58 protein-coding genes and 2 pseudogenes (1 of these 60 running past the window's edge) are annotated in these 56,899 nt (G+C 51.3%); 11 read left to right on the forward strand and 49 right to left on the reverse strand.

The window, feature by feature from the left end:
• The 4 genes from EC843_RS06915 to yfbV form a co-directional block, all read right to left on the reverse strand.
• A protein-coding gene (locus EC843_RS06915; protein ID WP_133521960.1) for an SLC13 family permease crosses the window boundary here: on the reverse strand, positions 1–423 show its 5' portion. 1,410 nt of this gene lie to the left of the window's left edge; only the first 423 of its 1,833 coding nucleotides appear in the window; its start codon is at positions 421–423; the stop codon falls past the left edge of the window.
• 81 nt (positions 424–504) lie between these two features.
• Entirely contained in the window at positions 505–1,185 is a 681-nt protein-coding gene (locus tag EC843_RS06920; RefSeq protein WP_133521961.1) for a sugar phosphatase, read from the reverse strand.
• Positions 1,178–1,672, reverse strand: coding sequence for a YfbU family protein (locus EC843_RS06925; RefSeq protein ID WP_064544804.1), 495 nt, complete (start codon positions 1,670–1,672; stop codon positions 1,178–1,180). The genes EC843_RS06920 and EC843_RS06925 overlap by 8 nt, the downstream gene beginning before the upstream one ends.
• Before the next feature lie 72 nt (positions 1,673–1,744).
• Positions 1,745–2,200 carry a terminus macrodomain insulation protein YfbV gene (gene yfbV, locus EC843_RS06930; RefSeq protein ID WP_064544802.1) on the reverse strand — a complete coding sequence of 152 codons (456 nt, stop codon included), beginning with the start codon at positions 2,198–2,200 and terminating at the stop codon, positions 1,745–1,747.
• Between the two features lie 337 nt (positions 2,201–2,537).
• Here yfbV and ackA point away from each other — a divergent pair, with 337 nt between their 5' ends.
• Complete coding sequence (ackA, locus tag EC843_RS06935; protein ID WP_064544800.1) at positions 2,538–3,740, forward strand: acetate kinase; 1,203 nt, start codon at positions 2,538–2,540, stop codon at positions 3,738–3,740.
• Positions 3,741–3,874: 134 nt separating this feature from the next.
• Positions 3,875–6,016, forward strand: a complete 2,142-nt coding sequence (gene pta, locus EC843_RS06940; protein ID WP_064544798.1) for a phosphate acetyltransferase — start codon at positions 3,875–3,877, stop codon at positions 6,014–6,016.
• Positions 6,017–6,094: 78 nt separating this feature from the next.
• Here the strand turns inward: pta and yfcD are convergent, their stop codons facing one another.
• From yfcD to yfcF, 3 genes are all read right to left on the reverse strand, one after another.
• Entirely contained in the window at positions 6,095–6,640 is a 546-nt protein-coding gene (yfcD, locus tag EC843_RS06945) for an NUDIX hydrolase YfcD (RefSeq protein WP_064544792.1), read from the reverse strand.
• A gap of 117 nt (positions 6,641–6,757) precedes the next feature.
• Positions 6,758–7,309 carry a phosphodiesterase gene (gene yfcE, locus EC843_RS06950; protein ID WP_064544790.1) on the reverse strand — a complete coding sequence of 184 codons (552 nt, stop codon included), beginning with the start codon at positions 7,307–7,309 and terminating at the stop codon, positions 6,758–6,760.
• Between the two features lie 56 nt (positions 7,310–7,365).
• Complete coding sequence (yfcF, locus tag EC843_RS06955) at positions 7,366–8,010, reverse strand: glutathione transferase (RefSeq protein WP_064544787.1); 645 nt, start codon at positions 8,008–8,010, stop codon at positions 7,366–7,368.
• Between the two features lie 150 nt (positions 8,011–8,160).
• Between yfcF and yfcG the strand changes: the two genes are divergently transcribed.
• From yfcG to EC843_RS06970, 3 genes are all read left to right on the forward strand, one after another.
• Positions 8,161–8,790, forward strand: coding sequence for a GSH-dependent disulfide bond oxidoreductase (yfcG, locus tag EC843_RS06960; RefSeq protein WP_133521962.1), 630 nt, complete (start codon positions 8,161–8,163; stop codon positions 8,788–8,790).
• Between the two features lie 91 nt (positions 8,791–8,881).
• A complete protein-coding gene (gene folX / locus EC843_RS06965; protein WP_064544783.1) occupies positions 8,882–9,256 on the forward strand; it encodes a dihydroneopterin triphosphate 2'-epimerase in 375 nt (124 codons plus the stop codon).
• Between the two features lie 16 nt (positions 9,257–9,272).
• Positions 9,273–10,166 (forward strand): TIGR01777 family oxidoreductase, encoded by an 894-nt coding sequence (locus EC843_RS06970; RefSeq protein WP_133521963.1) that lies wholly within the window; start codon positions 9,273–9,275, stop codon positions 10,164–10,166.
• Positions 10,167–10,245: 79 nt separating this feature from the next.
• On the opposite strand, the gene hisP is transcribed toward EC843_RS06970, so the two are convergent.
• From hisP to pdxB, 15 genes are all read right to left on the reverse strand, one after another.
• The gene (gene hisP / locus EC843_RS06975) at positions 10,246–11,019 is read right to left on the reverse strand and encodes a histidine ABC transporter ATP-binding protein HisP (RefSeq protein WP_034497324.1); all 774 of its coding nucleotides are present in this window, start codon (positions 11,017–11,019) and stop codon (positions 10,246–10,248) included.
• A 10-nt stretch (positions 11,020–11,029) separates the two neighbouring features.
• The gene (locus EC843_RS06980; protein ID WP_064544779.1) at positions 11,030–11,746 is read right to left on the reverse strand and encodes an ABC transporter permease; all 717 of its coding nucleotides are present in this window, start codon (positions 11,744–11,746) and stop codon (positions 11,030–11,032) included.
• Positions 11,743–12,429, reverse strand: coding sequence for a histidine ABC transporter permease HisQ (locus EC843_RS06985; RefSeq protein WP_064544777.1), 687 nt, complete (start codon positions 12,427–12,429; stop codon positions 11,743–11,745). Before EC843_RS06985 ends, EC843_RS06980 begins: the two co-directional genes overlap by 4 nt.
• Positions 12,430–12,503: 74 nt before the next feature.
• Positions 12,504–13,286: a histidine ABC transporter substrate-binding protein HisJ gene (gene hisJ / locus EC843_RS06990; protein WP_133521964.1), complete on the reverse strand. Its 783-nt coding sequence runs from the start codon at positions 13,284–13,286 to the stop codon at positions 12,504–12,506.
• A 327-nt stretch (positions 13,287–13,613) separates the two neighbouring features.
• Entirely contained in the window at positions 13,614–14,396 is a 783-nt protein-coding gene (gene argT, locus EC843_RS06995) for a lysine/arginine/ornithine ABC transporter substrate-binding protein ArgT (protein ID WP_064544773.1), read from the reverse strand.
• Between the two features lie 295 nt (positions 14,397–14,691).
• Complete coding sequence (locus tag EC843_RS07000; protein ID WP_064544771.1) at positions 14,692–15,261, reverse strand: UbiX family flavin prenyltransferase; 570 nt, start codon at positions 15,259–15,261, stop codon at positions 14,692–14,694.
• Between the two features lie 157 nt (positions 15,262–15,418).
• On the reverse strand, positions 15,419–16,936 hold the full coding sequence (gene purF / locus EC843_RS07005) for an amidophosphoribosyltransferase (RefSeq protein ID WP_064544769.1): 1,518 nt from the start codon (positions 16,934–16,936) through the stop codon (positions 15,419–15,421).
• A gap of 39 nt (positions 16,937–16,975) precedes the next feature.
• On the reverse strand, positions 16,976–17,461 hold the full coding sequence (gene cvpA, locus EC843_RS07010; RefSeq protein WP_064544767.1) for a colicin V production protein: 486 nt from the start codon (positions 17,459–17,461) through the stop codon (positions 16,976–16,978).
• Positions 17,462–17,729: 268 nt separating this feature from the next.
• Positions 17,730–18,458, reverse strand: coding sequence for a cell division protein DedD (gene dedD, locus EC843_RS07015; RefSeq protein ID WP_133521965.1), 729 nt, complete (start codon positions 18,456–18,458; stop codon positions 17,730–17,732).
• Entirely contained in the window at positions 18,448–19,716 is a 1,269-nt protein-coding gene (folC, locus tag EC843_RS07020) for a bifunctional tetrahydrofolate synthase/dihydrofolate synthase (RefSeq protein WP_133521966.1), read from the reverse strand. Before folC ends, dedD begins: the two co-directional genes overlap by 11 nt.
• A 66-nt stretch (positions 19,717–19,782) precedes the next feature.
• On the reverse strand, positions 19,783–20,703 hold the full coding sequence (gene accD / locus EC843_RS07025) for an acetyl-CoA carboxylase, carboxyltransferase subunit beta (protein WP_064544761.1): 921 nt from the start codon (positions 20,701–20,703) through the stop codon (positions 19,783–19,785).
• A 138-nt stretch (positions 20,704–20,841) separates the two neighbouring features.
• Positions 20,842–21,501: a DedA family protein gene (locus EC843_RS07030; RefSeq protein WP_064544758.1), complete on the reverse strand. Its 660-nt coding sequence runs from the start codon at positions 21,499–21,501 to the stop codon at positions 20,842–20,844.
• A 24-nt stretch (positions 21,502–21,525) separates the two neighbouring features.
• Positions 21,526–22,341, reverse strand: coding sequence for a tRNA pseudouridine(38-40) synthase TruA (truA, locus tag EC843_RS07035; RefSeq protein WP_064544755.1), 816 nt, complete (start codon positions 22,339–22,341; stop codon positions 21,526–21,528).
• Positions 22,341–23,354: an aspartate-semialdehyde dehydrogenase gene (locus tag EC843_RS07040; protein ID WP_133521967.1), complete on the reverse strand. Its 1,014-nt coding sequence runs from the start codon at positions 23,352–23,354 to the stop codon at positions 22,341–22,343. The genes truA and EC843_RS07040 overlap by 1 nt, the downstream gene beginning before the upstream one ends.
• 69 nt (positions 23,355–23,423) lie before the next feature.
• Positions 23,424–24,554 (reverse strand): 4-phosphoerythronate dehydrogenase PdxB, encoded by a 1,131-nt coding sequence (gene pdxB, locus EC843_RS07045; RefSeq protein ID WP_133521968.1) that lies wholly within the window; start codon positions 24,552–24,554, stop codon positions 23,424–23,426.
• Between the two features lie 104 nt (positions 24,555–24,658).
• Here pdxB and flk point away from each other — a divergent pair, with 104 nt between their 5' ends.
• The gene (gene flk / locus EC843_RS07050) at positions 24,659–25,663 is read left to right on the forward strand and encodes a flagella biosynthesis regulator Flk (protein ID WP_064544748.1); all 1,005 of its coding nucleotides are present in this window, start codon (positions 24,659–24,661) and stop codon (positions 25,661–25,663) included.
• Positions 25,648–25,866 carry a hypothetical protein gene (locus tag EC843_RS24645; protein WP_208111311.1) on the forward strand — a complete coding sequence of 73 codons (219 nt, stop codon included), beginning with the start codon at positions 25,648–25,650 and terminating at the stop codon, positions 25,864–25,866. Before flk ends, EC843_RS24645 begins: the two co-directional genes overlap by 16 nt.
• 155 nt (positions 25,867–26,021) lie before the next feature.
• On the opposite strand, the gene EC843_RS24800 is transcribed toward EC843_RS24645, so the two are convergent.
• The 8 genes and pseudogenes from EC843_RS24800 to fabB form a co-directional block, all read right to left on the reverse strand.
• Positions 26,022–26,192: a hypothetical protein gene (locus EC843_RS24800; protein ID WP_243739130.1), complete on the reverse strand. Its 171-nt coding sequence runs from the start codon at positions 26,190–26,192 to the stop codon at positions 26,022–26,024.
• 111 nt (positions 26,193–26,303) lie between these two features.
• Positions 26,304–27,118: pseudogene (locus tag EC843_RS07065) on the reverse strand (RHS repeat-associated core domain-containing protein); the annotation flags it as partial.
• Positions 27,119–27,148: 30 nt separating this feature from the next.
• Positions 27,149–27,583: a hypothetical protein gene (locus tag EC843_RS07070; RefSeq protein WP_064544743.1), complete on the reverse strand. Its 435-nt coding sequence runs from the start codon at positions 27,581–27,583 to the stop codon at positions 27,149–27,151.
• A gap of 1 nt (position 27,584) precedes the next feature.
• Positions 27,585–28,382 (reverse strand): annotated as a pseudogene (locus EC843_RS07075) (RHS repeat-associated core domain-containing protein); the annotation flags it as partial.
• Positions 28,383–28,412: 30 nt separating this feature from the next.
• Positions 28,413–28,865: a sugar tyrosine-protein kinase gene (locus EC843_RS07080; RefSeq protein WP_133521969.1), complete on the reverse strand. Its 453-nt coding sequence runs from the start codon at positions 28,863–28,865 to the stop codon at positions 28,413–28,415.
• A gap of 173 nt (positions 28,866–29,038) precedes the next feature.
• Entirely contained in the window at positions 29,039–31,147 is a 2,109-nt protein-coding gene (gene tssI, locus EC843_RS07085) for a type VI secretion system tip protein TssI/VgrG (protein WP_133521970.1), read from the reverse strand.
• A gap of 469 nt (positions 31,148–31,616) precedes the next feature.
• A complete protein-coding gene (locus EC843_RS07090) occupies positions 31,617–32,798 on the reverse strand; it encodes an MFS transporter (RefSeq protein WP_121815170.1) in 1,182 nt (393 codons plus the stop codon).
• Positions 32,799–33,029: 231 nt separating this feature from the next.
• Positions 33,030–34,247 (reverse strand): beta-ketoacyl-ACP synthase I, encoded by a 1,218-nt coding sequence (gene fabB, locus EC843_RS07095; protein ID WP_064544726.1) that lies wholly within the window; start codon positions 34,245–34,247, stop codon positions 33,030–33,032.
• Positions 34,248–34,404: 157 nt separating this feature from the next.
• Here fabB and mnmC point away from each other — a divergent pair, with 157 nt between their 5' ends.
• Positions 34,405–36,405: a bifunctional tRNA (5-methylaminomethyl-2-thiouridine)(34)-methyltransferase MnmD/FAD-dependent 5-carboxymethylaminomethyl-2-thiouridine(34) oxidoreductase MnmC gene (mnmC, locus tag EC843_RS07100; protein ID WP_208111312.1), complete on the forward strand. Its 2,001-nt coding sequence runs from the start codon at positions 34,405–34,407 to the stop codon at positions 36,403–36,405.
• Between the two features lie 107 nt (positions 36,406–36,512).
• Here mnmC and EC843_RS07105 read toward each other — a convergent pair whose 3' ends face one another.
• The 6 genes from EC843_RS07105 to prmB form a co-directional block, all read right to left on the reverse strand.
• The gene (locus EC843_RS07105) at positions 36,513–36,788 is read right to left on the reverse strand and encodes a YfcL family protein (protein ID WP_133521972.1); all 276 of its coding nucleotides are present in this window, start codon (positions 36,786–36,788) and stop codon (positions 36,513–36,515) included.
• Positions 36,789–36,814: 26 nt separating this feature from the next.
• Entirely contained in the window at positions 36,815–37,369 is a 555-nt protein-coding gene (locus EC843_RS07110; protein WP_166642053.1) for an elongation factor P hydroxylase, read from the reverse strand.
• 16 nt (positions 37,370–37,385) lie between these two features.
• Entirely contained in the window at positions 37,386–38,183 is a 798-nt protein-coding gene (locus EC843_RS07115; protein ID WP_121815168.1) for a sulfite exporter TauE/SafE family protein, read from the reverse strand.
• Between the two features lie 11 nt (positions 38,184–38,194).
• Entirely contained in the window at positions 38,195–39,019 is an 825-nt protein-coding gene (gene mepA / locus EC843_RS07120) for a penicillin-insensitive murein endopeptidase (protein WP_121815167.1), read from the reverse strand.
• Positions 39,020–39,023: 4 nt separating this feature from the next.
• Entirely contained in the window at positions 39,024–40,109 is a 1,086-nt protein-coding gene (gene aroC / locus EC843_RS07125) for a chorismate synthase (protein WP_133521973.1), read from the reverse strand.
• 79 nt (positions 40,110–40,188) lie between these two features.
• On the reverse strand, positions 40,189–41,121 hold the full coding sequence (prmB, locus tag EC843_RS07130; RefSeq protein WP_121815165.1) for a 50S ribosomal protein L3 N(5)-glutamine methyltransferase: 933 nt from the start codon (positions 41,119–41,121) through the stop codon (positions 40,189–40,191).
• Positions 41,122–41,291: 170 nt separating this feature from the next.
• Between prmB and smrB the strand changes: the two genes are divergently transcribed.
• Positions 41,292–41,843 carry an endonuclease SmrB gene (gene smrB, locus EC843_RS07135; RefSeq protein WP_121815757.1) on the forward strand — a complete coding sequence of 184 codons (552 nt, stop codon included), beginning with the start codon at positions 41,292–41,294 and terminating at the stop codon, positions 41,841–41,843.
• A 150-nt stretch (positions 41,844–41,993) separates the two neighbouring features.
• Here smrB and sixA read toward each other — a convergent pair whose 3' ends face one another.
• The 4 genes from sixA to EC843_RS07155 form a co-directional block, all read right to left on the reverse strand.
• Positions 41,994–42,482 (reverse strand): phosphohistidine phosphatase SixA, encoded by a 489-nt coding sequence (gene sixA / locus EC843_RS07140; protein WP_064544715.1) that lies wholly within the window; start codon positions 42,480–42,482, stop codon positions 41,994–41,996.
• 221 nt (positions 42,483–42,703) lie between these two features.
• Positions 42,704–44,827, reverse strand: coding sequence for a fatty acid oxidation complex subunit alpha FadJ (fadJ, locus tag EC843_RS07145; RefSeq protein ID WP_133521974.1), 2,124 nt, complete (start codon positions 44,825–44,827; stop codon positions 42,704–42,706).
• Positions 44,827–46,137: an acetyl-CoA C-acyltransferase FadI gene (gene fadI, locus EC843_RS07150; protein WP_133521975.1), complete on the reverse strand. Its 1,311-nt coding sequence runs from the start codon at positions 46,135–46,137 to the stop codon at positions 44,827–44,829. Before fadI ends, fadJ begins: the two co-directional genes overlap by 1 nt.
• Positions 46,138–46,418: 281 nt before the next feature.
• Complete coding sequence (locus EC843_RS07155) at positions 46,419–46,703, reverse strand: YfcZ/YiiS family protein (protein WP_064544709.1); 285 nt, start codon at positions 46,701–46,703, stop codon at positions 46,419–46,421.
• A gap of 375 nt (positions 46,704–47,078) precedes the next feature.
• On the opposite strand from EC843_RS07155, the gene fadL reads away from it, so the two are divergent.
• Positions 47,079–48,401: a long-chain fatty acid transporter FadL gene (gene fadL, locus EC843_RS07160; protein WP_064544706.1), complete on the forward strand. Its 1,323-nt coding sequence runs from the start codon at positions 47,079–47,081 to the stop codon at positions 48,399–48,401.
• Between the two features lie 66 nt (positions 48,402–48,467).
• Here fadL and mlaA read toward each other — a convergent pair whose 3' ends face one another.
• From mlaA to ccmA, 9 genes are all read right to left on the reverse strand, one after another.
• The gene (mlaA, locus tag EC843_RS07165) at positions 48,468–49,226 is read right to left on the reverse strand and encodes a phospholipid-binding lipoprotein MlaA (protein ID WP_064544704.1); all 759 of its coding nucleotides are present in this window, start codon (positions 49,224–49,226) and stop codon (positions 48,468–48,470) included.
• 13 nt (positions 49,227–49,239) lie between these two features.
• Positions 49,240–50,322, reverse strand: a complete 1,083-nt coding sequence (locus EC843_RS07170; RefSeq protein WP_064544703.1) for a cytochrome c-type biogenesis protein CcmH — start codon at positions 50,320–50,322, stop codon at positions 49,240–49,242.
• A complete protein-coding gene (gene dsbE / locus EC843_RS07175; RefSeq protein WP_064544701.1) occupies positions 50,319–50,876 on the reverse strand; it encodes a thiol:disulfide interchange protein DsbE in 558 nt (185 codons plus the stop codon). The genes EC843_RS07170 and dsbE overlap by 4 nt, the downstream gene beginning before the upstream one ends.
• Positions 50,873–52,825, reverse strand: coding sequence for a heme lyase CcmF/NrfE family subunit (locus EC843_RS07180; protein ID WP_064544699.1), 1,953 nt, complete (start codon positions 52,823–52,825; stop codon positions 50,873–50,875). Before EC843_RS07180 ends, dsbE begins: the two co-directional genes overlap by 4 nt.
• The gene (gene ccmE, locus EC843_RS07185; protein WP_064544697.1) at positions 52,822–53,301 is read right to left on the reverse strand and encodes a cytochrome c maturation protein CcmE; all 480 of its coding nucleotides are present in this window, start codon (positions 53,299–53,301) and stop codon (positions 52,822–52,824) included. Before ccmE ends, EC843_RS07180 begins: the two co-directional genes overlap by 4 nt.
• Positions 53,298–53,510, reverse strand: a complete 213-nt coding sequence (gene ccmD, locus EC843_RS07190) for a heme exporter protein CcmD (protein ID WP_133521976.1) — start codon at positions 53,508–53,510, stop codon at positions 53,298–53,300. The genes ccmE and ccmD overlap by 4 nt, the downstream gene beginning before the upstream one ends.
• The gene (locus EC843_RS07195; RefSeq protein WP_133521977.1) at positions 53,507–54,244 is read right to left on the reverse strand and encodes a heme ABC transporter permease; all 738 of its coding nucleotides are present in this window, start codon (positions 54,242–54,244) and stop codon (positions 53,507–53,509) included. Before EC843_RS07195 ends, ccmD begins: the two co-directional genes overlap by 4 nt.
• Before the next feature lie 117 nt (positions 54,245–54,361).
• On the reverse strand, positions 54,362–55,021 hold the full coding sequence (gene ccmB, locus EC843_RS07200; RefSeq protein WP_064544691.1) for a heme exporter protein CcmB: 660 nt from the start codon (positions 55,019–55,021) through the stop codon (positions 54,362–54,364).
• Complete coding sequence (ccmA, locus tag EC843_RS07205) at positions 55,018–55,626, reverse strand: cytochrome c biogenesis heme-transporting ATPase CcmA (protein ID WP_133521978.1); 609 nt, start codon at positions 55,624–55,626, stop codon at positions 55,018–55,020. The genes ccmB and ccmA overlap by 4 nt, the downstream gene beginning before the upstream one ends.
• A gap of 205 nt (positions 55,627–55,831) precedes the next feature.
• On the opposite strand from ccmA, the gene EC843_RS07210 reads away from it, so the two are divergent.
• Positions 55,832–56,785 carry a formate/nitrite transporter family protein gene (locus EC843_RS07210; RefSeq protein ID WP_121815159.1) on the forward strand — a complete coding sequence of 318 codons (954 nt, stop codon included), beginning with the start codon at positions 55,832–55,834 and terminating at the stop codon, positions 56,783–56,785.
• The last annotated feature ends 114 nt before the right edge of the window (positions 56,786–56,899 follow it).

Here is a 56,899-nt window from a genome sequence, read left to right on the forward strand (position 1 = left end):
ACTCAGGGGCATCATTAAGCGCGACGGTGAAATTTTCATGCGCATTGAAACGCTGAGTACTACGGGGATAAAGATCGCCACCACGCCCGTCGAGCTCATAAATGCGCCCAGTCCGGCAACGGTTAGCATCAGCAAAACCAGCATTTTGGTTTCACTGCTGCCCGCCACATCCACCAGCCAGGAGCCCATTTTGGTGGCAACGCCGGTGCGCACCAGGCCATCGCCAATAATAAATAACGCAGCAATCAGAATAACGTTGGGGTCGCTAAAGCCCGAGAAGGCTTCGCTAAGAGTGAGTGTCCCGCTAAGGACAAAAGCGATGATAACCAGTAATGCGACCGCATCCATACGTACTTTACCAGTGGCGAACATCACCACTGCAATCGCTAAGAGTGATAAAACCCAAACCAGTTCTGAGTTCAAAACAATTCCTTATGTAGTTGTCTCAGGGGGATAAAATTTTGCCATAAAAAAGCCCCGCTATCGCGGGGCTAAATCATGTGTTCAGTGTTTTCTAAACACTTCGACGGTGCCATCAGACAACTTTTGAACCAGAAGCTCAGTCAGTGAATGCAACACATAATCGACATGCTCAAGGCGTGGCGTATCTACTGGAGCATTAACGGCTATCACATGGCAGCCCGCGGCTAAACCCGACAACACGCCAGCTGGCGCGTCTTCAACCACTACGCACTCTTCTGGCTCGAGGTCAAGCAGTTGCGCACCGAGCAAGTAGGCATCAGGCTCTGGCTTCCCACGAGCAACACGTTCAGCGGTGACCAGCACTTCGGGCTTAGGTAAACCACCCGCAGCACGACGAGCAGACGCTACCGGGTATGAACCCGAAGTCACGATAGCCCACGGAATGCCCGCCTCGTTCAAATGAGCCAGCAGCTCAACGGCACCAGGCAGCGCCACAATGCCGTCGGTGTCTTCAGACTCGATTTTTTCAAGACGCAAAAACTCCTGCTGAATCTCTTCTTCAGGCGCGCCCGCCATAAAGTGACGTAACGAAGTGATCGCCTGTTTACCATGAATGAAACCTAAAACTTCCTGTGGCGAAATATCGAAGCGTTTTGCCCAGTTAATCCAGGCTCGTTCGACGGCTGGCAGAGAATCAACCAGCGTCCCATCCAAATCAAACAAGAAACCTTTGCACTTCACTACGCTTCTCCCCTCAGGCATTAATAATTTGCGCGATCTCGTTCGCACTTAAATGGTACTGACGTGGGCAAGACTGCCAGACTTTTAACATACGCTGATATTTTTCCCACATTGGGGTCTGCGCATTGAAGCCATGAGTGCCCGCATCAAAATGAGCATAACGGCCTTCAATGTTCACCATAAAGCGAACATAGCCCAGGAAACGTGCTTCAGTTGCTGCATCAAAACCAAGGAAAGTCACACGACGCTCGTCGATTTCCTGGTTGTCTTTCAGGTTAGTCCAGGAGACATGCAGAGCATGATACATCTCCATGATATCGATAACTGTGCGGCAGGTTTCTTCCGTCAGCTCACCGAACTCCCGATCCAGTTCGCGCATTTGTAGGCCGTAACCGCGCTCGATGATCGTTTGCAGGCGACGATAACGCTCGGCGTTGTCCGGGTCGAGCATGGTCATCATTTTGTACTGATTAGATAAAATCAGACGCTGGGCGTTAGTCATTTCCATTTCTTAGCTCCTGTTGCGCAGGATTAATCCTGCGAAAAAATATCCTTCTTTATATGCGTAACGGCAGGGACTTTACAAATCATCCAGAAAAGTTTTATCCAACTGCTTGAACGCACGTTTCAAAACTTCTGCCAGCGCCTGGTAGTCTGGCTTGCCTTCGATTGGCGCCAGCGCCTGCCCAGCTTCCTGCAATTTGCCACGGACTTCGTAGAACCAGCTCAAAATGGATGGCGGAAGTGGCGTCACGGAACGTTTACCTAACCACCATAACCCCTGCATCGGCAGACTACAGGCGAATAAAGCGGTGGCAACGGCGGGGCCAAGTTGGCCGCCAAGGGCAATTTGCCAGGTCAGCGTAAACACAGCGAGTGGAGGCATAAAGCGGATGGCAAAACGCGTGGCGCGGATCACACGGTTTTCTACAAAGATAGGCGCGAGGCGTTTATCAACAGGCCAGGTCTTTGAATAGTGTTGTCCACGGCTGAACAGACTAAACCAACTTACATGGCTATTTTGGGGTGTTGACATGGCTTTACCTCAACTTCACATATAAAAAATAAAATTTTTGTGCAACTTAACAACTCTAAATTACATGGTTCAAAAACTTTTGTCTTTAGCCATCGCAATCAGGTATCCTGTGCCGGCCTTTGACGGCCATAGAAGGGAAACCGCAGGTTGTCAAATTTTTGCTCTGTTAGCCATCGCCGAATAAACGTGCAAGATGGCGTAAACATTAGAGTATTTATTCGCCATGCCAAAAAAAACGCTTCTGGCATGACGTTAATCATAAATGTCAGGCTCATCATGCGCTACGCTGAGAGACTCACTGACGTTTTTTTAGCCACGTATAAAAGTAGGTACTTCCATGTCGAGTAAGCTAGTACTGGTTCTGAACTGCGGTAGCTCTTCACTGAAATTCGCAATTATTGATGCGTTAAACGGTGATGAGTACCTCTCTGGTTTAGCCGAATGTTTCCATCTTCCTGAAGCACGTATCAAGTGGAAAATGGATGGCGGTAAACAAGAAGCGGCTTTGGGCGCAGGCGCCGCTCACAGCGAAGCTCTGAACTTTATGGTTAATACCATTTTGGCACAAAAACCTGAATTGTCCGAGCAGCTGACTGCTATCGGTCACCGTGTTGTTCACGGCGGCGAGAAGTACACCAGCTCCGTTGTTATCGACGAGACCGTGATTCAGGGTATCAAAGATACTGCTTCTTTTGCACCACTGCATAACCCGGCGCACCTGATCGGTATCGCAGAAGCACTGAAATCCTTCCCTAAACTGGCTGATAAAAACGTTGCTGTGTTTGACACCGCGTTCCATCAGACCATGCCAGAAGAATCTTACCTCTATGCTCTGCCGTACAAACTGTACAAAGAGCACGGCGTTCGTCGCTACGGCGCACACGGCACCAGCCACTTCTATGTGACTCAAGAAGCCGCAAAAATGCTGAACAAGCCAGTGGAAGAAGTGAACATCATCACTTGCCACCTGGGCAACGGCGGTTCTGTTTCTGCTATCCGTAACGGCAAGTGTGTTGACACCTCTATGGGTCTGACTCCACTGGAAGGCCTGGTAATGGGTACTCGTTCTGGTGACATCGATCCTGCGATTATCTTCCACCTGCATGACTCCCTGGGCATGAGCGTTGATGACATCAACAAAATGCTGACTAAAGAATCTGGCCTGTTGGGTCTGACTGAAGTCACCAGCGACTGCCGTTATGTTGAAGATAACTACACCACTAAAGAAGATGCTAAACGTGCAATGGACGTGTTCTGCCATCGCCTGGCGAAATACATCGGCTCTTACACTGCGCTGATGGAAGGTCGTCTGGACGGCGTTGTGTTCACTGGTGGTATTGGTGAAAACGCAGCAATGGTACGTGAACTGTCTCTGGGCAAACTGGGCGTTCTGGGCTTTGAAGTTGACCACGAACGCAACCTGGCTGCTCGTTTCGGCAAATCAGGCTACATCAACAAAGAGGGTACCGTTCCTGCGATGGTCATTCCGACCAACGAAGAACTGGTTATCGCTCAGGATGCATCTCGCCTGACCGCTTGATTCTCCTTACCGCCAGCCTTCGCTGGCGGTGTTGTTTTCTGAACCCTGAAAAGGGCTATACCCAAAATAATTCGAGTTGCAGCCAACACCCCTGCAACTTGAAGTATGGAGGGTAAAGACAAAGAGGTTATACCGTGTCCCGTACTATTATGTTGATCCCTACCGGAACCAGCGTCGGCCTGACCAGCGTCAGCCTTGGTGTTATCCGTGCTATGGAACAAAAAGGCGTTCGCCTTAGCGTTTTCAAACCTATCGCCCAACCGCGTACCGGTGACGATACTCCAGATCAAACCACCAGCATCGTTCGCGCAAACTCCAGCATCCCTACTGCTGAACCGCTGCACATGAACCACGTTGAGTCGCTGCTGTCCAGCAACCAACAAGACGTGCTGATGGAAGAGATCATCGCCAACTTCCACACCAGCAGCAAAGACGCTGAAGTGGTTCTGGTTGAAGGTCTGGTTCCGACTCGTAAACATCAGTTTGCGCAGTCTCTGAACTACGAAATCGCAAAAACACTGAACGCTGAAATCGTCTTCGTCATGTCCCTGGGTAACAACTCCCCAGAGCAGATGAAAGAGCGTATCGAACTGGCTCGTAGCAGCTTCGGTGGCAGCAAGAACACCAACATCACTGGCGTTATCATTAACAAACTGAATGCCCCAGTTGATGAGCAGGGTCGTACCCGTCCTGATTTGTCCGAAATTTTTGATGACTCCACAAAAGCGAGCATCGCTAATATCGATCCTAAATCCCTGTTTGCTGACAGCCCGCTGCCAGTTCTGGGTTGTGTGCCGTGGAGCTTCGATCTGATTGCCACACGTGCAATCGATATGGCGCGTCACCTGAACGCAACCATCATCAACGAAGGCGACATCAAAACTCGTCGCGTGAAGTCTGTAACCTTCTGTGCGCGCAGCATCCCGCACATGCTGGAACACTTCCGTCCGGGTTCTCTGCTGGTCACTTCTGCAGACCGTCCAGACGTGCTGGTTGCCGCGTGCCTGGCCGCCATGAACGGTGTAGACATCGGTGCAGTTCTGCTGACTGGTGGCTACGAAATGGACCCACGCGTCACCAAACTGTGTGAGCGTGCATTTGCCACTGGCCTGCCGCTGTTCATGGTTGATACCAACACCTGGCAGACTTCCCTGAGCCTGCAAAGCTTCAACCTGGAAGTCCCAACTGATGACCATCAGCGTATCGAGAAAGTGCAGGAATATGTGGCAAGCCACATCGATGCAGACTGGATCGAGTCTCTGACTGCAACTTCAGAGCGCAGCCGTCGTCTGTCTCCTCCAGCGTTCCGCTACCAGCTGACTGAACTGGCGCGTAAAGCCGGTAAACGTGTTGTGCTGCCGGAAGGCGAAGAGCCACGTACCGTGAAAGCGGCATCTATCTGTGCTGAACGTGGTATCGCAACTTGCGTACTGTTGGGTAACCCGGATGAAATCACCCGTGTTGCAGCAGCACAAGGCGTTGAGTTGAGTGCAGGCATCGAAATCGTTGACCCTGAAGTGGTTCGCGAAAGCTACGTTGCACGTCTGGTTGAGCTGCGTAAGAGCAAAGGCATGACCGAAGCCGTTGCGCGTGAGCAACTGGAAGACAACGTAGTGCTGGGTACATTGATGCTTGAGCAAGACGAAGTTGACGGTTTGGTTTCCGGTGCTGTTCACACCACCGCGAACACCATTCGTCCACCGTTGCAGCTGATCAAAACTGCACCAGGCAGCTCTTTGGTTTCTTCTGTGTTCTTCATGCTGCTGCCAGAACAGGTTTATGTTTATGGCGACTGCGCGATCAACCCAGATCCAACTGCTGAGCAACTGGCAGAAATCGCCATTCAGTCTGCGGATTCCGCTGCTGCATTCGGTATCGACCCACGCGTTGCAATGCTGTCCTACTCCACCGGGACTTCTGGTGCAGGTAGCGACGTTGAAAAAGTACGTGAAGCTACACGTATTGCTCAAGAAAAACGTCCTGACCTGGTTATCGATGGTCCGTTGCAGTACGACGCCGCAGTGATGGCTGACGTTGCTAAGTCCAAAGCGCCAAACTCACCGGTTGCGGGTCGTGCTACCGTGTTCATCTTCCCAGACCTGAACACCGGTAACACCACCTATAAAGCGGTACAGCGCTCAGCAGACCTGATCTCCATCGGGCCAATGCTGCAAGGTATGCGTAAACCAGTCAACGACCTGTCTCGTGGCGCACTGGTAGACGATATCGTTTACACCATCGCTTTGACGGCGATTCAGTCTTCTCAACAAGACTAAGTCTTTAAGAGAAGCAAAAAGGCCGCATTGATATGCGGCCTTTTTTATTGGCGATATTCCGGAAAAAAACTAAATGAATTATTCCGCAGCAGCTGTGTGCTGAGATTCATTCTTAGCGTTGCGGGTCATCCATAATGCCAGTGCTTTTAAAGAGTCTGGCGTGAAGTCGTCACAGCGAGCAGTAATCTCTTCTGGCGACATCCAGCACACTTCGCTGACTTCTTCTTCCTGCAACGCGAACGGGCCATGCGAAACGCAGCTAAACAGGCTTCCCCATACGCGGCAATTGGCATCTTCAAAGTAAAACTGACCATGCTCGGCAAACGGCACACCCGCAATACCCAGTTCTTCTTCAGCCTCGCGGCGAGCAGAGTCCAGTAATTGCTCATCGGCCTGAACCACCCCACCTGCAGTGGCATCCAGCATACCAGGCATAAAATCTTTAGTTTCGGTGCGGCGCTGCACCAAAATTTTACCCATACCGTCATGCACAACGATATAGGTCGCGCGATGACGTAAACGCTGCGCGCGCATTTGCTCACGGCTTGATTGCGCAATGACTTCATTGTCTTCATTGACAATGTCTACCCATTCCGTGCCAACAAAATGACTCTGTTCCACCATCGGGGAAACCTTATTCAGGGCGCTCTTATGGCGCGTAATGGTTATACCCGTCATCCTTCAAGCTGCAGGGGTGTTGGCTGCAACTCGAATGCTAACGGGTCTAATTTTTAAGGTAAGTTACGGGGTAATCTCCACCTGTGCAATAACCCCATCGTTATTCAGTGCGTGAACGCTCAGAACACCATCGTTTAGCATGCCGTAACTCGCTTCGAACCCACCTTTTGGGATACTTACCGAACCTGGATTGAATAGATAAACCGTGTCTTGTTTTTCAGCCAATGGTAAATGAGTGTGGCCAAAAACCAGCACGTCATTTTCTGCCAGCGGCGGCAGTTTGTCAGGATTATATAAATGACCATGCGTCACAAATAAACGCTGGTCAGCCATTAAAATCTGTTGCCAGGGGGCGGTAATCGGAAAATGTAGCAGCATCTGATCGACTTCGCTGTCACAGTTCCCGCGTACCGCAATAATTTTATCCGCAATGCTGTTAAATCTCTCAGCAACAGCACCTGGATTATAGCCCGCCGGTAAGGCATTACGCGGCCCGTGATTCAACACGTCACCGAGTAATATCAGCCATTTAGCACCGCTACGTTCAAAGTGCATCAACACTTGTTCTGTCGCGGGTAGCGAACCATGAATATCCGAGGCAAACATTAGCTTCATAAAACCACATTCCTGTTAATGATAAGCAAATTTATCATAACGAATTATGGGACGAATCAGCCAGAATGCTTTGCGGAAAGTGCCAGAAAACGCTGAACCGAAGCCCGCTGCCATTGGAATGTTGCGTATTCTTCTAAGCGCTCAGGCACTTCATCACCATTTAAGATCAAACGGTTCAGCATCAATGCCAGATCCAGGTCGGCAATTGACCATTCACCAAACAAATTTTGCTGGCCGATGGGCAATAATCCCTCGACGGTAGCCAGAAGTTTTTGTGCCGCACCCTGCCCACGCTCTGTTAATGGTGGCTTCTTCACTCCTGCGAAAACAACGTCGGTAGAACGCTCTTCGCGAATCGGCATTAAATCGCTACGGATCCAGGCCTGAATTTGGCGGGCCCTGGCACGTTTTTCCAGATCGTGTGGATAAATGCGCTCCCATGTCGGTGGAGCAAAACGTTCTTCGAGATATTCAGTAATGGCCGAAGACTCACTCAGTACAAAATCATCGACCGCAATGACAGGGACACGGCGAGTCAGGTCATACCCTTTCCAGCCAGGTTGCAGATTTTGGCCGCTATTCAGGTCGATAGTTTGCAACGTGAAGTTTAGACCTTTCTCTCTCAAGGCAACATAAACAGACATGACATACGGGCTAAAGTAGTTGCTATCGGACCAAAGCGTTATTGTCGGCTGACTCATAATATCCCCATGATTTAGTTACCCAGGCTATTGAACATATAGCGGAAAATCACGCCTGTCACTTGAGCAAAACTCATCTACAGAGCAGTTTTTTCAAAAAGTCTATACTCCATAGGTTTATGAGAAAACTGATGTCAGGATGGTAATGAGATGATCGACCTTTACTACGCACCCACACCAAACGGCCACAAAATCACGCTATTTCTGGAAGAGGCAGGTCTGGAGTACACCATTCATCGTATTGATATTGGCAAAGGAGATCAGTTTCAGCCTGCCTTTTTGGCGATTTCCCCGAACAATAAAATTCCGGCAATTATCGACAGGAATCCTACCGATGGTGGCGGGCCATTGAGCCTGTTTGAGTCAGGCGAAATCCTGCTTTATCTGGCCGAAAAGACCAACGAGCTATTGAGTAAAGATTTGCGTGAGCGCGCCCACATCCTGCAATGGCTGTTCTGGCAAGTCGGTGGTTTTGGCCCAATGCTCGGCCAGAACCACCACTTTAATCATTTCGCCCCCCAGCCTGTCCCCTACGCCATTGAGCGTTACCAGGTGGAAACTCAACGCTTATATGGCGTTCTCAATAAGCAACTGGAGAAAACCCCGTGGCTTGGCGGCGATGAGTACAGCATCGCCGATATTGCGACTTACCCGTGGACGGTTTCCCATGAGCGCCAACGCATAAACCTGGCGCACTTCCCTGCTGTTCAAAACTGGTTTGAGAGAATCCGCTCACGCCCGGCAACCGAACGCGCCTATGAGAAAGCGCAACAAAACTAAACCCTGCGCGCCCGACAAGGCGCGCAATTTTTTTCCTCATGCATTTTGGGTATAGTCTAGGTCGGAAATTACTACATGGAGGCAACCTGCAATGTCATCCCCACAACCAGACGCGATTATTCGAATTAAAAATTTACGCCTGCGCACTTTCATTGGCATCAAAGAAGAAGAAATTGCCAATCGCCAGGATATTGTCGTTAACGTCGCGATTCATTATCCGGCAGATAAAGCGCGTGCCAGCGAAGACATCAACGATGCGCTGAACTACCGCACCATTACCAAACAAATCATCCAGTTGGTTGAAAATCATCGCTTCTCATTGTTAGAAAAATTAACTCAGGATGTGCTCGATATCGCATGCGACCATCCGTGGGTGTCTTATGCTGAAGTGGAAATCGATAAACTTCACGCGCTGCGTTATGCCGACTCGGTATCCATGACGATGAGTTGGCGTCGCCAGGCGTAATAAGCTGGAGACGACCATGCAGATACTGATTACCGGCGGAACCGGATTGATTGGCCGCCATTTGGTGCCGCGCTTGCTGGAATTAGGGCACGATGTCACCGTCGTCACTCGAAACCCTGAGAAGGCCCGCGTATTTTTTGAACAAAAAGTCATGCTTTGGAAAGGGTTAAGTGAGAACTCCAGTCTTGATGGCTTTGATGCCGTCATCAATCTGGCGGGCGAACCTATTGCTGACAAACGCTGGACCGAAGCGCAAAAACAACGGTTGTGTAACAGCCGTTGGCAAATCACCGAACGTCTGGTCGAGATGTTTAAAACCAGTCAAACGCCGCCGTCAGTATTTATCTCCGGCTCAGCCGCAGGCTATTACGGCGATCTCGGCGAAGTGGTCGTCAACGAAGATGAGCCGCCGCACAATGAATTTACCCATAAACTCTGCGCCCGCTGGGAACAAATCGCCTGTGGCGCGCAGAGCGAGCACACACGTGTCTGCCTGCTGCGTACCGGCGTGGTTCTGGCTCCAAAAGGCGGGATTCTGGCGAAACTACTGCCGATATTCCGCTTAGGCCTGGGCGGGCCGATGGGCGATGGGCGGCAATATCTGGCATGGATTCATATCGACGATATGGTCAACGGCATTCTGTGGTTGCTGGATAACGATCTACGCGGGCCTTTCAACATGGTTTCGCCCTACCCGGTTCGCAATGAACAATTTTCTCATGCACTCGGCCACGTACTCAATCGCCCGGCGTTTATGCGAGCACCGGCAACTGCGGTAAAAATGATGATGGGTGAATCTTCGGTATTGGTGTTAGGCGGGCAACGCGCATTGCCAAAGCGGCTTGAGGAGTCCGGGTTTGGTTTTCGTTGGTATGACCTTGAGGAAGCGCTTGGGGATGTGGTGCGGTAAGAAACGCCCTCATCCCAACCTTGTCCCCAGGATAAGGGGAAAGCGAGCACCCTCTCCCTGGGGAGAGGGTGAGGGGGAATTACTTCAGCGATCCCGACAAGAACTGCTGCAAACGCGCACTTTTCGGGTTACCAAACAACTCTTCTGGCGTCCCTTCTTCTTCGATTAAGCCCTGATGCAGGAAAATTACATGGTTTGAAACGTGGCGCGCAAAGTCCATCTCATGCGTGACCACCACCATGGTTTTCCCCTCTTCGGCCAGTTTCTGCATGATACGCAATACTTCGCCTACCAGCTCAGGGTCGAGCGCGGAAGTCGGTTCATCGAACAGCAACACTTCCGGTTCCATCGCCAGCGCACGGGCAATAGAAACACGTTGTTGCTGGCCGCCGGACAGATGCACCGGATATTTCACCTGCTGGCGCTCGTCAATGCCGACTTTCGCCAGATACTTAACCGCACGTTCTTTCGCTTCTTGCTTGCTCAGGCCAAGCACCTGAATCGGCGCTTCCATGACGTTTTCCAGCACCGTCATATGGCTCCACAAGTTGAAATGCTGGAACACCATCGTCAGGCGTGTGCGCAGCAAACGAAGCTGGTTTTTATCGGCAACTTTCAGTTGCCCATCAGTATCGCGCACCAGGTTTATGTTCTGGTTATTGACGACAATCGTCCCTTCACTCGGTTTTTCAAGGAAGTTAATGCAGCGTAAAAAGGTACTTTTACCGGAACCCGATGAGCCAATGATGCTTATGACATCGCCAGCGTTGGCTTGTAAAGAAACCCCTTTCAGCACTTCATGTTGCCCATAGCGCTTGTGCAGGTCGGTAACGCTTAATTTTTTATCAGTCATCATTGCACACTCAATGTGTTGAGCTTGGTTTAACATGCTGCAACCAGCGTTGCTCAGCCTTGCGGAACAATCTAATCAGCACATAGGAAATACACAGGTACAGCACCGCAGCAATCCCGAAGGCCGTAAACGGCTGGTAGGTAGCGGAGTTGATATCGCGGGCAATCTTCAGCAGATCGGGCACTGTAGCGGTAAACGCCAGCGCCGTAGAATGCAGCATCAAAATCACTTCGTTGCTGTACGCAGGCAGCGCGATACGCAACGCCGATGGCAAAATAATGCAACGATACAATTTGAATGGCGAGAAACCATAAGCACGAGCCGCTTCAATTTCACCGTGCGGCACAGAGCGAATCGCCCCGGCAAAGATTTCTGTAGTGTAGGCACAGGTATTTAGCGTCAGCGCCAGCACCGTACAGTTCAGGCCGCTGCGGAAAAACTCATTGAGCAACACCGTGCCTTTCACCACTTCCAGCGTGTACATCCCGGAATAGAACACCAGCAACTGCACATACAGCGGTGTACCACGGAAGATGTAGGTAAACAGCCAGATAGGGAACGCGATAAACTTATTGCTTGAGACACGGCCAATTGCCAGGAACAGCGCCAGAATCCCGCCCATCACGACCGAAGAAATCAGCAGCCACAGCGTGATAGCCACACCGGTGAGGCGATAACCGTCTGTCCACAGCAGCGCTTTCCAGTACTCCTGAATAATTTCGATCATAGATCAGCCCTCTTCACGCCAACCGAGTAACGGCGTTCAAGCCAGAGCAGCACACCGTTCGATACCGTGGTAAAGAACAGGTAGATAAGCCCAGCGACAATCGCAAAGTAGAACGGCTGCCAGGTGCTTTTCCCGGCCAGTTGAGTAGCTTTAACCACATCTTCCAGGCCTAACAACGACACCAGCGCAGTGGACTTTAAAATGACCTGCCAGTTATTACCGATGCCCGGAAGCGCATAACGCATCATGGCCGGGAAGAGAATACGGCGGAAAGTTTGCGAACCGGTGAAGCCAAAAGCGGTTGCCGCTTCGATATGGCCTTTCGGTACCGCCATAAACGCGCCACGGAAGGTTTCGGTAAAATAGGCTCCGTAGATAAAACCGAGTGTAATGATACCAGCCACCATCGGGTCGATATCAAACTGAGACGCGCCCAGCCAGTCGGTTAACACATTGAGTGCCATTTGCAGGCCGTAGAAAATCAGCAGCATCAGCACCAGATCAGGAACACCACGAATCAAGGTGGTATAACCTTCAAACAGCATGGCTAACGGGCGATTTTTGGATAACTTAGCACCAGCTCCCGCCAGGCCAATAATAACGGCGAGGATAACGGAGCTTAACGCCAGTTCCAGCGTGACGATCGCCCCTTTAAAAATGACTTCTGAAAAACCGTACAGCATGGTGCGTATCCTGTCGTCAGTGTTTGCACAAACCTAACCTGCCCTTTACGGGCAGGTTGAACCACTGGTGACTGTTAACCACCGTAAACATCGAAGTCGAAGTATTTCTTCGCTAACTTCTCGTAAGTTCCATCTTTGCGTATTTCTGCAAACGCTTTGTTCAGCGCCTGGCGTAACTCGGTATCGTCTTTACGCAGACCCATACCGGTACCCACGCCGAACAGCTTTTCGTCTTTAATTGATGGGCCACCAAACTGGTAATTGGCACCAACAGGTTGTTTCAGGAAACCTTCGCTGGCGGCCACTTCATCCTGGAATGCCGCATCAATACGGCCAGCGGTTAAGTCGGCGTAAATAGAGTCCTGACCCTGATAAGAGACAATTTCAATGCCTTTAGGTGCCCAGTGCTCGTTACCAAAGGTTTCTTGCGTGGTGCCTTGCAGCACACCAACACGCTTACCTTTCAGCGACTCAAGCGTTGGCTGAATTGGCGAACCTTTAGCGACCACTAAACGCGAATCTGCCGCGTACAGTTTGTCGGTGAAGGCAATTTCTTGTTGGCGTTTTTCAGTGATGGAAAGTGACGACATAATCGCGTCGATTTTTTTCGCTTTCAACGAAGGGATCAGCGCATCCAGTGGATTTTCCACGAAGGTGCAGTTGGTTTCGATGCGTTTACAAAGTTCTTTTGCCAGATCGATGTCAAAACCGATCAATTCCCCTTGAGCATTTTTCGACTCAAACGGAGCATAAGTTGGGTCAGTGCCGATACGTAAATTCTTAGGAATTGCGGCGAAAGCTGTGGATACACTGGAAAATGCCAGTACTAAAGAAAGAGCAATGATCTGCTTGTTCATAATTATCCTCGAATAGACTGCACCCGTCGCCCTTCAAGATGCTCGGGTAAATTTTATGTGCGATGGCTTTTTAACCGTATAAAATTGCATGTTCTATGCCAATTTATGCATCTTAATATAGTGTTTTTCCTGGGTGTAAGCTCGCCATGCTACTCCGGCACTTTCACTCAAAAAAGACACTGCACCAACAGGATGCAAGGAAATTGCCATTCTGGTGCACCCGAAAAAATTTGCACTAAATCAGTGCAAACAATTCAGCGCTAGTTTGCAATTCTATTCAGCCCGGCCATGACGAATCATAACCGGGCTACAGACTACGGGATAACGTTATTCACCGTAAACATTAAAATCGAAGTACTTCTTCGCAAATTTGTCGTAAGTGCCGTCTTTACGCATTTCAGCCAGTGCTTTATCAAAGGCCGCTTTCAGCTCAGTATCCTCTTTGCGCAAGCCAATACCGGTGCCATCACCAAAGTACTGTTTGTTTTTCACCGCAGGGCCAGCAAACGCATAACCGCTACCGGCAGGCAGTTTCAGGAAGCCTTCGCTCGCCGCGGTTTCATCCTGGAAAGCAGCATCCAGACGACCCGCTGCAAGGTCAGAATAAATCAGATCCTGGTTAGCATAAGGCACCACATCGATTCCTTTGCTACGCCATTCAGCGTTGGCATACGCTTCTTGCGTAGAGCCTTGCAACACACCGATGTGCTTGCCTTTGAGGGAATCAAGAGTCGGTTGAACTGGGGAGCCTTTAACGGCAATCAGGCGGGAGTCAGCAGCATAAAGTTTGTCTGAGAAGGCGATTTCTTTCTGGCGCTTTTCGGTGATGGAAAGTGAGGAGATGATACCGTCGATTTTCTTCGCTTTAAGCGATGGAATCAGCGCATCAAAGTCACTGGCAACCCACGTACATTTAGTATTAATGCGCTTACAGAGCTCATTGCCGAGATCAATATCGAAACCAACAAAATCCCCTTTCGCGTCTTTAGAAGAAAACGGCGCGTATGTCGTGTCCGTACCAAGACGAAGACTCTGTGGAATGGCTGCGAAAACGCTAGCGGTGGCACTCAGGCCAAGCAGTAAAGACAGAGCAAGAACTTGCTTTTTCATACGGTACCCTCAAGTAACTGGTCTTATTATGTGTAATGTCGTGTTGTATTTGTTTTGTGTTGCGAAGCAGAGTTGCAGTTCTCATGCCACTTTTTCTTGCGTGAAAGAAAGTGCGCACCAGCGTGTTAAATAAAAGTTACAACCCTGTCACGAGATTGAAAGATAGCAGGTCTGGTATGAGGAAAAAGCATTAACGGAGGAAAATAGCGGATAAATGTTCTGGAAGTGATCGAGGTTACAAAATCGCCCCATTTTGAGGCGAAGGGTTTTGTGATGCACCACACTGGGACAGTGTTTAAGCCCCACTCCAGCGTGTGAACAGATCTTGCGGAAGCTCAATATCAAACTGATCGATGACCCGATTCACTGTCTGGTCGATAATATCCTGCACGCTCTGTGGGCGATGATAGAACGCCGGCATCGGCGGCATAATCACCGCGCCCATTTCAGCCGCCTGGGTCATCAAGCGCAAATGGCCAAGGTGCAGCGGGGTTTCACGTACGCAAAGCACCAACGGACGACGTTCTTTCAGCACTACATCGGCGGCTCGTGTCAGCAGGCCATCTGTATAGCTATGAACGATGCCAGAAAGGGTTTTGATTGAGCAGGGCAATATGACCATGCCGTGGGTCTTAAAAGAGCCTGAGGAGAGGCTGGCGGCGATATCACGCGAGTCGTGAACTACATCAGCAAATGCCTGAACTTCTCTTAAGGAAATATCGGTTTCCAGCGCGAGTGTCTGGCGAGCGGCATTGCTGAGGATGAGATGAGTTTCGACATCCGGCAATTGTTGCAGCACCTGAAGCAGTCGCACACCATAAGTCGCGCCACTGGCACCTGAAATCCCAACAATTAACCGTTTCATAATTTACGTTCGCCCGAGGAGTTTATCTGGGCTGACTTTGCCGCAAGATGGGGCGGGATGCAAGCAGTGCTGCCCCTCACCCCGCCCTCTCCCACAGGAGAGGGAGAAACCGTTCTATCCCCTCTCCTTCAAGGAGAGGGTTAGGGTGAGGATGGTATTAACCCTCGTTATGCATCTCTAAGTTTTCCACTTCGTTCTGGCGCTGAATCGCTTTCGAATCGTCATTACGCAGTGACTCAAGATACTCAAGGTATTCGTGATCAACATCTTTGGTGACGTAGATACCATTGAATACCGAGCACTCAAACTGAGTGATGTCCGGATTCTCAATGCGAACCGCTTCAATCAGATCGTCCAGATCCTGGAAAATCAAACCGTCTGCACCGATTAGCTGACGAATTTCATCCACTTCACGGCCATGAGCAATCAGTTCGTTGGCGCTTGGCATATCGATGCCATACACGTTCGGGAAGCGAATCTCAGGTGCCGCAGAAGCCAGGTAAACTTTCTTCGCACCCGCTTCACGTGCCATCTCGATAATCTGCTCGGAAGTGGTACCGCGCACGATGGAATCATCCACCAGCAGCACGTTTTTATCGCGGAATTCAGCGCGGTTGGCGTTGAGTTTACGACGCACAGATTTACGACGCAGTTGCTGGCCTGGCATGATAAAGGTACGGCCAACGTAGCGGTTCTTCACGAAGCCCTGACGATATGGCTTGTCGAGAATACGGGCAATTTCCAGCGCGATGTCGCAGGAAGTTTCTGGAATCGGGATAACCACGTCGATGTCCAAATCTTCCCACTCACGGGCAATTTTCTCACCGAGTTTTTTACCCATTTCAACGCGAGCGCTGTAAACGGAAATCTTGTCGATGAACGAGTCCGGACGCGCGAAGTAAACGTATTCGAACAGGCAAGGGTTGCTGGTTGGGTTGTCGGCACACTGGCGGGTGAACAACTGCCCTTTCTCAGTGATGTAAACCGCCTCGCCCGGCGCGATATCACGCAGGAACTCAAAGCCCAGCGTATCAAGCGCCACGCTTTCAGAGGCCACCATGTATTCGGTACGGCCATCACCCAAATCACGCTTGCCCATCACCAACGGACGAATACCGTTCGGATCACGGAAAGCCACCATGCCGTGGCCGATAATCATTGCCACACACGCATATGCGCCGCGGATTTGGCGGTTAGTCGCAGCAATGGCAGCAAAAATGTTGTCGGCTTCCAGCGGATAGTTGCGGAAGTTATCCAGCTCGCTGGCGAAAATATTGAGCAGGATTTCGGAATCAGAGGTGGTGTTAATATGACGACGCTTTTCTTCGAACAGCTTTTGGCGCAGTTCGTGCGCGTTCGTCAGATTACCGTTGTGTGCAAGAGTAATGCCGTACGGGGAGTTCACATAGAATGGCTGAGCTTCTGAAGCGCTTGAGCTACCCGCTGTCGGGTAACGCACATGGCCGATGCCCATATTTCCCTGCAAGCGCTGCATGTGAATGGCACCAAATACATCGCTCACCAGACCATTAGCTTTACGCAGACGAAAACAGTTTAAAGCATCAATGGTGACGATGCCTGCGGCATCCTGCCCACGATGCTGAAGCACCGTTAACGCGTCATAAATCGACTGGTTGACCGGCATAAAACCGGCGATACCGACAATACCGCACATGTTGTCTTTTCCTCATTAAGCCACAACCCCCCGATACGATTACCGGGGCAAGAAACTTGACGAGCTTTGCAGATAGTCAAAGAACCATCTGATGATGAAACTGAATTGCGGGATAAGCTGCGACTTTTGCCAGTCGTCACTCTTAGAAAAACCAGTAAACGTATCAAGAAAGAACAGAATGGCGGCGACGATCAGCGCTCCACGTAACGCACCGAAACAGATCCCCAACACCCTGTCTGTACCCGACAGGCCGGTTTTCTCAACCAGTGCGCTAATCACATAATTGACTATCGCACCGACGATGAGTGTCGCGATAAACAGTATCGCGATAGCTATTCCATTACGTACCAGTTCGTCTTCAAAGCCAGTGAACCAGACTGACAGGTAAGTGTAGTAATGACTGGCAACAAAGAAAGCACAACCCCATGTCACCAGCGACAACGCTTCACGCACAAACCCACGAATAACACTAATCAGAGCCGAAAAACCGATGACTCCAATGATGGCGTAATCTATCCAGACCATGAACAAATCTCACGACAAATCGCCCTGACGTCCAGTTCGGGGCGCATTCTAACAGAAAAAGAAAACGTTTGCGTAGGGATTTCCTTCCCTCGCGTAAATAAATAATGGCGTTGAAAAAATGCTCAACGCCATTAAAAGTTTGCCCTAAAACAACCCTCACCCTGGCCCACTCCCTGAGGGAGAGGGGCTGAGATCAGTGCCACTTTTCCCCCTCTCCTGGGGGAGAGGGTCGGGGTGAGGGCGACCTGAACTCAAATCGGGCTAATTTCTATCTCGCCGTATAATTCATCACCACACCGTTCAGCCCGGAAAGCGAATTCAGCTCGCCCAGTGAAGACTTAAGCTTGTCTTTCGAGGCATCCGGCCCCACCAGAATACGGGTGACTTTTCCTTGTACCGGTGTTGATGGTGACGTGTAAACACGGAACCCTGCGCCGCGTAGTTTACCAACAATTTCATTCACTTTGTCGGCATTCTTCAATGCACCAAGTTGCACAACGTAAGCTTTCCCGGTTGGTGCTTGTTCGGTCGTCTCTTGCTTCGCAGGCTTTTCTGGCACTGGCGGTTCTTCGTTCATCATCGCCAGGCGCTCTTCCGTTTGAGAAGCATCGACCTTGCTCTGCGGTTTCTCTACCGGCTTCGGTTTTGGTTTCTCAGCGACGGGCTTCGGTTTCGGCTGTTCACGGGAAACAGGGACTTCATCAATGCCCGCCCCGCTATCACCAGGCAGCGAAGCGATATCCAGCCCTGGCGCTGCCGCCGTACCGGCACGCACTTCTTCAGCTGCACCTTCCGGTGGTTGTGAAGGGAGTGCCTGAGTCGCCGCGGGTAGCATATCTGGCTCATCGGTATCACCTGGTTTTGGAACCAGAGGAATAGCTGCAAACTCATCCTGATAATGCTTTTTCTGACCATCAAGCAACCCTGGCAGGATAATGACCCCCAGTGCGACCAGAATGATGGTTCCGACTAATCGATTTTGAAACTTACTCGCCACCTGCTTTCTCCGCGTCCAGCGCTTCCATTACGTGGGCTACTGTATGAAATGAACCACACACCAGCACGGTATCATTTTCCGTTGCTGCGTTCATGGCAGCATACCAGGCCTCAGCCACTGTGTCGTAGACTTCACCCTGACCGAGATGTTCAATCAGTTGTTCAGCACTCGCACCGCGTGGCCCTTCTAATGGAGCACAATACCAGCTATCGACTTGCGGGGACAAACATGCCAGCGTCCCGGCGATGTCTTTATCATGCAGCATTCCGATGACCGCCAGCACGCGGCCACGTTTCGGCAACTCTGCCAGCCGCCCGGCAAGATAAGCCGCCGCATGGGGATTGTGCGCCACATCCAGAATAACCAATGGCGCTTGCGAAATGACCTGGAATCGCCCAGGTAGAGTCGCCTCTTTAATCCCTTGAATGATAGCGTCATCGCTAACATTCAGCTCGCTTGCGCGCAATGCTGCCAACGCCGTTGCCGCATTTGGCTGCGGCACCAGTGGCAACGGCAGCCCACTCAGCTCGCCCTGCCCGTCTTTGAAGCTCCAGCTATTCTCTTCAACGCTGTAAGACCAGTCCACGCCACGGCGCAGCAAATGAGCGCCTTTTTCAGCCGCCACATCAGCGATGGTCTGCGGCATATCCGGCTCACCGACGACAGCAGGTTTTCCACCACGGAAGACCCCGGCTTTTTCACGCCCGATGCTTTCGCGATCTGGCCCCAGCCAGTCAGTGTGATCAAGCGCGATACTGGTGACGACAGCGACATCGGCATCGACGATATTGGTCGCATCCAGGCGCCCGCCCAGACCCACTTCAAGAATCACAACATCAACCGCCAGTTGCTTAAACAGCAACAGGGCCGACAAGGTGCTGTATTCGAAATAGGTCAGTGATGTCTCGCCACGCGCCGCTTCAATCTGCGCAAAGGCCGCCGTGTGGTAAGCCTCGTCCAGCTCTTCGCTTTGTACGCGTACGCGCTCGGTGTAACGCACCAGATGCGGTGAACTGTACACACCAACGCTGTAACCCGCCGCCATCAACACCTTTTCCAGGGTACGGCAAGTTGTGCCTTTGCCATTTGTCCCGGCAACCGTAAACACCGTTGGCGCAGGTTTCAGGACATCAAGCGTAGCCGCCACTTTTTTGACGCGCTCAAGGCCAAGCTCGATGGTTTTAGAATGGAGGTTTTCCAGATAACAAAGCCACGTGGCAAGGGGCGACGTGGCTTGAGGTGTTTGAGTTTTTTCCATGATGCCCGCTCTACGCTACGGTTCAAGAAAAAGGGCAGAACCTGTGCGGCCTGCCCTTATTAACAATCAGGCCTCGTGACCTTCTTCCGGTGCTGCCGGAACCACTAGCGGTTCACGCGGCGCATCAGGATTTGGTGCAGGCTGATTTGTCAGTTTTGCCAGAACGCTTGCCAGTTTCAGACGCATTTCCGGACGGCGAACGATCATGTCGATCGCCCCTTTCTCAATCAGGAACTCACTGCGCTGGAAGCCCGGCGGCAGTTTTTCACGAACGGTCTGTTCGATAACGCGTGGGCCTGCAAAGCCGATCAACGCTTTTGGCTCAGCAATGTTGAGATCGCCAAGCATCGCAAAGCTTGCAGAAACACCACCCATCGTTGGGTCAGTCAGAACCGAAATATACGGCAAACCGCGTTCTTGCATTTTTGCCAGTGCGGCACTGGTTTTCGCCATTTGCATCAGCGACATCAGCGCTTCCTGCATACGTGCACCACCAGATGCGGAGAAGCAAATCATCGGGCAATTATCTTCCAGAGCCTGTTCAACGGCACGCACAAAACGCGCGCCCACAACAGAACCCATAGAACCGCCCATAAAGGCAAACTCAAACGCCACAGCAACAACCGGCATGTTATAGAGCGTGCCTTTCATCACCACCAGCGCATCTTTCTCGCCAGTTTCTTTCTGGGCTGATGCCAGACGATCTTTATATTTTTTGGAGTCTTTAAACTTGAGGATATCTTTTGGCTCAAGTTCACTACCCAACTCAAACAGCGAGCCTTCATCTAACAGGCTGTGCAGGCGATCGCGCGCAGACATGCGCATGTGGTGATCGCATTTTGGGCAGACTTCAAGATTGCGTTCCAGTTCGGCACGGTACAAAACCTGGCCACAGCTGTCGCATTTAGTCCACACCCCTTCAGGGATACTCGCCTTGCGGGTAGGGGTGACGTTGCTCTTATTGAGAATTCGTTCAATCCAGCTCATTGATGACCTTTCTGCTTGAACCTGGTCGATGCCAGTTTTTCTGTGGCAGCAATAGCTGCCCCAGACCATAAATGGTGCTCATTAAAACATAACGGCCCGCGACTTTGGATAAAAAAGTGGTCGAACCGCGCGATGGGGTTACTTTTGTAGGCGTTTGGCCGCATACCTTTGACGGAGAACTTCGATGACACCCGGCAGAATTGACAGGACGATAATCGCCACTATCAGTAATTTCAAGTTTTCCTGCACAATCGGGAAGTTTCCAAACCAGTAACCTGCGTAGGTAAATAACAGTACCCACAGCAACGCACCGGCCACGTTATACATCGCAAAATGACGATAGGACATATGCCCCATCCCGGCGACGAACGGTGCGAAAGTTCGCACAATCGGTACGAAGCGCGCGAGGATAATCGTTTTTCCGCCGTGACGCTCGTAAAAAGCGTGGGTTTTATCAAGATAACTGCGGCGGAAGATTTTTGAGTCCGGATTACTGAACAGCTTTTCTCCAAACAACCGCCCGATAGTGTAGTTCACGGCATCGCCAATAATGGCGGCAATGACCATTAAAATCACCATGGTATGGACATTCAGATCGTTGGTTGGCAAGGCTGCCAGCGTACCGGCAACAAACAATAAAGAGTCGCCAGGCAAGAATGGTGTCACCACCAGGCCGGTTTCACAGAACAAAATCAAAAACAGAATGGCGTAAACCCAAACACCATACTGCGCAACCAACTCCGCCAAATGCACATCAATGTGCAATATAAAATCAATAATAAAGCGGATAAATTCCATAGTTATCTACCTTTTCGACAAGGGTCAGTCAGCTAAAAAAAGTGGACCCATCGGGGGTTTAGGTAACGCAAAATGTTCAGGATAATCAACGCAGACTAAGTACAGACCTTCTGCTTTACCGGTGGCGGCTGCCAGCTTGCGGTCTTTCGCCGCCAGCAATTGCGCCATCCAGTTTTCGTCCTGATTCCCACAACCAATTTCCATCAAGCTGCCAACAATGTTACGCACCATATGATGCACAAATGCGTTCGCTTTGATGTCCACCACCACGTATGAGCCATAACGGGTCACGGTGATGTGCATCAGGTTACGCCACGGTGTGCGCGACTGGCACTGCACCGCACGGAACGAGGTAAAATCGTTCTCGCCCAACAGACACTGCGCTGCACGGTGCATCTTATCGGCGTCAAGCGGGTGATAAAAGTGCGTCACACCCTGCCCCATCACAGCCGGACGCAGCCGTTCGTTATAGATGACATATCGGTAGCGACGCGCCGTGGCGCTGAATCGGGCATGGAAATCGTCCGGCACAGCTTTAACCCAACGCACCGCAATGTCTCCAGGTAAATTCGCATTTGCACCCAGAGTCCATGCGGCATCTTTACGATCCATACGGGTTTCGAAATGCACGACCTGACCGGTGGCATGCACACCAGCATCCGTTCGTCCTGCGCAGAACACGTGAATCGGCTCATTCGCCACTTTAGAGAGCGCTTTTTCGAGCTTCTCCTGCACGCTGCGCACTTCGTTCTGGCGCTGCCAGCCATAATATTTACTGCCGTCATACTCAATGCCGAGCGCAATTTTACGCCGCGGTATTTCAGGTAACACGTCGGACATTAGTACATATACTCCTGCACTAATTTTTCAGCTGTTTTCACCGCCATCAACGCGCCACCGAAACGCACGTTATCGGCAACAGACCAGAATTGAATCTGCTCAGGCATACCGTAATCATTATGAATACAACCAATAGAAAGATGTGAGCTGCCGGAAGCATCGGAAACCTGAGTCGGGAACTGCCCTTCTTCAGAAAGCTCGATATCTTCAAACTGGCCAAACGCATCACGCGCTTCTTCAGCGGCCAGCGGGCGCATCGCTTCGAAGTTGACCATTTGTGCGTGACCGTAAAATACCGGAGCCTGAACCATGCTCGCAGAAATCATCACGCCTTCGTCCTGCAACACTTTACGCACTTCATTCACCAGGCGGCGTTCAGCAGGCACGCTGCCTTCCGCATCTGGCACTAATGGCAGCATGTTGAAGGCCAACTGGCGACCAAACAAATCGGTATCTTCGATTGGCAAACCATTCAGCAAACGCGCACTTTGCCCGGCCAGCGCATCGACTGCACTTTTGCCACGCCCAGAAGCCGCCAGTAAATTGGTCACCTGAATGCGCGACAAACCGCCTTGTTCAATCAGCGGTTTCAGCGCGGTCAGCAATTGGCTGGTCAGGCTATCGGCAACAGCCACCAGGTTGCGATTGCGGTATTCACCCAACACAAAAGGATTCACATCAGGCACCACTAACGGCACATCGTGTTCCATGGCGAACAGGCCGCTGGAGTCAATCACCAGGCAACCGGCGTTAGTGGCTTCTTCTGCGTAACGCGCCGTGGCTTCAACGCCTGCCACGAAGAACGCGAGCTGAACCTGAGTCCAGTCAAATGATTCAGCATCCTGAACCATCACCGTTTTGCCTTCATAACGAATGTTTTCACCCGCGCTGTCATTACGCGCCAGGGCATACAATTCACCAACCGGGAACTGGCGTTCGGCAAGCAGTTCAATCACAGCTGCGCCTACGGCACCCGTGGCACCTAAAACGGCAATATTCCAGCCTTCAGACATGTTGGTTTACTCCAGACTTGATAAAACAGCGTCCCACCGGACATTCGCCCGATGGGACAAAGATTAGGGCTAGCGGGTATAAACTGCGCTAAAACCGAGATTTTGCAGTGTTTGTGCCGCAGATTCATCATCACACTGAATATACAGCGATGACCATTCACGGCGTTCCAGGTAGTTTTTGCGTAACTTGTCAAACTCACCAGGAATTCCCGCCACTTTACGCAACGGGGCATCATCACGGCGCACATCATACACCAGATGAACCAGTCTTTTGAGTGTCGGCTGATCGAGCGGACCATGCAGGGTAATGCGACCGAATTCAGGGGCGGGCAATAAAGTGTCTAACGCCACTTGTTGTTTCTGCCCAATAAACTCACTGAATGCTTCAAACACCTGCGTGGTGCCGCGTGCTTTGCCTTCCAGCGTGTAGCCGGCAATGTGTGAGGTGCCAATATCGACTTTATCGAGCAACGCCACATTGAGGTCTGGCTCTGGTTCCCAGACATCCAGCACCACGCTAAGATCCTGGCCATTTTCCAGACACTTCAGCAGCGCGGCGTTATCGACCACCGGGCCACGACAGGCGTTAATCAGAATGCTGCCTGGTTTAAGGCTTGAGATCAGTTTTTCATCGGCAAGATGCAGCGATTTGTATGGGCCATCTTTGAACAATGGCGTGTGGAATGTCAGCACATCCGCTTCGCGCACCAGCGTTTCCAGCGGCTGGAAATCGCCTGTGTCGCCACGATCCGCGCGAGGTGGATCGCAAAGTAGTGTACGAACGCCGAAGGCTTCAAGGCGTGCCTGCAAGCGTGAACCGACGTTACCGACGCCAACAATCCCCACCGTGCGGTCGGCCAACTCGAAACCATCACGTTCAGCTAACATTAACAGTGAAGAAAAGACGTATTCGACAACGGCGATAGCGTTGCAACCAGGGGCTGCAGAAAACGCGATACCCGCGCGCTCAAGGTAGTTTTCGTCAACGTGGTCAGTACCCGCCGTTGCCGTACCGACAAATTTAATCCCTTTGCCATCAAGCAAATCGGCATTTACTTTGGTGACCGAGCGCACCATTAATGCCTCGGCATCCGCCAGTTCACAGACTGGGATCGGGCGCCCTGGAACAGCAGTCACATCGCCAAGGCGACTGAACAATTCGCGTGCATAGGGCATATTTTCGTCAACGAGGATTTTCACTTTACGCTACCTGTTTGTTAAACGTCGAGAATAAGCCCGATAGTGTGCCATAATCTTGCGGCCTGGCATACTTGAGCCGGGGAACGACAAAGGATTTTTAGACTATGCAACCCATTCAAGGGGCGGCTACGCGTCCTTCGGGGGAACCTCCCTCCACACCTTCTGCGGCAGGCGAATTTCCGCTTTCCTCCAAACAACGTACCGTTCTGGAACGATTGATCACGCGAATTGTTGCGCTAAACCAGCAACAAAGTGCTGAAGTGTGGGCGGGACTCAAGCATGATCTCGGGCTAAAAAGTGAAACACCACTGTTGTCGCGCCACTTCCCGGCAGCCGAACAAAATCTTAATCAGCGAGTTAGCGTGGCTCAAACCAGCCACGCCACACGCCAGGTGGTTCAGCAGCTCAGCGAATTGCTGGCGCAGGGCAATAATCGCCAGGCTGTCAGCGACTACATTCGCCAGCAATTTGGTCAGACTGCGCTAAGTCAGCTCACCCCAGAGCAGCTCAAAAGCGTGCTGACGTTATTGCAAAATAACCAACTGGCGATCCCACAACCGCAACAGCGCCAGGCCACCGACCGCCCGCTGCTTCCGGCAGAGCATAACTCGTTAAATAAACAGGTCGCCAAACTGACCGCCGCGACGGGCGAATCCGGAAAATTAATCTGGCAATCGATGCTTGAGCTTTCTGGCGTGAAAACAGGCGAACTGATTCCAGCCAAACACTTCACTTTGCTGACCACCTGGCTGCAAGCGCGCCAGACATTGAGTCAGCAAAATGCGCCTACCCTGCATACCATTCAGGCCGCACTGAAGCAGCCACTGGAACCGGCTGAATGGCAAGAGATGACCGATTACTCCCAGCAACGTTTCCAGGCGACGCCACAGACGTTACTGTCCGCAGCACAAGTGCAGGATATTTTGAATCAGGTGTTTTTAAAGCGGGCGCAACGCCAGCCAGCGGCGCTTGAGACACATCATATTCAGCCTATAGCCAGCCCAATCTGGGCACCGTTTATCGAGCCGATGAAAGTCGTGAGTGCGCGACCAGGCATGGCGCTGGTTGCGCTGGTTGTGGTCATGGCACTGCTGTGGATCGTGTTGTAGTGGTGCGTGATGCTGCCGTGCGGGTGAATGCGCCGTTCATCCTTTTCCGTCAGCCTGCCGTAGCGATCGTAATGGTAAAAACAATGCGCATCTTCGCTGCGGATGAGCTGCCCGGTGGGGCCGTAGTGGTAACGCTGTGTTCTGCCGTCAAAGCCGCTTTCCTGCGTCAGCCGGTCCAGGGTATCGTAGACAAAGTACATTAAAGGATAATACTACATAATATACGACGCATTAATTAATAGAATCATAATGATATCCTTTTAATTTCATTGCGCCATTAACTATTTCATAGACAAAAACCTCATAAACATTTCTTTTTATATACTCTGAGATATATGTCAATATAATCTCATTATTACTAAATAAATAATATGATTTTTTTACTTTTCAATGTCGATTTTTTGAATACCCCAAAATTTTTATTCTCAGCTTCAGTTAAAATACTTACAAATTGCTCTTCCGTTGCTTCAATTTTAAGTACACTAGATGTTTCGGCATAAATTTCAGCATACTCTTTTTTTTCATACATAGAATGAAATCTATCAACACATTTTTGTGCCAAATCCACATCTTATTGGAGCACAGGCGCATACAACGAGCATAATTACTAAAATATTCAAAGATCGCATAAATATTCCTTTTAATTAACCAAGCAGATTTGAGGTGTTTGACAAACAAGGCTTCCTGAATAATAACCAGCGCCGACACCAATACTAGCTGATGTTAAAGGTGAACCTGGATTGTCTAAATCATCCTGTATCGCAATGCCAAATCGTCCAAAAGCCCCACCACTTGCGCCAATCCCACCTGAGCGTCCTACCCCTGTCGACGGTTGAGCACCTGAGGTTGTTACGGTCAGAACTGCTCCAACATTACCTCCTGAACCCATATGTCCACATGCAGCCAGATAGAAGCAAATATCTGAAATCCAATCACCTTTCTTTTTACTAAACGCAACACCAAAGCCAGCATTTCCGCCTAATGTAACAATATCAAGTGATCCTGTTAGATCAATAGAAGTTGTTCCTTCAATTTCATCAACCCAAATTATGTCAAATAGGTTAACCAAACCCAGTGGATCAACCTCCTGCACTGGATTATTCGTATATTTATATAAATTCCCCCCCTCAACCCAATCGGATCCTGGGTAATATACCGCCCCTGCTGCGGGTCATAATAACGATGGCGGTTGTAATAATACAATCCTGTCTCTTCATCAGCCTGCTGACTCGGCAGACGAATGAGTTGTTGCAGATGATGCGGGTTTTCTTCTGTCAGCTGATTGCCCCATTCATCGTATTCTGCCTGCCAGGTTATCGCTCCTGCTTCATCAATCAGCGCCAGCGGCAGTCCCCGGTGGTCACAGTGGTAAAGATGGATTTTTCTCTCCGGGATGTGTTCCGGCTCCAGTTGGTTTTCCATCTGTTCCACGTTCAGCCCGCACTTCGCCAGCCACTACAGTGCCATAATTAAGTATTAACTGAATTATTTCTCTTTGAGTGTTACAACATGAATATCGTCATAAACTATTTGTTTTATTTTATCCCGACCATCTTCTTTCTTTATTATAAACATCTCATTCAATTCATAATTAGAGTATATCGAATGATAAGTCAATCTTATATTACCATCCCCAATCAATACCTTTACCTGATCGCTTTTTAATAACCTCCCATATTGATAACTTCCAAGCACAGAAGCATTTTTGTTCATAAGGGAAAAATAATCTGACTTTGTCATTGAATCTTTAAATTCTTTAGAAACTATATCTACATAAATTTTTTCAAAATCTTTTAAATTGAATTGCTCGTGAAATGCCTCGACTGTAAGCATTGCATCACGGGAACCTTCATCGCTGCAGCCAATCAATACTTGGGTGCTTAACATAACCCCAACAATATAGAATTTATATTTTTTCATGTTAATTCACTATGCATTTAGTATATTGCTGACAAGTAAGAACACCATTAAAACTCCCACCACCAAGCCCACCTATGCCGATTGCCGATGCATCAAACACGATTCCTTTGGCATAAGTATTCCCTGGATTCCAACCATTAGCACCTATACACATATTGTGATTAGCTTGTGCTACTTCATAGGGTGATGCTCCATTCTGTGTCATTAAAATATCTAAGCTACTAATATTTCTACCATAACCCTCAAACCCTGTACCTAAGTTGATTTGGCTGCTCAACCCCTTCGGATCTCTATATTGAACTGGATTTAGCGGATAAACATAAGCAGTCCACCCACCCCTTAGCCCAATAGGATCCTGGGTAATATACCGCCCCTGTTGCGGGTCATAATAACGGTGGCGGTTGTAGTACAGCCCCGACTCTTCATCCGCCTGCTGCCCCGGCAGCCGGATGAGCTGTTGCAGAGCCTGCGGGTTATCCTCTGACAGCAGGTTTCCCCATTCATCGTATTCCGCACGCCACGCAATAGCTCCCCCTTCATCAATCAGTGCCAGCGGCAGTCCACGGTGGTCGCAGTGGTACAGGTGGAGTTTTCTCTCCGGTGTGTGCTCCGCCTCCAGCTGGCTTTTCATCTGTTCTGCCGTCAGCCCACACTGCATCAGCCACTGGCGGCTTTGTTCACTGACCTGGTCAGTCCGCAGCTCCCGCTCCAGGTTATCCAGCAGGCTCACCAGTTCCGGCCTGAACGCCATCCCTGCATCCTGCTGCAGTTTCTCCGCCAAGGTACGACGGGGGGTACGTACAGTTTATCTGTGTACTGAGTAATAGTCCTATTTCAGTTTAATTACATTACCTCGTTTACCTGAATCATCGATATAAAAGCTTTGCAGGCATAAGTCTTTTTTATCATTATAATTGTAGATAAACTCCTCAATTAAAGAGTAGTGTTTATAAGTTGTTCGGTAACTTAAAATTATTTTTTTTGAGTTGATAACATTACTATGCAATAAAGTTGAATGTTCAAACTCACCGAACACCTCCATCTTTCCATTCATAATTGATAGAAATTCATCTCGGGGTGTTGCTTGCTGAAAATCATCACAGGATTCATTGTATATCTTATCTAAATGCTGGCTGTTATAAAGAGATTGAAATAAAGAAACCTTATTTTCAGCTTCCTTCCTTAAAGGTTTATCGTTTTTAAAGATAACACTAAACATGTATCTGAATAATATAAAAGCCATTACAACAATGATCAGTATTGTCAATTTATTTTTGTTCATCATTACCCCAACAACTCTGATAAACATTTTGCATATTGTGAGCAATTACTCAACTCACCGACCCAGGCTCCAATACCAGGACCTACACTTAAAATTCCAGTAAGATTACCGGTCATACACAAATCCTTCTGTTTACATGAACTGAAAATTGATGGTTACTCCAGGGCTGCCATTCAGAACTGCCGCATGTCCGGCGGCTGGCGGCTGTCCGCCTCCGGTGCTTCCGGCGGATTGTCCGTCAGACCGCAGTTCCAGTTAATCATCAGGGCATCGCCGCTGACGCTCTGCACACCCTGCAGATTAATGGCGGTGCCGTTGAGGAAGATTTTCCCGTCCTTCGTCAGCACCAGCCTCGCCATCCCGCAGCGCAGTTCCAGATGCTCACCTGCGGAATACACCGCCACTTTGCCGGTGCTCTCGGTGCGGTTTTTACCCACCGTGAAGGTGACATTCTCCCCGACGCTGACGTGATACCCCTTACCGACCACCAGCGATTTCTGTATCCCCACCTGTGAGGACTGCGTCAGCGCCACCGAGGTGTTCATCACGCCCCCGACGGTGGTCTGGTAAGCCAGCCCCACGGTCAGCGCGCGGACAATACCCACCGTCTCCGACTGGTTCTGGCCGACGGTGATACTCTGGTTTTGCCCCACGATTTCTTTCTGGTTTTGCACCACCGTCTGCAGCTGGTTTTGCTTCACGGTGATGACCTGGTTGCCACCGATGGTTTCGCTATGGTTGACTTTCACATCGGTGGTGCGGTTATTGAGCACTTCAGTGTCCATGTTCTTCTGCGCATGGAGGTACAGCTGCTCCGCTGAGGTCGCGTCATCAAAGCGCAGTTCGTTAAACCCGCTGCCCTTGTAGGTTTTTGAGCGGAGAGTCATCTGCGTTTTCGTTCCCGGCAGGTCTCCCGGTGAACCGTTAAATTCATGATAAGTCCGCCCCATCACTATCGGCTGGTCCGGGTCACCGTTGAGGAAATCGACTATCACTTCCTGGCCGACACGCGGTATCGCCAGGTGACCAAACCCGGTACCGGCCCACCCCTGCGACACCCGTATCCAGCACGAGCTGTCTTCCGTGCCGCCGTGATAACGGTCCCAGCGGAATTTCACCCGCACCCGCCCGTGTTCGTCGCAGAAAATCTCCTCCCCCGGCGGGCCGGTCACCACCGCACTCTGCGGGCCATCGACTTTCGGTTTGAAGCGCGGGGCCGGACGCCAGGTGCGTGTAGCGGGCATCACACTGAACTGGTTGATGAGGGTGGTGCCCTCGCCGCGACTGCCATGCAGCGCCTGCGGCTGGTCACCGGTCAGGATACTGCTCACCACCTGCCATTCCCGGTTCTGGGCCTTTATCGGGTGACCGGAAAGGGTGAAACGCCCCCCCGGCCATAACGTCGCTGACGTGCTGGTCCCCGTGGCAGTTTCCGCCTGATTGCGGCAGCCCTCGGTTTTGTAACGGGTAAAATCCCGGCCGTGCTGCTCATCCTTGAAACGCCCCGGATAATCATAAATTTCATACTGTGCGCGCTGGCCGTTCAGGCTGTCGGCCTTGTGGTTATACCTCCCCGGCCAGTCCGGTACCTTAAAGGTGTAATCCTGGCTCATGACCGAAGACGGCAGCACGTTCGCTTCGTAACGAAACACGCTGATGCACTCCCTGGTCACGTCCGGGGTATTCGGGTTAAAGGGAAAGGTATTTTCTGCGCGGACCAGGCCAGCTGCGTCATCACACAGCGTCAGTTTCTGCGCCTGCGCTGAGGCGTCATCGAAGAAGCTGATGCCTTCCTCGGCCCACAGTCTTGCCAGAAAATCCAGGTCAGTTTCCCCGTACTGAACGCAGAATTCCCGTGCCGGATGGCTCTCATAAAAGGAGGAGGTCCAGTCCGTGACGCCGTTTTCCGCCAGCAACGTGGCGGTGATGGTTCGGATATCCTGCTGCTGAAAAATACGGAAGTTCTGGCGCAGGCCGCAGCGCCACAGGGGAGGATGAATGCGGAAACGGTAGCGCATCTGCCAGCCGTTGTTCTCGCTCATGCCGAAGGTGGCAATAATGCCGCTGACATGGCGCACGGCGGTGGCACCCTGCCAGACCGTCAGCGTGGCATTCTGCTCGAGTAACTGTTCGGCAGTCTGGCGGAAGGAGTCGCTGGCAACATCGACGTCGAGGATAAAGGAGGAGGAATAATGCTGGCGGAGGAAGAAACTCACCACCGCAAAGGTGTCCGGCTCAAGCCCTGCCACCTGTAGCGTAAAACGCAGTCCTTTTACTGACATAATTCTTCCCTGTGCCGACGCGCTGCCGGACAAATGATAAACATGGTTAACAGGTGAAGAAGAATAAGCAGTCTGTTTTTTTATAGTGTGACCGCGGTCAGTTTTTCAGGTTGAAAATCAGAAAATTGATAAATATATTATTTATATATCAACTATTTAATTAATTTTGCGTATGGTTGCCCTAAAGGGATTTACACTGTGAATTAATCGTTCTGACTCAAAGCAAATTGGTGGGGAATAAGAGAAATAAAAACAAATCTACAAGATCTAACTTTTGGAATATTGACTTACAACGATCACTACCTCCATAGGAGATCGTGTAAGGATGGCAAAAAAACGGGGCACCCTTTATGGGCCGATGAAGATAGTGAGTGCGCGACCAGGCATGGCGCTGGTTGCGCTGGTTGTGGTCATGGCACTGCTGTGGATTGTGTTGTAGCAATTTGCCACCCATAACGGGTGGCAGACATTATTTACGGAAAGCGATTAATGTCACGACAATCCCCATGGCCGCAGAAATCGCTCCAGCAAGGAACACCGATGGATAGCCCATCGATGTGGCTAACAGCCCGGTTAGCGGGCCAGCGATACCGTAAGAGATATCCTGAAATGCCGCATAACCGCCGAGTGCTGTGCCGCGCACTTGCGCCGGAACGCGTTTCACGACTTCAACACCCAGCGCCGGGAAGATCAGTGAACAGCCGCAACCGGTGAGCGCCGCGCCCATTAGCGCAACGCTCGCTTCCGGTGCTTGCCATAACAAAACCAACCCGACAGTTTCTATCGCCAGCGAAATCAGAGCCACACGCACACCACCAAAACGGTCTGGCATCCAGCCAAAAAACACACGCATCAGGACAAAAGCGCCACCAAATGCGGTGAGCGTGAAACCCGCCCAGGCCCAGCCTTTAGCAGCAAAGTAGAGCGAAACAAAAGTACCGATAACAGCAAAACCAACCCCCTGCAATGCCAGACCGACTCCGGGTTTCCAGATAAGCCCAATCACGGCAAACAGCGCAGGACGCTCACCATTATGCGCCGGTACTGCACGAACGCGCCCATTGAACGCCCAGGCGACCAATGGCAGTGCAATGGTCGACACACCCAACGCGACAAATCCCCAATGGCTATTTAACAACAAACCCAGCGGTGCGCCAGCAGCTAATGCGCCATAAATCGCCATCCCATTCCAGGACATTACTTTGCCGGAACGCGCCGGGCCCACTAAACCCATTCCCCAGGTAAGATTGCCAGTCAGCAGTTGGCTTTCGCCAAAACCGAGAATCAAACGACCGACAATCAGTAACCCGAATTTAGCCATTGCATCAACCGGCAACAATGCCGCCAACAGATAAGCAACTCCCGCAAAGGCACAGGCACACATGCCTTGTAAGGTCGACCGCTTTGCACCTTGCTGATCCGCCAGGCGCCCTGCGTAACCACGTGTTAAAACCGTTGCCAGGAATTGAATTCCCACGGCAATCCCCACCATGGTGTTGCCATAGCCGAGTTGGTGGTGCACAAAAAGCGGGATAACAGGCAGCGGTAAGCCAACTGTCATATAGGTAAGAAACACCGCAAAGGTGATATTAAATAAAGACTTATTTCCTGATTTGGTATTTTTTAGCTGAGAATCAATCAATGCAGACATGCTGCTTACTCCATTTATTGCAGAGTAAGGCGAGGAAACCACCACGCCCTTTCCCTCTGAACGTTCAGATTAAGGGTGCGTTGGTTGACGTTGAACGCTTACGCATTATCAAATTGATAATGTTATGGCGAGATAGTGCCTTCAGTGATTGATGCTGTCAATAATTGTAAATGGCAAAAAAAACGGGGCGCCAAAGGCACCCCGTTAGAAATAATCGCTGTTTGCGATGAATTACGCGTTAACTTTGCGCATCACCAGCGTGGCGTTAGTCCCACCGAAACCGAAGCTGTTAGACATAACAGTATTCAGTTGACGCTCGGTAGTTTCAGTCACGATGTTCAGACCAGCAGCCTGCTCATCCAGCTCTTCAATGTTAATGCTTGGCGCGATAAAACCGTGTTCCAGCATCAGCAGAGAGTAGATAGCTTCCTGAACGCCAGCGGCACCCAGAGAGTGGCCAGTCATCGCTTTGGTCGCGGACATAGCTGGTGAGTTGTCACCGAAGACTTCTTTGATTGCGCCCAGTTCTTTCACATCGCCAACCGGCGTAGAAGTCCCGTGGGTGTTCAGGTAGTCAATCGGGGTATCCACACCATGCATTGCCATCTTCATGCAGCGCACTGCGCCTTCGCCAGATGGAGCAACCATGTCTGCGCCATCAGAAGTCGCGCCGTAGCCAACGATTTCAGCGTAGATGTGTGCGCCACGAGCCAGAGCGTGCTCCAGTTCTTCAACTACAACCATACCGCCGCCGCCTGCGATGATGAAACCGTCACGGCTCGCATCATAGGTACGGGACGCTTTGTCCGGCGTTTCGTTGTATTTGGTCGACAGTGCGCCCATTGCATCGAACTCACAGGCCATTTCCCAGCACAGCTCTTCGCCGCCGCCAGCAAAAACGATATCCTGCTTGCCCAGCTGAATTTGCTCAACAGCGTTACCGATACAGTGCGCAGAAGTCGCACATGCGGAGCTGATGGAGTAGTTCACACCGTGAATTTTGAACGGAGTCGCGAGACATGCGGAAACCGCAGAACCCATCGCTTTGGTCACAACATAAGGACCAACCGCTTTCAGACCGCGCGGGCTACGCATTGCGTCTGCACCGAACACCTGAGATTTGGAAGAACCACCGGAACCTGCAATCAGGCCAACACGCGGGTTGCTTTGATAAACTTCTTCTTTCAAACCAGCATCTTCAATAGCTTGCTGCATTGAAAGATAAGCATAGACAGAGGCATCGTTCATGAAACGGACAACTTTACGGTCAATCAGGCCGGTGGTGTCCAGTTTAACGTTACCCCACACGTGGCTGCGCATTCCAGAATCTTTGAACTCTTGAGAGAAAGTGATCCCCGAGCGACCTTCACGCAGAGATGCCAGGACTTCCTGCTGGTTGTTACCGATGCTGGAAACAATGCCCAGACCAGTAATCACTGCACGTTTCATTCAATACCTCTTCCACTGCACTATTTAGGATTTCGACAGGCACAATAGCGTACACTTGTACGCCGAACAAGTCCGATCAGACAAAACGGCCTGAAATTTGCGCCGCTTCGCACACATCGTTACTATCCTTTCACTGCCTGCCAGACGAGTAACTTACGTGAAACACTCCCCAATACAATCGGCCAATCTGGGCTTTAACGAAGAGGGTACACCTGTATCCCGAGAGTTCGACGATGTTTACTTCTCTAATGATAATGGACTGGAGGAAACTCGTTATGTCTTTCTTGGGGGAAATCGTTTGTCAGAACGTTTTGCGACCCACGACCGCTCACTGTTTATCGTCGGTGAAAGCGGATTTGGCACTGGACTTAACTTCCTGACTTTATGGGAAGCTTTTGAACAATTCTGCCAAAAACAGCCGAATTCTACCCTACAGCGCCTGCACTTTATTAGTTTTGAAAAATTCCCTCTGACAGCGAAAGATTTACACGCTGCTCATGCGCACTGGCCCGAACTGGCATCTTTTGCTCAGCAATTGCAGCAGCAATGGCCACTACCTATCGCGGGTTGTCATCGCCTTTTACTGGCTGGCGGACGCGTCACTCTGGACCTCTGGTTTGGGGATATTAACGAGCTAATACCGCAGTTAGATGACACGTTAAATAATCAGGTCGACGCCTGGTTCCTTGATGGTTTTGCCCCGGCAAAAAATCCAGACATGTGGACGCCGCAACTATTTAACGCAATGGCAAAACTGGCTCGCCCAGGTGGCACGCTGGCGACATTCACCTCCGCAGGATTTGTGCGTCGTGGTTTGATTGATGCCGGTTTCACGATGACCAAAAGCAAAGGTTTTGGACGCAAGCGCGAAATGCTGACGGGAGTGATGGAAAACGCCCTCGAATCGCCACCCCGCGCGCCCTGGTATGCTCGCCCCGCAGCCCGAGGCAACGAAGTCGCGATTATTGGCGGCGGTATTGCCAGCGCCCTGCTGTCACTCGCTTTGCTACGTCGTGGCTGGCAGGTCACGCTGTACTGCGGAGATAGTGCTCCGGCCCTTGGCGCTTCCGGCAACCGCCAGGGCGCGCTTTACCCGTTGCTCAATACCCACAGCGCCACACTCACCCGCTTTTTCAGCGCTGCATTTACCTTTGCCCGCCGTTTATATGACTCATTGCCAGTAGAGTTTGATCATGACTGGTGTGGCGTCACGCAACTGGGCTGGGACGAAAAGAGCCAGCATAAAATCGAGCAACTGCTGAGCCTCGAATTTCCAGAATTACTTGCCAGAGCGGTGAGTGCCGAAACGGTGGCAGAACTGTGTGGCGTTGAAACAGGCCATGGCGGAGTCACTTACCCGCTCGGTGGCTGGCTATGCCCGGCACAACTGGCAGCCGGAGCATTGGCGTGCGCCGAAAAGATGGGATTAAAAACGCATTATCAGCATCGTGTTGAATCCTTAAGCAAGGCATCTGATGCGTGGCAATTAACCTTCGCTGACAACACCGTTCAGCAGCATGCCGCAGTGGTGTTAGCCAACGGCTATAAAATCAATAAATTCTCGCAAACCGAGAAGTTACCGATTTCCGCTGTCGGCGGACAGGTGAGCTATATTCCCACCACGCCATCACTTTCAGAGTTACGCCAGGTGTTGTGTTACGACGGTTATCTGACACCACAAAACCCGAACAATCAGCAACATTGCATCGGGGCGAGCTATCATCGGGGCGTGGAGGAGATGCGCTATAACGATGAAGATCAGCAGCATAATCGCCAGCGTTTGCTTAACTGCCTGCCGGATGTGCAATGGCCTCAAGACGTCGATGTCAGGGCCGGAGAAGCTCGTTGTGGAGTCCGCTGCGCGTCACGCGATCATATGCCGATGATTGGATCTGTTCCTGACTACAACGCCACACTTGAAGCTTACGCAACGCTGGTTGAAAGCCATGAAAATGCCGAAACCGCGCCGGTATACCCAAATCTGTTTATGCTGGCATCCCTCGGTTCGAGAGGGCTTTGCAGTGCGCCACTGGCGGCAGAGATTCTGGCAGCACAAATGAGTGATGAACCCGTTCCGATGGATGGTGAAACACTGGCAGCGTTAAATCCGAATCGATTTTGGGTGAGAAAATTGCTGAAGGGGAAAGAAGTTAAATAGGGGAGAGTTTAACGCCCTCACCCCGGCCCTCTCCCCCAGGAGAGGGAGAAAAGCGTACCGAACAGTTCCCTCTCCCTGGGGAGAGGGTTAGGGTGAGGGGGAATATCTTAAAACTTCGCCTGCTGGTACAAATTGTCCCACATACCCAGCACTAAAGACTGGTCGCGCGGCGAAAGCTCACCTGCCTGAATCGCTTTCTCCAGGCTGCCGGATACCGCACCGTGCAGCGCTTCCGGGCTGTGATCTTCACCATGCTCTACATCGGCAACAGCCAGAGTCAGGTGGCCACGCAGATAACCGCTGGCAAACAGCTCGTCATCACTGGCTGTCTCAACCATTTCATCAATTAGCGCCAGTATGCGTGTCTCAAATTCCGCGATCATCGTACTTCCTCTTTTTTTGCAGGTAATTAATTTAAATCTTCCGGCCACGGGAATTGTTCTGCGGCCAGCGGCGGGGTTTTGTAATACTCCCGCAGTGCTTCAATCAGTTTTGCCGTGCGAGCCGGTATGCCCTCTTGCAGGTAAATCATCACCTGCGCATGCACCCGACGCTGGAAGGCGATTCTGTCCGGGTCGACATCGCCGCTCAGGTTGTCGCAACTGACATTGAACGGGAAGTTGGCTGCCACGCACAGTAACCATTCCTGTGCCTGGGGTTTAACTTCCACATCCTCGAATTTACTTTGTGTCTCGGCATCACGCCCATCAGGGCAATACCAGTAACCAAAATCCACCAGTTCACGGCGCGCTTTGCCAGCGATAAGCCAGTGGGAAATCTCGTGCATCCCGCTGGCGTAATAACCGTGGGCAAACACTACACGGTGATAAGGAATTTCCGCATCTGCTGGAAGATAGATCGGTTCGTCGTCGCCTTTAATCAGACGTGTATTAAAATCGTCTTTAAAGCAGCCATCGAAAATATCGATAAGTTCCTGATAATGGTGTTCTGTTTTTATTGTCATCATTGCGGTTGTCATCTCAAGCTATCCCCAACCAATGGAGGATCTCCGTTCCGTGGCTATCAAATAAGAGTTTGGCACTCATCACCGCCGAGACAATCACTATCATCGGGCGGATCAGTTTTTGGCCTTTACTCAATACCAGACGCGATCCCATTCGCGCCCCTATAAATTGCCCGGCCATCATCACAAAACCGGTTCCCCAAATCACTTTCCCGCCAATGATAAACAGCAGTAAGCCACCGAGGTTAGACGCGGCGTTTAACACTTTGGCGTGAGCGGTGGCTTTGGCGAGGTTAAAGCCGCATAACGTGACAAATGCCAGCGCGTAAAAAGAACCCGCACCAGGGCCAAAGAAACCGTCGTAAAACCCGACACACCCGCCAGCGACCAGCGCAAATGGCAGGCCGTATAAGCGACGCTGTCGGTCTTCGGCACCCAGTTTTGGCATCAATAAGAAGTAAAGACCGATGCTAATGACCAGTATTGGCAGAATTTGGCGCAGCACGTCTGATTTTACATGCTGAACCAGTAACGCACCGGTCATTGAGCCGATCAACGTCATCAGAATATTGAGTTTCTGATCTTGCAGGCTGACCACTTTGCGGCGAATAAAATAGATCGAGGATGAAACTGAACCGCCGCAGGCCTGCAACTTGTTGGTCGCCAGAGCTTGAGCCGGTGACATTCCTGTCGCTAACAATGCGGGTATAGTAATCAAACCGCCCCCACCCGCCAGAGCATCGATAAACCCTGCACCCATGGCGACAAAAAACAGCACCGCCAGCATCAGGGGGGAAACCATAAACCATTCCATGATTTTATCCGTTAGAGAACGTGCTCATCCAGTAAGGCCTGACATGAGGCCGGAATTGGGGGTGGAGTTTTCTTTTTCGGTGCACTACTCCCAGGAGGCGGTGGTGCAAACCAGCTTTGCAATTCAGCCCCGCAACCGTCGCCTGGCGGCGGTAAGGGTTGATCTTCGCATTCAAGGCTATCAGCCGGGCAACGCAGACGCACGTGCATATGCGCACGATGAGCAAACCACGGGCGAACTTTACGTAGCCAGTCACGATCGGCTCCGGCATCCAGACACAATTGTTGCTTAATCGCCGGATTGACGAAGATCCGCGTGACGTCGTTATCTTTCGCCGCAAGTTTGATCAGGCTGCTAATTTCAGGTTGCCACAAACGCGGTACCACATGCTGATTATCGCTGCCGACTAAATCCAGCGCCTGCGGTTTAAGTAACTGTGCAGACGTCCAGCGTGTTTTAGGTAACTGCAAAAAGATGTCTACATCCAGCCCGCTTTGGTGGCTGGCGTGGCCTGAGCTAAAACGCCCACCTGCCGCCATGCCCATATCACCAATCAACACCGTACCAAGACCAAGCTGTGTGGACTGATTACTCAGGCGCTGAATAAACATCACTAAATCGGGGTGACCGAAATAGCGACGTTGATCCTGGCGCATCACCTGATAGCGCGGATCGTTTAGCGGCAACTCGTGGGCACCAACGATACAGCCGTTAGAAAAAGCACCAATAGATTGCGCACTACCCGCAATCGGATGACTAATTTTCTGCCACGGAGTGGCTGCAAAAGTAGCGGTGCTGGCAAGTAACGCCAGCAGCCCGACGAGCATTTTTTTCATCGCATTACCAACGCGGAAGAGGGAAAGTCACGTCGCCGTTTTGAGCACGTTGACGCAGCATATGATCCATCAAAACAATCGCTAACATGGCTTCGGCGATAGGAACAGCACGAATACCGACGCAAGGATCGTGGCGGCCACGGGTGACCATCTCAACTTCTTCGCCTTCGCGGTTAATCGTACGGCCCGGCACCATAATGCTTGAGGTCGGCTTCAGCGCCATATTGGCGATAATTTGCTGACCACTGCTGATACCACCCAAAATGCCGCCAGCGTGGTTGCTCTGGAAACCTTGTTTAGTGATTTCGTCACGGTTCTGGCTACCGCGCAGATTGACTACGCCAAAGCCATCACCGATTTCGACACCTTTCACCGCGTTGATGCTCATCAGCGCATGGGCAATATCGGCATCTAAACGATCAAATACCGGTTCGCCAAGGCCTGGTGGCACATTGTCCGCCACCACGGTGACTTTCGCACCAATGGAGTCGCCTTCTTTTTTCAGCGCGCGCATCAGTTCATCAAGCGTTTCAATTTTATCCGGATCCGGGCAGAAGAACGGGTTCTGCTCAACTTGATCCCAGTCTTTGATTTCCAGCGGCACGTCGCCCATTTGCGTCAGGCAGCCACGAATGGTAATGCCGTATTTGTGCGCCAGATATTTTTTAGCAATTGCACCAGCGGCTACACGCATCGCGGTTTCGCGGGCGGAAGAACGACCACCGCCGCGGTAATCGCGCAGGCCGTATTTTTGTTCGTAGGTGTAATCAGCGTGGCCCGGACGGAACACGTCTTTGATTGCGCTGTAATCTTGTGAACGCTGATCGGTGTTTTCAATCAACAGACCGATGCTGGTACCGGTGGTCACGCCTTCAAATACACCAGAAAGGATTTTGACCTGGTCAGGTTCACGACGTTGCGTGGTATAGCGGGACGTCCCTGGGCGGCGGCGATCGAGGTCGTGTTGTAAATCAGCTTCGGTAAGCGGAATGCCGGGCGGCACACCATCAACGATACAACCCAACGCCACACCGTGGGATTCACCAAATGTCGTTACGCGAAATACTTGTCCGATAGAATTTCCTGCCATTTGTCACAGCTCCTTACCGTTGTCATTTTCGTTGTGTTGTCAGCAAAAGAAGACGGGCCAAAAGGCCCGCCTGCACAGATTAATCTTTGTAAATGCTGAAATGTTCACGCGCGTCAATCAACTGCGATTTAGTCAGCATAAACACGCCGTCACCGCCGTTGTCGAACTCAAGCCAGGTGAACGGCACATCCGGATACTGATCCATCAGATGTACCATGCTGTTCCCGACTTCACAGATCAGGATGCCGCCATCAGCGAGGTAGTCCGGGGCACACGCCAGAATACGACGCGCCAGTTTCAGGCCGTCCGTCCCCGCAGCTAAACCTAATTCCGGCTCGAAGCGGAATTCGCCTGGTAGGTCAGACATATCTTCCGCATCCACATACGGCGGGTTAGTGACGATAATGTCGTATTGAATTTTCGGCAGGTCGCGGAACAGGTCGGAACGAATCGGCGTTACCTGGTTTTCCAGACCGTGTTCAGCGATGTTTTGCTCGGCAACTGCCAGCGCATCCAAAGAAATATCGACCGCATCCACTTCCGCATTCTGGAATTCATAAGCACAAGCGATGGCGATACAGCCACTGCCGGTGCACATATCCAGAATATGGTGTGGTTCCTGGTCGAAAAGACCGGCGAAACGGTTGGTGATAAGCTCGCCAATCGGGGAACGTGGCACCAGCACACGCTCATCAACATAAAACTCATGGCCGCAGAACCAGGCTTTGTTAGTCAGATAAGCGACCGGAATGCGCTCGTTTACGCGGCGAATCACGCGCTCAACAATACGATGACGCTCGCTAGGAGTCAGGCGTGCTGTACGCATATCTTCTGGAATATCCAGCGGCAGATAGAGGCTTGGCAGCACTAGCTGAACGGCTTCGTCCCACGGGTTATCGGTACCGTGACCATACCAGACGTTGGCGGCGCTAAAACGACTTACTGCCCAGCGCAGCATATCCTGAATGGTGTGCAGCTCATTCACTGCCTCATCGACGAAAATTTTATCCACGTTGCCCTCCGCAGGCCGTTCGCGCTAATTCAATAATCGATTAGTTTGCCATGAAGACCGCGACAAATCAGCATATCAATTACGCTCACCGTCGGGAAAATTGCGTTTTATTTAGTGATGGACGGCAAACCAGGTAAACTAGCGGCAATAACGAATGCGAGATGAGCCAGATGAAAAAGAAAACTCCGCTCAGCGTTGATGATCAGAACCTTTTCCGTGGTTTGATGAGCGGTACCAAAAAACTGACTCAGGACACGATTGTTCATCGTCCAATGCGCAAGAAAATACAGCAAGTCCCGGTGAAACGGCTGTTACAGGAACAAGCCGATGCCAGTCATTATTTTTCTGATGAATTCCAGCCACGCCTGGCGACAGAAGGCCCTACGCGCTATGTGCGCGAAGATGTCAGCCACTTTGAGCTGAAAAAAATTCGTCGTGGTGATTATTCGCCAGAGTTATTCCTCGACTTACATGGCCTGACGCAGTTACAAGCCAAACAAGAATTAGGTGCGTTAATCGCCGCTTGTCGTCGTGAACACGTATTTTGTGCCTGTGTGATGCACGGGCATGGAAAACATGTATTGAAACAGCAAACACCGCTGTGGCTGGCGCAACACCCGCACATTATGGCATTTCACCAGGCGCCGAAAGAGTATGGCGGTGATGCCGCATTGCTGGTGTTGATTGAAATCGAAGAGTGGATGCCGCCGGAATTGCCTTAAGATTTTATGTCGGATGACGCTGCGCTTATCCGACCTACGATTTTGATTTTGTAGGGTGGATAAGCGCAGCGTCATCCACCAAACTTATCGTATGATCGCACAAATAAGAAGAGCCGCATTTCGCGGCTCTTTTTTTCATGCTTACGGCTTTCAGATAGCTTTAGCAACCTTGAGATTGCACGGACTCATCTGCCAGTTGAACACCCCTTTCCCGGTTTCGGGATCAAGTGTGACATTAGCAATAGCCGAAGTGCTGAACATCGGAGGTGTCTCTTGTGGACAGAGCTCAGACACCAGGTAGCCGACCAACGGCAAATGGGAAATCACCAACGCTGATTCAACCCCTTCATTTGCCAGAGCTTGCAGGTAATCACCCACCAGGCCCACATCGCCGCACGGTGTCAATTCCGGCAGAATGTCTTCTTTACCTGGAAGACTCAGTGCTTCCCGCACTACATCCAGGGTTTGTTCGGCTCGCAGGTAAGGGCTCACCAGAACACGTTCGATATCCGCTACTTGACCTTTCAACCAAGTCGCCATGACTCGGGATTCATCACAACCACACTGGGTGAGTGGACGTACCGAGTCGCTGGCGGCATCGAGTGCTGCGTCGCCGTGACGCATGATAAAAACTTGCATATTGCACCGCTTTTGTTAACCAGGAATGCTTGAATTCCCCTGAAACTTGAGAGGAGAATTCAGCAGCCGGGCATTGTGCCTTATCCGTACATCGAATGAAACGCTGTTTTTTACCTCAATGGTGCAAGTATAGTCAATCACTGTTTATTAAATGACCGACCAGCATCCATTCACCGAGCCATATGTTTATGTTTCTTTGACTACAGTTTCATTTCTGAGGTTCACTTTCCCCAGAAATTTCGTTGTTCTTCCACCATTTGTAAAAGTCGGTCGCAAGGAGCAAAACGCTCCCCGTACTGACTAGCCAGGCGTTGCAACTGCGCGACGACTTCACCCGCTCCCAGTGTATCCATATAACGGAACGGGCCACCGAGGAACGGTGGGAAACCAATACCAAATACGCCGCCGATGTCACCATCGCGAGCACTGCGAACCACGCCCTCATCGAGACAGCGAGCCGCCTCATTGAGCATCATCATCACGCAGCGTTGTGCGATCTCTTTTTCAGCCAGCGCGCCTTTTGGCGAAACGCCCAGCAGGGTATAAATTGCAGCATCAACCTGCTTTTTGCTTCTACTCCCTTTCCCTGGATAAAGATAGAAACCACGCCCATTTTTTCTACCTTTGCGATCGTCATTCAATATTGCTGCAATACTTTGTGGTGCGGCAAAACGATCGCCATAAGCATGCTGAAGTATAGGACTAATTTTAGTCCCTACATCGATTCCCACCTCATCCAAAAGTTGGATTGGGCCGACCGGAAAACCAAACGCCACCAGCGCATTATCAATTTTATCGACAGGCTCCCCTTCCACCAGGCAACGCATCGCTTCATTAACGTAAGGCGCCAAAATACGGTTGACGTAGAAGCCTGCGCTATCGCCCACCACAATCGGTGTTTTGCCCTGTTTTTTAGCCAATGCAACGGTTGTGGAAATGGTTTCCGCACTGGTTCCAGCGTGTGGGATAACTTCAACCAATGGCATTTTATCTACCGGACTAAAGTAATGCAGACCGATGACAAGTTCAGGGTGTGCGGCGTTTGCCGCAATATCGGCGATCGGCAGCGAGGAAGTATTAGAAGCAAAAATAGTATGCGGTGCGGAGTTTTGTTCGATTTCCGCAACCATCTTTTGCTTAAGCGCCAGATCTTCATAAACGGCTTCCACAACGATGTCACGGTTATGGAAACCATGATAATCAGTACCGCCGGAGATCCGCGCCATTTCACGCTGGCGCTCCGCCGCTTTCAGATGGCGACGACGCACTTTTTTATCCAGCAAATCCCAACTGTATTTCAGCGCATGGTTAATGCCGTCGTTATTAATGTCTTTGATGCACACCGGTAATTTGCCTTTGGTGGCAGTGACAAAGGCAATCCCGCCGCCCATCAAGCCACCGCCCAACACGCCAACCGCATTTATCGGCCGTGGAGGTGCATCAGCACCGTGCTCTTTTTTAAGCTCTGTGCTGGCAAAAAACAACCCGCGTAATGCCGCTGATTGTGGCGTCATCGCCAGTTCGCCAAAGGCTTTCGCCTCCGACTCATAACCACTAAAACTGCCCTGCCCAAGCCCGATTTTTATCACTTCGATAATGCGCAACGTGGCAGGATAATTACCGCGCGTTTTTTGCTCGGTTTTTTTCTCCACCATGCTAAACAACAGTGAACGGCCAAGCGGGCCTGCAAGAATACGTTCTCTAACCGGCAAAATGCGCGATGGCTGGCGGCCTTTTGCCACCAGTTCAACTGCCGCCTTCAGCAAAATCGACTGCGGCACCACTTCATCGACCAGCCCCAGTTTCAGCGCCTGACGCGGGCGCAATTGTTTCCCGGTCAGGATCATGTCCAGCGCATGGCTGACGCCAATCAAACGCGGCAAACGCTGTGTGCCACCAGAACCCGGCAACAGACCCAACTGCACTTCAGGTAAGCCGAGTTTAGTTTTTTCATCATCGGTGCAGATACGCGAATGACAGGCCAGCGCCAGTTCCAGCCCGCCGCCGAGACACGCGCCATGAATAGCCGCAACCACCGGAATCGGAAGCGCTGCAATTTCCGCCATGATTTGCTGGCCCTGCTGCGCCAGCGTTTGGGCTTCAAGCGCAGTCTGGCAACTGGCAATCATGTTGATGTCAGCACCGGCAATAAAGTTATCAGGCTTTCCTGAGATAAATATCAAGCCTTGCAGGGCCGTGTTATCGCGAACCTGTTTAATAATGTTGTGCACGTCAGGCCCGAAAGAGGCTTTCAGGGTATTCATCTTTTCGCCCGGCACATCAATTGTCACAACGGCGATATTGTCGAGGCGGACATGCAAGTTGAAAGCAGAAGTCTGTTCCATTATTCGACCTCCAGAACCATTGCAGCACCCAGGCCACCTGCCGCGCAGGCGGTAACCAAACCAAATCCACCGCCACGGCGCCGCAGTTCATGCAGCGTTTGCGTGATCATGCGCGCCCCCGTTGCAGCAAACGGGTGTCCGTAAGCAATCGAGCCGCCTAAAACGTTAAATTTAGAGTCGTCCACTTCGCCGGTCGCATGAGCGCGGCCTAATACATCGCGAGCAAAACGCTCGCTGGCGAGCATTTTCAGGTTAGCCAGCGTCTGTGCAGCAAAGGCTTCGTGCATATCGAATAAGGTCAGATCATTCAATGTGATGCCTGCTCTTTCAAGCGCCAGCGGTGTTGCCCATGCGGGGCCGAGCAGCATGTCCTGCCAGACATCAACCGCAGTGAAAGCGTAACTGCGCAAATAGCCCAGCGGCTTCAAACCCAATTCTTTGGCGCGTGATTCGGTCATCAGAATAACCGCTGCCGCCCCGTCGGTTAACGGAGTGCTGTTTGCCGCAGTCACCGTACCGTGTTTGCGGTCAAACGCCGGACGCAGTTTCGCATAATCGGCAATCGACGAATTTTGGCGAACGTTATTATCTTCGCTGAAAGGCTGGCGATAAGGCGGGATAAAGGCAGTCATGACCTCTTCGCTCAGTTTGCCTTCTTGCCATGCAATCGCTGCTTTGGTGTGGGAGCGATGCGCCAGCGCATCTTGTTGTTCACGAGTAATTCCATGAGTTTTCGCCATTTGCTCGGCGGTGTCGCCCATCCGTAAACCGGTTGAGTATTCCGCAACGGCTGGTGGAACAGGTAATAAATCGCGCGGGCGCAAACGTGAAAACAGTTTCAGCTTCTGCCCCAGCGTGCGCGCTTTATTGGCATCCACCAGTACGCGCCCCAGTTTTTTACTGACGCCAATGGGCAAAACGGATGATGAATCAGCACCACCGGCAATCCCCGCGCGAATGGTGCCTGCCATCAGACTTTCGGCGACGTTCGCCACCGCCTGGAAGCTGGTCGCACAAGCACGGCTGACGCTGTAGGCATCGGTATGCACGCTCATTCCTGTCCCCAGGACAATCTCACGGGCAATGTTTGGCGCTTCCGGCATCTGGACAACCTGGCCGAAAACCAATTGTTCAATGATTTCTGGGGGAATTTCGCTGCGGGCCAACAATTCGCTGACCACCATGTTGCCGAGATCGACGGCAGGTATACCGTGAAATGCCGTAGCCTGGCGAGCAAACGGTGTGCGTAACCCACTGACGATGGCAATGCGGTCGCCCTGACGGGTGACCAGCGGAAGTGCCTGACTCATAACGCTCCCCTGTTTTTCCCTTTGTCTATGAAACAACAGCCGTATTGCTGTAACTGCATATTTCCAGGAATAAAATTGTAAATGACCAATAGTGGTCTGACCTGATCACAGTTTTAACCAAAAAGTTACAATCAGCCAACCGGTGGACTAAAGAATTGGGAGGGGGGACACGCTTTAAAGAAGGATATTAAAGTGAAAGAAGGTGGATGACGCTTTCGCTTATCCACCCACGATTGGCACTTGTAGGTCGGATAAGCTTGCGCCATCCGACATTTTTACATTTAACGCAGGCCGAGCTGGAAGATCATAGTTTCAGCCTGGCAGCTGAAAGTGAAGTCGATATCCAGACGTACGCCATCAGCTTCTTCGGTATAACGCGGAACAATCTGGCAAGGTTCAGATTCTGCGGCACGTGCTTTTTCGGTCAGCGCAGCCAGAGTTTCTTCAGCTTCAGCACGGGTTGCAAACACGCGGCTGTATGTTGCTGTGCAATCGGTGTTATCGATGATGGAACCAACATCAATACAGCAGCAAACCGGGGTTTCATCAGCAGTGTTCTTACTCATTTTATGATTTCCTCTGTATTTCGCATTGAATAGGATTAAACAATTCCTGCTTATTTTACGCTCCCTGTTGAAGCGACTCCAGTCGTTAATCTTGTCAAAATCCGCAAGTGACCCAAATCACACTTAAAAATGATCTAAAACAAGATTCACCTATTTTGCGTAGTGACGAAGAACCCGATTTTGCCAGGCAGATCTCGTTTCTACGATCAAATTTGAAAATTCTTAGATACAAACTTGCAACATTCCATCTGGTCAGACCTATACTCTCGCCACTGGTCTGATTTCTCTGTAACAGATCAGCCCCTACTATTCGCGCTCCTGTTACGGTATGTAACATTGTTTGTATAAAAATAAATCTACGATGAGGTTTTGGTCATGAGCCAGAAAAACCTGTTTACAAAGTCAGCCCTCGCGGTTGCAGTGGCAATAGTCTCTTCGCAGGCGTACTCGGCCGGCTTTCAATTAAACGAGTTCTCTTCCTCTGGCCTGGGCCGAGCTTATTCGGGGGAAGGTGCAGTTGCAGATAATGCGGGCTCTGCCAGCCGTAACCCTGCAACAATTATGATGTTTGACCGCCCTTCTTTCTCTGGCGGTGCCGTCTTTATTGATCCCGACGTCAATATTTCCGGAACCTCACCAACAGGCCGCAGCACCGATGCGAATAACATCGCACCGACCGCCTGGGTGCCAAACATCCACTTCGTTGCACCGATTAACGAACAGTTTGGTTGGGGTGCTTCTGTTACCTCTAACTACGGTTTGGCGACAGAATTTGCCGACGATTACACCGCAGGTTCGATGGGTGGTAAGACCGATCTGACCACGATGAACCTGAATCTGAGCGGCGCATACCGCCTGAACAGCAACTGGAGCTTCGGTCTTGGCTTTGATGCGGTTTACGCTAAAGCTAAAATCGAGCGCTACGCAGGTGATTTAGGCCAAATCGTTGCCGGTTCTGGCGCATTGCCTCCGTCACTGGCAGGCCCGGTTTCCCGTATTCCTGGCGATACTCAAATCGCGCACCTGAAAGGTGACGAGTGGGGTTATGGCTGGAACGCCGGTATTCTTTATGAAATCGATAAGAACAACCGTTACGGCTTAACGTATCGCTCAGAAATCAAAATCGATTTCGACGGCGACTATAAGAGCAACCTGCCTTCTGCGTATAACCCACTGCTGTCCAGATTTGGCTTGCCTGCTGGTACCAACGGGCAAACCGTTCCAGGTTCTCTGACGCTGAACCTGCCAGAAATGTGGGAACTGTCCGGTTATAACAAAGTTGATCCACAGTGGGCGATTCACTACAGCATCGCTTACACCAGCTGGAGCCAGTTCCAGGAGCTGAAAGCCACTGGCACCAACGGCCAGACTTTGTTCTATAAAGATGAAAGCTTTAAAGATGCGTACCGTATTGCTTTAGGTACCACCTACTTTATGGATAAGAACTGGACCTTCCGTACCGGTATTGCATTTGACGATAGCCCAGTTCCGGCAGACCATCGTTCAATCTCTATCCCGGATCAGGACCGCTTCTGGATCAGTGCGGGTACCACCTACGCATTTAACGAAGATGCGTCTGTCGATGTCGGTGTTTCCTACATGCACGGCCAGAACGTTGAGATCAAAGAAGGTCCATACACCTTCCAGTCTGCAGGTAAAGCCTGGCTGTACGGCATGAACTTTAACTACGCATTCTAATAGTTAACGGTGAAAAAAAAGGCGAAACCTCAGTTTCGCCTTTTTTATGTCTCTCATTCCAGAAGGTTACTGAGAGTCGATATCTTTTAGATCATCCTGAATAGCTGATGCGTTCGGATTCTCTTGTGGCGTGAGTTTCCCGCCGTTGGCCTGGAAATCATGGCGCTGGAAGTAGGCTTCACGCACCAAAATATAGGGGTCTGAAGATTGCTTCAGCAAGCCTTCGGAATCCAACAATTGCGCACGAGTTTCGATACCTTCAAGCGTCCATTTACCCAGTGACATCCACCAGGTCAGCCAGGACAGTGGCGCATACAAATCATCGACCAACTCACCGCCATCTTCACGGAGCGTGAAGCTACCGTATGCCGGTAAATGCACATATGGGCCATAACCCACGCCATAATGCCCAAGCGTAGTACCGAAACGGTTCGGCTCAAGACGTTGTAACTTCGGATTCGCCATCCCCGCAACATCGATTAAACCACCCATCCCCAACAAGCTGTTCAGGAAGAAACGAGTGAAATGCACCATCCCCTGATACGGGTCGCCCTGGATAAAGTTGTTCACCATAGAGGCAGGTTCTTCGAGGTTACTGGTGAAGTTACTTATCCCATTACGTGCCGGTTGCGGCATATAATCACGCCATACCACAGCCACCGGGCGCACCACATACGGGTCCAACACATTAAAGTTGAAGTCGTACATCGTGCGGTTGAACCCTTCTAGCGGGTCCGAACGCCCTTGCGGTTGTGTATCGCCCGAGCTGGCACAGCCGACCAAAACAGTCACAGCCAATGCCAGCCCAGTGAGGCGGAAATTCATAATTCTCTCCCTGTTATTGCTGTTCTACGCTCTCAGGTTTGGTGCCGCCCCCGCCAGCAAGCGCTGCGGTCGCCTGCTCAATACTTCTTTGCACCACAGCGCGACGCGAGTCATTTGCTGGCAGAACTCGCAACATGATTTGCCATGCACCTATTGCCTCAGAGTAATGTTGCTGCTCAAAAGCGTTAAACGCCAACAAGCTTAGAACGCGAACATTTGTATGATCCGATTTGAGCAACTCTCGCAACAGATCACCACCCAGTTGGTTATCCTGCGGGTCGCCGCTACGGGTCAATACTTCAGCATAGCCCAGCTTTACATTATCGTTAGTGGGCGACAGTTTATACGCATGAGCAAAGGCTTGTGTAGCGGTTGATGCATTATTAAGAACCATACCAATACGTCCGAGCATCATCCAGCCCTCAATATTGTTAGGTTCATGCTGTAATTGCGTGCGTAATCCAAGACCGAGATTGGCCATTTCCGGCATATTCAGCGGCCTGGCTTGCGGGTCTAAAGCACGTTGCAATAGTTGAGGTGTCTGATTTGAGACTTTTTGCCAGGCTCGAACCTGCTTTATATCCGACGTTTTCAGATAAACGCCCGAACTCACGACCAGCAAAATCACCGCTCCCGGTGCAAAAAACCAAAAATGGGCTTTTTTACTGACGGTAGGCAGCGCTGCTTTTTCAGGCTCGTCACTAAAATGCACCCGCCGCTTGCGGCTGCGCCTCACAATCACACCCGCACCGCCCAGCACAAACAACACCGGAAGTACCCATAAAATCAGCGTTGCGGGCGTCATTGGCGGTTCGTAAGTCACGAAATTACCGTAACGTTCCACCATATAGTCGATGATCTGCTGCTTGGTTTTCCCCTGCTGTTGCAGTTCATAAACTTTCAAACGCATGTCTGAAGCGATCATGGCGTTAGAATCGGCAATGCTATTGTTCTGGCATTTCGGGCAGCGCAGTTGCTCTGTGAGCTGGCGGAACTGCTGTTCTTGCGCTTCGTCTTTAAACTGGAAAGTATCGATCGCCGCCAGAACATTAAAGGAGAACAGGAATGCGATGAGAATTAGCCAACCGCGTTTCATGCGCCAGCCTCCTTATTGTATTTTTCCCACAGCGGTTTCAGCTCCTGTTGCCAGACGCGATCGTTAAGATCACCGGCATGGCGATAACGGATGATCCCTTTGCCGTCGATCAGGAAGGTTTCCGGCGCGCCATAAACGCCCAGATCTAACCCCAGCATCCCGTTGCCATCAAACAGGCTCAGCGCGTAAGGATTACCTAATTCATTCAGCCAGGTAATGGCTTTGCGGCGATCGTCTTTATAGTTCATGCCGACCACCCGCACGCCCTGCGCTTTCAGGCCGTTAAGGTATTGATGTTCGGCGCGGCAAGTTGGGCACCAGGTCGCCCAGACGTTAAGCAACAACGGTTTGCCATCAGTCAGCACAGACTGGTCGTAAATCTTGCCAGGATTTTCAAGCGATTCGAGACGAAACACCGGCACTGGCTTGCCAATCAACGCCGATTCCAGATTGGTTGGGTCATCGCCCTGCGCATTACGCGCCAGTTGCCACAGCAGCATCGCAGCCAGCAGTAAAAACAGTACCAGCGGGATAAATAAGACTTTGCGATTCATGCGGCCTCCGGCATGTTTTTGCGTTGGCGATAACGCGGGTCGAATAAGCAGAACAGCCCGCCGAGCGTCATCAAAATTCCGCCCATCCAAATCCAGCGCACGAAAGGTTTGTAATAGAGGCGAACCGCCCAACTGCCGTCATCCAGCTCTTCACCGAGCGCGGCGTACAGGTCACGCGTCACGCCGCCATCAATCGCCGCTTCGGTCATCATGGCGCGGTTGCTGTTGTAGAAACGCTTTTCAGCGTGCAGCGTGGCTTCAGGTTTGCCATTGCGTGTGACGTCGATAATCCCCACGCCGCCACGGTAATTTGGGCCGTTCAGTTCGTGAACATCGCGGAACACAAAGTGATACTGGTGGATGTCGATGCTGTCGCCGACTTTCATGCGCACATCGCGCTCGATGCTGTAATTCTGGCTAAACGCGATACCCACCACCGTCACCGCCAGCCCCAGATGGCCAAACACCATGCCCCAGTGGCTGCGTGGCAATTTCCATAAGCCTTTCAGCAAACCATGGCGATACGTAGCACGCTCGTAGACTTCGGTTAACGCCAGCACAAACACCCATACCGCCATCAGCAAACCGACCACAGTCATCGCTTCGATGCGGTCTTGCATTAGCCACGGCAAAGTTAACGCCAGCGCCACGGTCACCACCACGGCAACCACCAACCTGCGCACCAGCTTTTGTGGTTCATCACGACGCCAGCGCACTAGTGGGCCAATGCCGAGCAACAATGCAAACGGCGCCATCAGCGCGGTAAACATGGTGTTGAAGAACGGTTCACCGATAGAAATACTGCCCAGCCCCAGTTGCTTGTGCACCAAAGGCAGCAGCGTGCCCAGCAACACCACCAGCATGGCGGCGATCAACAGCACGTTATTGCCGAGTAAAAAGGATTCCCGCGACCACAGACTATTTCCGACGCGTGAACGGACTTTGCTGCCTTTCACCGCATACAGCAGCAGCGAGCCGCCAATCACAATCACCAGGAAAGCGAGGATAAACATGCCGCGTGCCGGATCGGATGCAAACGAATGTACCGAAACCAACACGCCCGAACGCACCAGGAAAGTGCCGAGTAAACACAGAGAGAACGCGGTAATCGCCAGCAACACCGTCCAGGCTTTGAAACTGCCACGTTTTTCCGTCACTGAAAGGGAGTGGATCAGCGCCGTTCCCGCCAGCCACGGCATAAACGATGCGTTCTCAACCGGGTCCCAGAACCACCAGCCGCCCCAGCCCAGCTCGTAATAAGCCCAGGCCGAACCTAACACAATGCCGATGGTTAAAAATGACCACGCCGCTAAAGTCCACGGGCGTGTCCAGCGCGCCCAGGCCGAATCGAGTTTCCCGGCCATCAGTGCGGCAATCGAAAATGCAAATGCCACCGAGAAACCGACATACCCCATATACAGTAAAGGCGGGTGGAAAATCAGCCCGATGTCTTGCAGCAGAGGATTCAGGTCGCGCCCTTCGATAGGGAAATCCGGTAGCGTGCGGGTAAATGGGTTAGAAGTGAAAATGATAAACAGCAGGAAGCCGAAATTAATCATCCCCATCACTGCCAACACCCGTGCGACAGCATCTTGCGGCATGCTGCGGCTAAACAACGCCACCGCAAACGTCCATCCGCTCAGCAGCAAAACCCACAGCAGCAGCGAACCTTCATGTGCGCCCCAGGTGGCGGCAACGCGATACCATACCGGCAACTCGCTGTTGGAGTTATTCGCCACATACAGCACGGTAAAATCGTTCACCACAAAGGCATTCACCAGCACCAGGAAACTGGCGCACAGCGTGATAAACAGCGCCCAGGCCAACGGACGCGAAGAGGCCATCAGGCGCGAGTCATTACGCTTTACGCCCCACAACGGATAAACACTGAGTAACAATGACCAGCCAAGTGCCAGACAAAGCAAAAAACTGCCAATTTCTGGCATCATGAGGCGTTATCCTTATAGGCCTGCGGGGCGCGTTGGTGGTTCTTATCCATCGCTTCTTTCACTTCCGGCGGGGTGTAATTTTCGTCATGCTTTGCCAGCACTTCTTTGGCGGCAATCTTATTACCAGCCTCAAACTCGCCTTGTGCGACCACACCCTGCCCCTCGCGGAACAAGTCTGGCAAAATGCCATCGAAACTGACGTCAACTACGCCGCTGGCATCGTAAAGTTTGAAGGTGACTTTTAGCGTATCTTTATCACGCTTCACACTGCCCGGTTGCACCATGCCGCCAACGCGCAAACGTTGCCCCACTTCAGGCAACTGATGGCTTTCACCTTTGCCATACAGGATTTCGCTCGGCGTATAAAACAGGTCGATATTGCTGCGCAGCGCATACAACACCAGCGTGATAGTGAGCCCTAACCCCACCAGCACAGACAGCGCCAGATAGAGTCGATTTTTGCGACGAGTATTCATTCAGTTCCCTCTGCATGTTGTGCCGCCTGTATGCGCCTTTCCCGCGCATGTTGGCGTCTGACCGCATTTAAAATGGCACGACGCTGCACACGAGTGTGTACCAGCAAAAGCAGCAACGGGATAAAGGTCAGCGCGACAGCTAGCCAGACGTAAAACGCGTAGCCGCCCATGGCAAAAAAATCACCCCAATTCAAAAATGCCCTGGTCATGAGTTTCTCCCTTTATTCGCCAGTTCCATCACCCACGGGCGGCGCTGCTCCTGAAGCAAAATAAGGTTACGCAAACGCATCAGCGTCAGCGTGGCAAACAGCATCAGAAAACCGAAAATGGTCAGGCGCAACGGAGTGCGCATTGAAGGGTCGATACTTTGCTGCATGTTAGTTGAACCTTGATGCAACGTGTTCCACCACTCCACCGAGTAGTGAATAATCGGCAAGTTCACCACGCCGACCAGTACCAGAATCCCTGCCGCGCGCCCCGCCAGGCGGCGGTCATCAAAGGCGTTATACAGCGCAATCACGCCGATATAGAGAAACAGCAACACCAGCTCGGATGTCAGCCGCGCGTCCCATACCCACCAGGTTCCCCACATCGGTTTACCCCATGCAGAACCGGTCACCAGCGCGATAAAGGTAAACACCGCGCCCACTGGCGCCATCGCCGCCACGGCGAGGTCAGACATTTTCATCTGCCAGACAAGGCCAATAAACGCCGCCACCGCCATCGAGCCATAAATACCCATCGACCAGATCGCCGCAGGCACGTGAAGATACATAATGCGATAGCTCTGGCCTTGTTGATAATCCGCAGGCGCAAATCCAAAACCCCAGACACAACCTGCCACCAGCAGCACCGCACTGATAATCGCAAACCACGGCACCAGACGCCCGCAAAGCTGATAAAGCCGCTCGGGTTTAGCGAGCTGATGTAACCATTTCCACATAATTATTTGCTCACGAAATCAAAACAATGGTGGATGATGCTGCGCTTATCCACCCTACAAAATATTGATATGTAATGTTTCACGTAGGTCGGATAAGCGCAGCGTCATCCGACAAATCTATTGCACACTCACACGCAGCGCCGCCGCCGTAGCAAACGGGCTTAATGTCGCGCTGGCCGCCAAAAATGCACCAAGAATAGCCATATAACCGTCAACAGGAAGATGCATAGAGGCTGCGTCCATAGCGGCGGTCGCAAAAATTAACAGCGGAATAGTCAGCGGCAGCACCAGCAAACTCAGCAGCACACCGCTACGCCGCAACCCCACCGTCAGCCCCACGCCTGGGGCGCCCAAAAAACTCAACGTTGGCGTCCCCAACAACAGCGTCAACGCCATCACTTTCCAGGCGTAAAAATCCAGCCCGAGCAACAAAGCGGCAAGCGGCGAGAGGATCAGCAATGGCAAACCGGTCACCACCCAGTGAGCGGTCACTTTCGCTAACACCACCATCGGCAAAGGGATGGGCAACAACATCAGTTGCTCAAGCGAACCGTCCTGAAAATCATCACGAAACAGCCTGTCCATCGCCAGCAACGACGCCAACAGCGCCGCAACCCAAATCACACCCGGCGCAATGCGCGCCAGTAATTGCGGCTCAGGACCTATCCCCAGTGGAAACAGCGTGATAACGATCAGAAAGAACCACAACGGGTTGGCGATTTCCGCCCCTTTGCGGAACACCACTCGCAGTTCATGCAGAAAAATCCGGCGCATCATGCCCGTTTCTCCTGCAAATGAATCTGGCGCAGATTGTCGACCGCCAGCGGCTGATGCGTAGTAAGAATGACCATGCCGCCATTTTCGGTATGGCGCTGGAGCTGATGCGTGAGTTTTTCTACACCCGCGGCATCAATGGCGGTGAAAGGCTCATCCAGAATCCACAGTTTGTGTGCGCTTAACCACAAACGGGCCAACGCCACTCGCCGTTGTTGCCCGGCCGAAAGCTGGTGAACCGGGACATCTTCAAACCCCAGTAAACCCACTTCAGTAAGTGCTTGCCAACGTAGTGATTCCGCACCTTGCGCGTGATAAAAGCTGAGATTTTCAAAGGCGGTGAGAACCGTTTTGATACCGGGCTGATGCCCGAGCCACAGCAAATCCTGATGATAGTGTTCGCGCGCGCGGGATAACGTTTCCCCTTGCCACTTCACTTCGCCATCCTCAGCTTGTGCCAGCCCCGCCAAAATCCGCAACAGCGACGTTTTCCCGGCACCATTTTTCCCGGCGATTTGCACCATTTCACCTGGGCGTACGCTAAACGACAACTCGCTAAATAACACGCGGTCATCACGTACGCAGGTCAGGTTAATCGCATCAAGCATTTGAGGAGTCGCTCCTTGTCTCGGGATGCAAAATCATAACACATCATAGGCTTTGCTCCAGATTGGCTCGCGCCGTTGCGGTACTCCAAAAGAGGTAATCCTTACCCCCTGGATCAAAATTAAGTCGAATTAGCTGACGCCAGGAGGCACAGAGCTAAAAACCGCTACGCTTAAAGAAACAAACACCCCGCGAGTGCCCCGAAATATGGATGAATTAAAAGAAGACAAAATCGATAAATCCACCGATGCCATCGAGGTCGAAAGTGATGAGAAAGATCACGGCGAAAAGATAGAAGTCGATGAGGAACGCCTACCCTCGCGGGCGATGGCCATCCACGAACATATCCGTCAGGACGGTGAAAAAGAGTTAGAACGGGACGCGATGGCATTGCTGTGGTCGGCGATTGCGGCGGGTTTATCGATGGGCGCATCGCTGCTGGCGAAAGGGGTATTTCACGTCAATCTCGAAGGTGTACCCGGCAGCTTTTTACTGGAAAACCTCGGCTACACCTTTGGGTTTATTATCGTCATCATGGCGCGCCAACAGTTGTTCACCGAAAACACCGTCACCGCCGTACTGCCTGTCATGCACAAACCCAACGGGGCAAACCTCCTGCTGTTGCTGCGCTTATGGGGCGTGGTGCTACTGGGTAATATTATCGGCACCGGGCTTGCCGCGTTTGCGTTTGAATATATGCCAATATTCGACGAAGAAACGCGGGATGCTTTCGTCACCATCGGCATGGAAGTCATGCACAACACCGCAGGTGAAATGTTTGCCAACGCCATTATTTCCGGCTGGATTATCGCCACCATGGTGTGGATGTTCCCGGCGGCGGGTGCGGCAAAAATAGTGGTGATCATCATCATGACCTGGCTGGTCGCACTGGGTGATTTAACCCACATCGTGGTCGGCTCTGTAGAAATTCTCTACCTGGTCTTTAACGGCACCATCCACTGGAGCGATTTCTTCTGGCCATTCGCATTACCCACGCTAGCAGGCAACATTTGCGGCGGAACATTTATCTTCGCGCTGATCAGCCACGCACAAATCCGTAACGATATGAGCAATAAGAAGAAAGCCGAGGCGAAAGCTGAAGCAAAACGCAAACAGGAAGTGGAAGACGGCAAAAGCGGAAAACAGGCGCAACGCAGATAAAACTGGTTACGTTTCAGGCAATCAGCCTGTTTGCCCCTTAACTCCGCTCTAAAAGCGGGTATACTACTGCCCGCAATACCCAAAATAATTTGAATTGTGGGTAGGCGGCAAGAG

This window comes from Buttiauxella sp. JUb87 (genome assembly GCF_004361975.1).
In the GTDB taxonomy this organism is placed as follows: Bacteria; Pseudomonadota; Gammaproteobacteria; order Enterobacterales; family Enterobacteriaceae; genus Buttiauxella; species Buttiauxella ferragutiae.

What these genes read in the sequence shown, in the direction of transcription:
- mlaA (WP_064544704.1), bottom strand. Translation starts at nt 49,226, where the DNA reads ATGAATTTCCGCCTCACTGGGCTGGCATTGGCTGTGACTGTTTTGGTC.
- folX (WP_064544783.1), top strand. Translation starts at nt 8,882, where the DNA reads ATGTCATCCCCACAACCAGACGCGATTATTCGAATTAAAAATTTACGC.
- EC843_RS24800 (WP_243739130.1), bottom strand. Translation starts at nt 26,192, where the DNA reads ATGTATGAAAAAAAAGAGTATGCTGAAATTTATGCCGAAACATCTAGT.
- truA (WP_064544755.1), bottom strand. Translation starts at nt 22,341, where the DNA reads ATGTCCGACGTGTTACCTGAAATACCGCGGCGTAAAATTGCGCTCGGC.
- yfcD (WP_064544792.1), bottom strand. Translation starts at nt 6,640, where the DNA reads ATGGTGGAACAGAGTCATTTTGTTGGCACGGAATGGGTAGACATTGTC.
- EC843_RS06985 (WP_064544777.1), bottom strand. Translation starts at nt 12,429, where the DNA reads ATGCTGTACGGTTTTTCAGAAGTCATTTTTAAAGGGGCGATCGTCACG.
- EC843_RS07000 (WP_064544771.1), bottom strand. Translation starts at nt 15,261, where the DNA reads ATGAAACGGTTAATTGTTGGGATTTCAGGTGCCAGTGGCGCGACTTAT.
- dsbE (WP_064544701.1), bottom strand. Translation starts at nt 50,876, where the DNA reads ATGAATCGCAAAGTCTTATTTATCCCGCTGGTACTGTTTTTACTGCTG.
- tssI (WP_133521970.1), bottom strand. Translation starts at nt 31,147, where the DNA reads ATGTCAGTAAAAGGACTGCGTTTTACGCTACAGGTGGCAGGGCTTGAG.
- EC843_RS07180 (WP_064544699.1), bottom strand. Translation starts at nt 52,825, where the DNA reads ATGATGCCAGAAATTGGCAGTTTTTTGCTTTGTCTGGCACTTGGCTGG.
- EC843_RS07030 (WP_064544758.1), bottom strand. Translation starts at nt 21,501, where the DNA reads ATGGAATTTATCCGCTTTATTATTGATTTTATATTGCACATTGATGTG.
- sixA (WP_064544715.1), bottom strand. Translation starts at nt 42,482, where the DNA reads ATGCAAGTTTTTATCATGCGTCACGGCGACGCAGCACTCGATGCCGCC.
- cvpA (WP_064544767.1), bottom strand. Translation starts at nt 17,461, where the DNA reads ATGGTCTGGATAGATTACGCCATCATTGGAGTCATCGGTTTTTCGGCT.
- EC843_RS07070 (WP_064544743.1), bottom strand. Translation starts at nt 27,583, where the DNA reads ATGAAAAAATATAAATTCTATATTGTTGGGGTTATGTTAAGCACCCAA.
- EC843_RS07040 (WP_133521967.1), bottom strand. Translation starts at nt 23,354, where the DNA reads ATGTCTGAAGGCTGGAATATTGCCGTTTTAGGTGCCACGGGTGCCGTA.
- folC (WP_133521966.1), bottom strand. Translation starts at nt 19,716, where the DNA reads ATGGAAAAAACTCAAACACCTCAAGCCACGTCGCCCCTTGCCACGTGG.
- yfcE (WP_064544790.1), bottom strand. Translation starts at nt 7,309, where the DNA reads ATGAAGCTAATGTTTGCCTCGGATATTCATGGTTCGCTACCCGCGACA.
- EC843_RS06970 (WP_133521963.1), top strand. Translation starts at nt 9,273, where the DNA reads ATGCAGATACTGATTACCGGCGGAACCGGATTGATTGGCCGCCATTTG.
- aroC (WP_133521973.1), bottom strand. Translation starts at nt 40,109, where the DNA reads ATGGCAGGAAATTCTATCGGACAAGTATTTCGCGTAACGACATTTGGT.
- ccmB (WP_064544691.1), bottom strand. Translation starts at nt 55,021, where the DNA reads ATGATGCGCCGGATTTTTCTGCATGAACTGCGAGTGGTGTTCCGCAAA.
- EC843_RS07210 (WP_121815159.1), top strand. Translation starts at nt 55,832, where the DNA reads ATGGATGAATTAAAAGAAGACAAAATCGATAAATCCACCGATGCCATC.
- yfcG (WP_133521962.1), top strand. Translation starts at nt 8,161, where the DNA reads ATGATCGACCTTTACTACGCACCCACACCAAACGGCCACAAAATCACG.
- purF (WP_064544769.1), bottom strand. Translation starts at nt 16,936, where the DNA reads ATGTGCGGTATTGTCGGTATCGCCGGTTTTATGCCGGTCAACCAGTCG.
- EC843_RS07110 (WP_166642053.1), bottom strand. Translation starts at nt 37,369, where the DNA reads ATGACAATAAAAACAGAACACCATTATCAGGAACTTATCGATATTTTC.
- yfcF (WP_064544787.1), bottom strand. Translation starts at nt 8,010, where the DNA reads ATGAGTCAGCCGACAATAACGCTTTGGTCCGATAGCAACTACTTTAGC.
- EC843_RS07115 (WP_121815168.1), bottom strand. Translation starts at nt 38,183, where the DNA reads ATGGAATGGTTTATGGTTTCCCCCCTGATGCTGGCGGTGCTGTTTTTT.
- ccmD (WP_133521976.1), bottom strand. Translation starts at nt 53,510, where the DNA reads ATGACCAGGGCATTTTTGAATTGGGGTGATTTTTTTGCCATGGGCGGC.
- accD (WP_064544761.1), bottom strand. Translation starts at nt 20,703, where the DNA reads ATGAGCTGGATTGAACGAATTCTCAATAAGAGCAACGTCACCCCTACC.
- EC843_RS07080 (WP_133521969.1), bottom strand. Translation starts at nt 28,865, where the DNA reads ATGAACAAAAATAAATTGACAATACTGATCATTGTTGTAATGGCTTTT.
- EC843_RS06980 (WP_064544779.1), bottom strand. Translation starts at nt 11,746, where the DNA reads ATGATCGAAATTATTCAGGAGTACTGGAAAGCGCTGCTGTGGACAGAC.
- ccmE (WP_064544697.1), bottom strand. Translation starts at nt 53,301, where the DNA reads ATGAATACTCGTCGCAAAAATCGACTCTATCTGGCGCTGTCTGTGCTG.
- EC843_RS07105 (WP_133521972.1), bottom strand. Translation starts at nt 36,788, where the DNA reads ATGATCGCGGAATTTGAGACACGCATACTGGCGCTAATTGATGAAATG.
- fabB (WP_064544726.1), bottom strand. Translation starts at nt 34,247, where the DNA reads ATGAAACGTGCAGTGATTACTGGTCTGGGCATTGTTTCCAGCATCGGT.
- ccmA (WP_133521978.1), bottom strand. Translation starts at nt 55,626, where the DNA reads ATGCTTGATGCGATTAACCTGACCTGCGTACGTGATGACCGCGTGTTA.
- EC843_RS07195 (WP_133521977.1), bottom strand. Translation starts at nt 54,244, where the DNA reads ATGTGGAAATGGTTACATCAGCTCGCTAAACCCGAGCGGCTTTATCAG.
- smrB (WP_121815757.1), top strand. Translation starts at nt 41,292, where the DNA reads ATGAAAAAGAAAACTCCGCTCAGCGTTGATGATCAGAACCTTTTCCGT.
- hisP (WP_034497324.1), bottom strand. Translation starts at nt 11,019, where the DNA reads ATGACTGATAAAAAATTAAGCGTTACCGACCTGCACAAGCGCTATGGG.
- fadI (WP_133521975.1), bottom strand. Translation starts at nt 46,137, where the DNA reads ATGAGTCAGGCACTTCCGCTGGTCACCCGTCAGGGCGACCGCATTGCC.
- hisJ (WP_133521964.1), bottom strand. Translation starts at nt 13,286, where the DNA reads ATGAACAAGCAGATCATTGCTCTTTCTTTAGTACTGGCATTTTCCAGT.
- ackA (WP_064544800.1), top strand. Translation starts at nt 2,538, where the DNA reads ATGTCGAGTAAGCTAGTACTGGTTCTGAACTGCGGTAGCTCTTCACTG.
- EC843_RS07170 (WP_064544703.1), bottom strand. Translation starts at nt 50,322, where the DNA reads ATGAAACGCGGTTGGCTAATTCTCATCGCATTCCTGTTCTCCTTTAAT.
- EC843_RS07155 (WP_064544709.1), bottom strand. Translation starts at nt 46,703, where the DNA reads ATGAGTAAGAACACTGCTGATGAAACCCCGGTTTGCTGCTGTATTGAT.
- fadJ (WP_133521974.1), bottom strand. Translation starts at nt 44,827, where the DNA reads ATGGAACAGACTTCTGCTTTCAACTTGCATGTCCGCCTCGACAATATC.
- mepA (WP_121815167.1), bottom strand. Translation starts at nt 39,019, where the DNA reads ATGAAAAAAATGCTCGTCGGGCTGCTGGCGTTACTTGCCAGCACCGCT.
- EC843_RS07090 (WP_121815170.1), bottom strand. Translation starts at nt 32,798, where the DNA reads ATGTCTGCATTGATTGATTCTCAGCTAAAAAATACCAAATCAGGAAAT.
- argT (WP_064544773.1), bottom strand. Translation starts at nt 14,396, where the DNA reads ATGAAAAAGCAAGTTCTTGCTCTGTCTTTACTGCTTGGCCTGAGTGCC.
- EC843_RS06920 (WP_133521961.1), bottom strand. Translation starts at nt 1,185, where the DNA reads ATGCCTGAGGGGAGAAGCGTAGTGAAGTGCAAAGGTTTCTTGTTTGAT.
- EC843_RS06925 (WP_064544804.1), bottom strand. Translation starts at nt 1,672, where the DNA reads ATGGAAATGACTAACGCCCAGCGTCTGATTTTATCTAATCAGTACAAA.
- yfbV (WP_064544802.1), bottom strand. Translation starts at nt 2,200, where the DNA reads ATGTCAACACCCCAAAATAGCCATGTAAGTTGGTTTAGTCTGTTCAGC.
- flk (WP_064544748.1), top strand. Translation starts at nt 24,659, where the DNA reads ATGCAACCCATTCAAGGGGCGGCTACGCGTCCTTCGGGGGAACCTCCC.
- fadL (WP_064544706.1), top strand. Translation starts at nt 47,079, where the DNA reads ATGAGCCAGAAAAACCTGTTTACAAAGTCAGCCCTCGCGGTTGCAGTG.